48 protein-coding genes and 6 tRNA genes (1 of these 54 cut by a window edge) are annotated in these 55921 nt (G+C 69.5%); 10 read left to right on the forward strand and 44 right to left on the reverse strand.

Going from position 1 to position 55921, the window contains the following annotated elements; genetic code table 11:
* Positions 1 to 1918: hypothetical protein (locus G4D85_RS50965; protein ID WP_164006674.1), on the forward strand; the 1918-nt coding region annotated here is incomplete at its 5' end.
* Here G4D85_RS50965 and G4D85_RS50970 read toward each other — a convergent pair.
* Both G4D85_RS50970 and G4D85_RS00015 read right to left on the reverse strand, forming a co-directional pair.
* Positions 1915 to 2142, reverse strand: a complete 228-nt coding sequence (locus tag G4D85_RS50970) for a hypothetical protein (RefSeq protein WP_164006676.1) — start codon at positions 2140 to 2142, stop codon at positions 1915 to 1917. The genes G4D85_RS50965 and G4D85_RS50970 overlap by 4 nt on opposite strands.
* 983 nt (positions 2143 to 3125) lie before the next feature.
* Positions 3126 to 3629, reverse strand: coding sequence for a tRNA (cytidine(34)-2'-O)-methyltransferase (locus G4D85_RS00015; RefSeq protein WP_164006678.1), 504 nt, complete (start codon positions 3627 to 3629; stop codon positions 3126 to 3128).
* 17 nt (positions 3630 to 3646) lie between these two features.
* Here G4D85_RS00015 and G4D85_RS00020 point away from each other — a divergent pair, with 17 nt between their 5' ends.
* Positions 3647 to 4030, forward strand: a complete 384-nt coding sequence (locus tag G4D85_RS00020) for a DUF192 domain-containing protein (RefSeq protein ID WP_164006680.1) — start codon at positions 3647 to 3649, stop codon at positions 4028 to 4030.
* Positions 4031 to 4120: 90 nt separating this feature from the next.
* A complete protein-coding gene (locus tag G4D85_RS00025; protein ID WP_164006682.1) occupies positions 4121 to 4885 on the forward strand; it encodes a Stp1/IreP family PP2C-type Ser/Thr phosphatase in 765 nt (254 codons plus the stop codon).
* Positions 4886 to 4991: 106 nt separating this feature from the next.
* Here the strand turns inward: G4D85_RS00025 and G4D85_RS00030 are convergent, their stop codons facing one another.
* Positions 4992 to 6023, reverse strand: coding sequence for a nucleotidyltransferase family protein (locus G4D85_RS00030; protein ID WP_164006684.1), 1032 nt, complete (start codon positions 6021 to 6023; stop codon positions 4992 to 4994).
* A gap of 28 nt (positions 6024 to 6051) precedes the next feature.
* Positions 6052 to 7092 carry an aminoglycoside phosphotransferase family protein gene (locus G4D85_RS00035; protein WP_164006686.1) on the reverse strand — a complete coding sequence of 347 codons (1041 nt, stop codon included), beginning with the start codon at positions 7090 to 7092 and terminating at the stop codon, positions 6052 to 6054.
* Between the two features lie 382 nt (positions 7093 to 7474).
* Here G4D85_RS00035 and G4D85_RS00040 point away from each other — a divergent pair, with 382 nt between their 5' ends.
* Positions 7475 to 8842, forward strand: coding sequence for a pyridoxal-phosphate dependent enzyme (locus tag G4D85_RS00040; RefSeq protein ID WP_164006687.1), 1368 nt, complete (start codon positions 7475 to 7477; stop codon positions 8840 to 8842).
* 87 nt (positions 8843 to 8929) lie between these two features.
* Here G4D85_RS00040 and G4D85_RS00045 read toward each other — a convergent pair whose 3' ends face one another.
* From G4D85_RS00045 to G4D85_RS00095, 11 genes are all read right to left on the reverse strand, one after another.
* Complete coding sequence (locus G4D85_RS00045) at positions 8930 to 9379, reverse strand: MaoC family dehydratase (RefSeq protein WP_164006690.1); 450 nt, start codon at positions 9377 to 9379, stop codon at positions 8930 to 8932.
* Positions 9380 to 9422: 43 nt separating this feature from the next.
* A complete protein-coding gene (locus G4D85_RS00050) occupies positions 9423 to 11003 on the reverse strand; it encodes a hypothetical protein (protein ID WP_164006692.1) in 1581 nt (526 codons plus the stop codon).
* A 104-nt stretch (positions 11004 to 11107) separates the two neighbouring features.
* Positions 11108 to 12175, reverse strand: a complete 1068-nt coding sequence (locus G4D85_RS00055) for a GNAT family N-acetyltransferase (protein ID WP_164006694.1) — start codon at positions 12173 to 12175, stop codon at positions 11108 to 11110.
* Between the two features lie 49 nt (positions 12176 to 12224).
* The gene (locus G4D85_RS00060) at positions 12225 to 13109 is read right to left on the reverse strand and encodes a class I SAM-dependent methyltransferase (protein WP_205525364.1); all 885 of its coding nucleotides are present in this window, start codon (positions 13107 to 13109) and stop codon (positions 12225 to 12227) included.
* Positions 13106 to 14089: a glycosyltransferase gene (locus G4D85_RS00065; protein WP_164006696.1), complete on the reverse strand. Its 984-nt coding sequence runs from the start codon at positions 14087 to 14089 to the stop codon at positions 13106 to 13108. The genes G4D85_RS00060 and G4D85_RS00065 overlap by 4 nt, the downstream gene beginning before the upstream one ends.
* The gene (gene rffA, locus G4D85_RS00070; RefSeq protein WP_164006698.1) at positions 14079 to 15200 is read right to left on the reverse strand and encodes a dTDP-4-amino-4,6-dideoxygalactose transaminase; all 1122 of its coding nucleotides are present in this window, start codon (positions 15198 to 15200) and stop codon (positions 14079 to 14081) included. Before rffA ends, G4D85_RS00065 begins: the two co-directional genes overlap by 11 nt.
* Positions 15201 to 15394: 194 nt before the next feature.
* Positions 15395 to 18034, reverse strand: coding sequence for an FG-GAP repeat domain-containing protein (locus tag G4D85_RS00075; RefSeq protein WP_164006700.1), 2640 nt, complete (start codon positions 18032 to 18034; stop codon positions 15395 to 15397).
* Positions 18035 to 18195: 161 nt separating this feature from the next.
* Positions 18196 to 20085: a metallophosphoesterase gene (locus tag G4D85_RS00080; RefSeq protein ID WP_164006703.1), complete on the reverse strand. Its 1890-nt coding sequence runs from the start codon at positions 20083 to 20085 to the stop codon at positions 18196 to 18198.
* 173 nt (positions 20086 to 20258) lie between these two features.
* Positions 20259 to 21404, reverse strand: coding sequence for a cystathionine gamma-synthase (locus tag G4D85_RS00085; RefSeq protein WP_164006705.1), 1146 nt, complete (start codon positions 21402 to 21404; stop codon positions 20259 to 20261).
* Positions 21405 to 21467: 63 nt separating this feature from the next.
* A complete protein-coding gene (locus G4D85_RS00090; RefSeq protein ID WP_164006706.1) occupies positions 21468 to 22229 on the reverse strand; it encodes a crotonase/enoyl-CoA hydratase family protein in 762 nt (253 codons plus the stop codon).
* An 87-nt stretch (positions 22230 to 22316) separates the two neighbouring features.
* Positions 22317 to 22766 carry a DUF2147 domain-containing protein gene (locus tag G4D85_RS00095; RefSeq protein ID WP_164006708.1) on the reverse strand — a complete coding sequence of 150 codons (450 nt, stop codon included), beginning with the start codon at positions 22764 to 22766 and terminating at the stop codon, positions 22317 to 22319.
* A gap of 374 nt (positions 22767 to 23140) precedes the next feature.
* On the opposite strand from G4D85_RS00095, the gene G4D85_RS00100 reads away from it, so the two are divergent.
* Complete coding sequence (locus G4D85_RS00100) at positions 23141 to 24127, forward strand: class I SAM-dependent methyltransferase (protein WP_240358986.1); 987 nt, start codon at positions 23141 to 23143, stop codon at positions 24125 to 24127.
* 40 nt (positions 24128 to 24167) lie between these two features.
* Here the strand turns inward: G4D85_RS00100 and G4D85_RS00105 are convergent, their stop codons facing one another.
* Entirely contained in the window at positions 24168 to 25358 is a 1191-nt protein-coding gene (locus G4D85_RS00105; protein ID WP_164006712.1) for a DUF7107 domain-containing protein, read from the reverse strand.
* Positions 25359 to 25622: 264 nt separating this feature from the next.
* Here G4D85_RS00105 and G4D85_RS00110 point away from each other — a divergent pair, with 264 nt between their 5' ends.
* Entirely contained in the window at positions 25623 to 26264 is a 642-nt protein-coding gene (locus G4D85_RS00110) for an RNA polymerase sigma factor (RefSeq protein ID WP_240358987.1), read from the forward strand.
* Positions 26251 to 27954, forward strand: a complete 1704-nt coding sequence (locus tag G4D85_RS00115; protein ID WP_164006714.1) for a FecR domain-containing protein — start codon at positions 26251 to 26253, stop codon at positions 27952 to 27954. The genes G4D85_RS00110 and G4D85_RS00115 overlap by 14 nt, the downstream gene beginning before the upstream one ends.
* Before the next feature lie 7 nt (positions 27955 to 27961).
* Here G4D85_RS00115 and G4D85_RS00120 read toward each other — a convergent pair whose 3' ends face one another.
* On the reverse strand, positions 27962 to 29155 hold the full coding sequence (locus tag G4D85_RS00120; RefSeq protein ID WP_164008972.1) for a tRNA-uridine aminocarboxypropyltransferase: 1194 nt from the start codon (positions 29153 to 29155) through the stop codon (positions 27962 to 27964).
* A 155-nt stretch (positions 29156 to 29310) separates the two neighbouring features.
* On the opposite strand from G4D85_RS00120, the gene G4D85_RS00125 reads away from it, so the two are divergent.
* Together G4D85_RS00125 and G4D85_RS00130 are read left to right on the forward strand one after the other, a co-directional pair.
* Positions 29311 to 30075, forward strand: a complete 765-nt coding sequence (locus G4D85_RS00125; protein ID WP_164006716.1) for a 16S rRNA (uracil(1498)-N(3))-methyltransferase — start codon at positions 29311 to 29313, stop codon at positions 30073 to 30075.
* A 33-nt stretch (positions 30076 to 30108) separates the two neighbouring features.
* Entirely contained in the window at positions 30109 to 31638 is a 1530-nt protein-coding gene (locus tag G4D85_RS00130; RefSeq protein WP_164006718.1) for an aminopeptidase P family protein, read from the forward strand.
* A gap of 33 nt (positions 31639 to 31671) precedes the next feature.
* Here the strand turns inward: G4D85_RS00130 and G4D85_RS00135 are convergent, their stop codons facing one another.
* From G4D85_RS00135 to G4D85_RS00205, 15 genes are all read right to left on the reverse strand, one after another.
* On the reverse strand, positions 31672 to 33129 hold the full coding sequence (locus G4D85_RS00135) for a DUF2914 domain-containing protein (protein ID WP_164006720.1): 1458 nt from the start codon (positions 33127 to 33129) through the stop codon (positions 31672 to 31674).
* 87 nt (positions 33130 to 33216) lie between these two features.
* Positions 33217 to 33537: a Grx4 family monothiol glutaredoxin gene (gene grxD, locus G4D85_RS00140; protein WP_164006722.1), complete on the reverse strand. Its 321-nt coding sequence runs from the start codon at positions 33535 to 33537 to the stop codon at positions 33217 to 33219.
* Between the two features lie 14 nt (positions 33538 to 33551).
* Positions 33552 to 33809, reverse strand: a complete 258-nt coding sequence (locus G4D85_RS00145) for a BolA family protein (protein WP_164006724.1) — start codon at positions 33807 to 33809, stop codon at positions 33552 to 33554.
* On the reverse strand, positions 33809 to 34354 hold the full coding sequence (locus G4D85_RS00150; protein ID WP_164006726.1) for a YqgE/AlgH family protein: 546 nt from the start codon (positions 34352 to 34354) through the stop codon (positions 33809 to 33811). The genes G4D85_RS00145 and G4D85_RS00150 overlap by 1 nt, the downstream gene beginning before the upstream one ends.
* Positions 34355 to 34444: 90 nt before the next feature.
* Entirely contained in the window at positions 34445 to 34906 is a 462-nt protein-coding gene (locus G4D85_RS00155; protein WP_164006728.1) for a response regulator, read from the reverse strand.
* Between the two features lie 101 nt (positions 34907 to 35007).
* Positions 35008 to 35820, reverse strand: coding sequence for an ABC transporter permease subunit (locus tag G4D85_RS00160; protein WP_164006730.1), 813 nt, complete (start codon positions 35818 to 35820; stop codon positions 35008 to 35010).
* 91 nt (positions 35821 to 35911) lie between these two features.
* Positions 35912 to 36796: an ABC transporter permease subunit gene (locus G4D85_RS00165; protein ID WP_164006733.1), complete on the reverse strand. Its 885-nt coding sequence runs from the start codon at positions 36794 to 36796 to the stop codon at positions 35912 to 35914.
* Complete coding sequence (locus G4D85_RS00170; protein WP_240359112.1) at positions 36793 to 38379, reverse strand: peptide ABC transporter substrate-binding protein; 1587 nt, start codon at positions 38377 to 38379, stop codon at positions 36793 to 36795. The genes G4D85_RS00165 and G4D85_RS00170 overlap by 4 nt, the downstream gene beginning before the upstream one ends.
* A 253-nt stretch (positions 38380 to 38632) precedes the next feature.
* Complete coding sequence (gene lon, locus G4D85_RS00175; protein WP_164006737.1) at positions 38633 to 41092, reverse strand: endopeptidase La; 2460 nt, start codon at positions 41090 to 41092, stop codon at positions 38633 to 38635.
* A 198-nt stretch (positions 41093 to 41290) separates the two neighbouring features.
* On the reverse strand, positions 41291 to 43516 hold the full coding sequence (locus G4D85_RS00180; protein ID WP_205525365.1) for a prolyl oligopeptidase family serine peptidase: 2226 nt from the start codon (positions 43514 to 43516) through the stop codon (positions 41291 to 41293).
* Between the two features lie 167 nt (positions 43517 to 43683).
* Positions 43684 to 44964, reverse strand: coding sequence for an ATP-dependent Clp protease ATP-binding subunit ClpX (gene clpX / locus G4D85_RS00185; protein ID WP_164006739.1), 1281 nt, complete (start codon positions 44962 to 44964; stop codon positions 43684 to 43686).
* Positions 44965 to 45181: 217 nt separating this feature from the next.
* Positions 45182 to 45802: an ATP-dependent Clp endopeptidase proteolytic subunit ClpP gene (gene clpP, locus G4D85_RS00190; RefSeq protein ID WP_164006741.1), complete on the reverse strand. Its 621-nt coding sequence runs from the start codon at positions 45800 to 45802 to the stop codon at positions 45182 to 45184.
* A 49-nt stretch (positions 45803 to 45851) separates the two neighbouring features.
* Positions 45852 to 47129 carry a trigger factor gene (gene tig / locus G4D85_RS00195; RefSeq protein WP_164006742.1) on the reverse strand — a complete coding sequence of 426 codons (1278 nt, stop codon included), beginning with the start codon at positions 47127 to 47129 and terminating at the stop codon, positions 45852 to 45854.
* Positions 47130 to 47230: 101 nt separating this feature from the next.
* Positions 47231 to 47312: transfer RNA gene (locus G4D85_RS00200), tRNA-Leu, on the reverse strand.
* A gap of 102 nt (positions 47313 to 47414) precedes the next feature.
* Positions 47415 to 47487, reverse strand: a tRNA-Lys gene (locus G4D85_RS00205).
* Between the two features lie 402 nt (positions 47488 to 47889).
* Here G4D85_RS00205 and bet point away from each other — a divergent pair.
* Positions 47890 to 49098 (forward strand): phage recombination protein Bet, encoded by a 1209-nt coding sequence (gene bet, locus G4D85_RS00210; RefSeq protein ID WP_164006744.1) that lies wholly within the window; start codon positions 47890 to 47892, stop codon positions 49096 to 49098.
* A gap of 105 nt (positions 49099 to 49203) precedes the next feature.
* Here bet and G4D85_RS00215 read toward each other — a convergent pair.
* The 12 genes from G4D85_RS00215 to G4D85_RS00270 all read right to left on the reverse strand — a co-directional run.
* A tRNA-Arg gene (locus tag G4D85_RS00215) sits at positions 49204 to 49277 on the reverse strand.
* 24 nt (positions 49278 to 49301) lie between these two features.
* Positions 49302 to 49375: transfer RNA gene (locus G4D85_RS00220), tRNA-His, on the reverse strand.
* Positions 49376 to 49462: 87 nt separating this feature from the next.
* Positions 49463 to 49539 (reverse strand) — tRNA-Arg (locus tag G4D85_RS00225).
* Between the two features lie 36 nt (positions 49540 to 49575).
* A tRNA-Pro gene (locus tag G4D85_RS00230) sits at positions 49576 to 49649 on the reverse strand.
* A gap of 81 nt (positions 49650 to 49730) precedes the next feature.
* Positions 49731 to 50324: an RdgB/HAM1 family non-canonical purine NTP pyrophosphatase gene (gene rdgB, locus G4D85_RS00235; protein ID WP_164006746.1), complete on the reverse strand. Its 594-nt coding sequence runs from the start codon at positions 50322 to 50324 to the stop codon at positions 49731 to 49733.
* On the reverse strand, positions 50321 to 51034 hold the full coding sequence (gene rph, locus G4D85_RS00240) for a ribonuclease PH (RefSeq protein ID WP_164006748.1): 714 nt from the start codon (positions 51032 to 51034) through the stop codon (positions 50321 to 50323). The genes rdgB and rph overlap by 4 nt, the downstream gene beginning before the upstream one ends.
* Positions 51035 to 51126: 92 nt before the next feature.
* Complete coding sequence (locus G4D85_RS00245; RefSeq protein ID WP_164006750.1) at positions 51127 to 51936, reverse strand: N-acetylmuramoyl-L-alanine amidase family protein; 810 nt, start codon at positions 51934 to 51936, stop codon at positions 51127 to 51129.
* An 82-nt stretch (positions 51937 to 52018) separates the two neighbouring features.
* Entirely contained in the window at positions 52019 to 53077 is a 1059-nt protein-coding gene (selD, locus tag G4D85_RS00250) for a selenide, water dikinase SelD (protein WP_164006752.1), read from the reverse strand.
* Between the two features lie 52 nt (positions 53078 to 53129).
* Positions 53130 to 54065: an FHA domain-containing protein gene (locus G4D85_RS00255; protein ID WP_164006755.1), complete on the reverse strand. Its 936-nt coding sequence runs from the start codon at positions 54063 to 54065 to the stop codon at positions 53130 to 53132.
* A gap of 2 nt (positions 54066 to 54067) precedes the next feature.
* On the reverse strand, positions 54068 to 54793 hold the full coding sequence (locus G4D85_RS00260) for a tetratricopeptide repeat protein (RefSeq protein ID WP_164006757.1): 726 nt from the start codon (positions 54791 to 54793) through the stop codon (positions 54068 to 54070).
* Positions 54794 to 54832: 39 nt separating this feature from the next.
* Complete coding sequence (locus tag G4D85_RS00265; protein WP_164006758.1) at positions 54833 to 55537, reverse strand: hypothetical protein; 705 nt, start codon at positions 55535 to 55537, stop codon at positions 54833 to 54835.
* Positions 55534 to 55921 carry the 3' end of an outer membrane protein assembly factor BamD gene (locus tag G4D85_RS00270; protein ID WP_205525366.1) on the reverse strand. It continues 389 nt past the right edge of the window, so only the last 388 of its 777 coding nucleotides appear in the window; its start codon lies beyond the right edge, outside the window — the gene reads right to left on this strand; it ends in the stop codon at positions 55534 to 55536. Before G4D85_RS00270 ends, G4D85_RS00265 begins: the two co-directional genes overlap by 4 nt.

Raw genomic sequence — 55921 nt, forward strand, 5'->3', positions numbered from 1 at the left:
CGAGCCGGGCCTCTTCCGCGAGCCGAGCCTCTTCTGCCCAGCGGGCTTCCTCGGCGATACGAGCTTCTTCCGCGAGCCGAGCCTCTTCCGCGAGGCGGGCCTCCTCTGCCCGGCGGGCTTCCTCAGCGAGACGCGCCTCCTCGGCGATACGAGCATCTTCCGCGAGCCGAGCCTCTTCCGCCAGACGCGCCTCTTCCGCCAAGCGCGCCTCTTCGGCCAACCGGGCCGCCTCGGCGAGACGTCGCTCTTCCTCTACGCGAGCTTCTTCTGCGAGCCGAGCCTCCTCGGCCAATCGAGCCTCTTCGGCGAGGCGAGCCTCCTCGGCCAGTCGCTCCTGCTCAGCGATGCGGCGCTCTTCCGCGAGGCGAGCCTCTTCCGCCAGACGTGCTTCCTCCGCACGCTGCGCCTCTTCTTCCGCGAGGCGAGCCTCTTCCGCCAGACGTGCTTTTTCAGCGAGGCGACGATCCTCTTCGGCGCGCGATTCTTCAGCCAGTCGGGCTTCTTCCGCGAGCCGAGCCTCCTCTGCGAGCCGAGCCTCTTCAACCAGCCGGGCTTCCTCGGCACGCCGAGCCTCTTCCGCGAGCCGAGCCTCTTCCGCCAGGCGGGCTTCCTCGGCACGCCGAGCCTCTTCCGCGAGCCGAGCCTCTTCCGCGAGCCGAGCCTCTTCGGCAAGGCGAGCCGCCTCCGCCAGTCGAGCTTCTTCTTCAGCGCGGAGACGCTCCTCCTCTTCGATTCTGCGACGCTCTTCCTCGGCGCGGCGCGCTTCCTCCGCGAGCCTCAACTCCGCCTGGAGTCGAGCCTCCTCTTCAACCCGCTGCTGTTCGGCAAGGCGGGCCTCTTCGGCCAACCGTGCCTCTTCGGCAAGACGCCGACGCTCCTCTTCGAGCCGCGCCTCGTCAGCAAGGCGGCGCTCCTCCGCAAGACGAGCCTCCTCCGCGAGCTGGCGTTCCTCGGCAAGCCGGGCCTCCTCCGCGAGACGTGCTTCCTCACGCTGGCGCTCTTCTTCAAGGCGAGCCTCTTCCGCGAGCCGCGCTTCTTCCGCGAGCCGCGCCTCTTCCTGACGACGCGCCTCTTCGAGCCGAGCCTCTTCCGCGAGACGGGCTTCTTCTGCCAGGCGCGCCTCTTCCGCGAGACGAGTCTCTTCCGCGAGACGCGCGACTTCGGCGAGTCTCAGTTCCTCCGCTTGGCGGGCTTCCTCTTCGAGGCGTCGCTGCTCAGCAATACGCGCCTCTTCAGCCAGCCGGGCCTCCTGGGCGAGGCGAGCCTCTTCCTCGAGGCGAGCCTCCTCAGCGAGACGCGCTTCTTCTGCGAGGCGCCGCTCCTCCAGTCGAGCCTCTTCCGCGAGACGAGCTTCCTCCGCGAGGCGGGCCTCTTCAGCCCGACGAGCCTCCTCAGCGAGGCGGCGCTCTTCCGCGAGGCGAGCCTCCTCGGCGAGACGAGCCTCTTCAGCGAGACGAGCCTCCTCAGCGAGACGAGCCTCCTCAGCGAGACGAGCCTCTTCGGCGAGGCGAGCCTCCTCGGCGAGACGAGCCTCTTCGGCGAGACGAGCCTCTTCGGCGAGACGAGCCTCCTCAGCGAGACGAGCCTCTTCAGCGAGGCGAGCCTCCTCAGCGAGGCGAGCCTCCTCGGCGAGGCGAGCCTCCTCAGCGAGACGTCGCTCTTCTTCAAGGCGCGCCTCTTCCTCCCGGCGGGCCTCCTCCTCGGCCCTACGACGTTCCTCGGCGGCGCGCCGTTCTTCCTCGGCTCGGCGGGCCTCTTCCTCGGCCCGAATGCGGGCCTCTTCCGCGAGGCGCAGCTCTTCCGCAATGCGCGCCTCTTCCGCGAGGCGGGCTTCCTCCGCCAGGCGCGCTTCTTCCGCGAGACGCGCCTCTTCGGCCAATCGAGCCGCTTCCTCGGCCCGGCGCCGCTCTTCCTCTAGACGCGCCTCTTCTTCAGCGCGGAGGCGTTCCTCTTCGAGACGTGCCTCCTCGGCAAGCCGAGCCTCCTCCGCCGCACGGAGTCGCTCCGCTTCGAGCCTGGCCGCCTCCGCAAGGCGTGCTTCCTCCTCGGCCCTGCGACGCGCCTCCTCGATGCGCGCCTCTTCAGCCAGCCGCGCTTCCTCGGCGAGGCGGGCTTCCTCGGCCCGACGACGCTCTTCTTCAAGGCGTGCCTCTTCAGCCAGCCGCGCCTCTTCCGCCAGCCGCGCCTCTTCCGCCAGACGCGCCTCTTCGGCCAGACGCGCCTCTTCGGCCAGTCGCGCCTCTTCAGCCAGCCGCGCCTCTTCGGCCAGCCGCGCCTCTTCGGCCAGTCGCGCCGCGGCCTCCGCGCGAAGCCGTTCCTCTTCGGCACGCAGCCGTGCTTCTTCTTCGGCTCGGAGACGCGCTTCCTCCTCAGCCCGGCGACGCTCCTCCTCCGCCCGAATCCGTGCCTCCTCCTCGGCCCGGATGCGCGCCTCTTCCTCCTCCCGCCGGGCCTGCTCGCGCGCCTCCCAATCCTCCACCGACAGCGCCTGGATGCAGCCCTCGCGCTCCAGCACGAGCAGCAGCGCCTCTTGCGCGGCGGTCAACGACTCCGGCTGCCGGAAGGCCCCCAGCGTCTCCAGGAACTCCCGCTCGGACGCATCCGTGAGCCACGGCGCGCACGCAGCCACGTCCTCACAGCGAAACACCCGCGCCACGCGCCCGGCCCCGCCCGGGGCCTCCAGCGCCGCGCGCACCACCCTCGCACCCGCGATGGGCCGGAAGTCCTCCTCCACCGTCCCCGGCTCGAAGGCCGCGCGCTCGGCCAGCTCGCTCAGCCTGCGCACGTGGGCGAGCACCTGCTGCTCCACCACCGCCTCCGGCTCCAGCCCGTACTCCTCGAGCAGTTCCTCGTCCGGAGCCCCGGCCCCGCCCCGTGCCCACAGCGCATCCAGCGCCTCGGCACCCAGCATCCCGCTCTGCAGGAGCGCCTGCGCGGGGCTCTGGTATCCAAACCCGAGCTGCGTACCCACGAGGTTCCCCTCGCGCAGCAGCAGCCGGGACTCACGCCCTCCCGCGGAAAGCGTCAGCCTCCCGGTGGCTCGGGTCTTGTGGGCGGAGTACAGCGCTTCGGCGGCCTGCGACGGGGTCATGCTTCGTCGCAGTGTAGTCCCTCTGCCCCGCCCCTCAACTTGCCGGGGGTGCCTGCCTGCCCGCTCCACTGAAGGCCACCTGCCGCAGGGCCTCGTAGGCCCCAATCCCCACCGCCGTGGACAGATTCAGGCTGCGACGCTCCTGTAGCATCGGAATCGTGATGGCCGTCCCCGAGCCCGAGTCCATCACCTCCGGCAGCAGCCCCGTCACCTCCGAGCCGAACACCAGGTGGTCTCCCTCCTGGAACCGGGCCTCGTACAGCGACTGCTCCGCCCGGGCGGAGAACAGCCACCGGCGGGCGTCCGGGTAGTCCGCCACGTAGGCGGCATAGGTGGGATACAGGCGGAGGAACACCTTGTCCCAGTAGTCCAGCCCCGCCCGCTTCAGGTGCCGGTCGTCGATGGAGAAGCCCAGCGGCTCCACCAGGATGAGGCGGCAGCCCGTCACCGCGCACAGCCGGGCGACGTTGCCCGTGTTGGGCGGAATCTGGGGGGAAACCAGGACCAGGTGCAGAGGACGCGCCAGGGGTTCGAGCATGGGGTAGAAAGCGTTACATGCTTTGGAGGGTGAACAACGAGACGCGGCAGCGGCTGCTGGCGGACCGGGCCGAGCGGGCCACCGGGTTCCTCCACCGCTTCAAGGGGCTCATGGGGCGGCGCTCGCTTGCCGTGGGCGAGGGGATGCACATCGTCCCCTGCAACTCCATCCACACCTTCTTCATGCGCATCCCCATTGACGTGGTGTTCCTGGACCGTCAGGGCGTCATCGTCAAGCAACTCCCCGCCTTGCCCCCCTGGAGGGCGACGTCCGTCTACTTCCAGTCACGCTCCGTGCTGGAGCTGCCGGCGGGCGTGCTGGAAGCGAGCGGTACGCAGGAAGGGGACCGCCTGACTTTCGAGCCGGTCACCCCGTCCCCGGCCTTGAATCCCCCCGCTTGAAGGGCCGGCAGGTACGTCTTTTGACCGTTTTCCGAGGGCTTTGTTAACCTCGCCCGGCACTTTCCCGCCCCTCAAGAAGAGTTCCCGAGCATGCGCATCGAGGTAGCCGGCAGCACCCACGTCGGGATGAAGCGGAATCACAACGAGGACAACTTCCTGGTGCTCCAGGATGAGAACCTCTTCTGCGTGGCGGATGGCATGGGTGGCCACTCCTCCGGAGAAATCGCCAGCCGCATCGCGGTGGACGAGCTGGGCGAGTTCTATCGGATGACGTCCAAGGACCAGGACTGCACCTGGCCCTTCAAGATGGACAAGGCCCGAAACTACGACGAGAACCGGCTCTCCACCGGCATCAAGCTCGCCAACGCCCGCATCTACGAGAAGGCCACCATCGAGACGAAGTACAAGGGCATGGGGACGACCATCGTCTCCGTCCACTTCGCCAACGACGTGGCCTACGTGGGCCACGTGGGCGACAGCCGGGTGTACTTCTTCCGCTCCGGCGAGCTCAAGCAGGTGACGGAGGACCACTCGCTCCTCAACGACTACCTCAAGGCGAAGAAGCTCTCGCCGGAGGAAATCGAGAACTTCCCCCACAAGAACGTCATCGTCCGCGCGCTGGGGATGAAGGAGAACGTCCAGGTGGACGTGTCTCGCGTGGAGCCGCAGGAGGGCGACGTCTTCCTGCTCTGCTCGGACGGCCTGAGCGGCATGGTGACGGACGCGCAGATGCAGGACATCCTCCAGCGCACGCCCGAGCTGGACAAGGCCTGCGGCCAGCTCATCGACCTGGCCAACGCCGCGGGCGGCAACGACAACGTCACCTGCGTGCTGGCGCGCTACCACTCCGCCTGAGCAGGACGGGCCCGGACTGAGGAAGGGAAGGCTCCGGCATCCCCGGGGCCTCCCGCGTCACCGCTCCACCCGGGGCAGCAGCCCCGGGCCTCACGCCCCTGGAGCCTCAGCGCCCCGTGAGCGGCGCGGGAATCCGGTGCGGCCCCCACGCGAGCACCTCGGAGAGCGTCTCGCCCGGCGCCACCTCGGTGTCCTCGAAGATGGCGGCGCGCTGCACCTTCGCGCCCGCTCCCACCTTCGCGCCCGGCCCCACGGACACGCCGGGGCCCACGGACGCACCTTCCTCCATCAGGGCTCCACGGCCGAAGTACGCCGGCCCCTCCACGCCCGTCGAGGCCACCCGGGCCTCGGCCCGCGCCCATGCGCCCCCCGGAGCCCGCACGGTGCCCGCCAGCGGCGAGTCCGCGCCCAGCCACTCCAGCCGCACGCGCCCGGCGAGCACGTCCAGCACGGTGGCGAGGTAGCGCGACGGCGTGCCCAGGTCGGACCAGTACCCGTCCACCCGCACGCCGCGCACCGTCTGCCCCGCCGCCATGGCGCGCACGTAGACCTCGCGGTTGATGTCCTCGGGGCCCTCCGCGGTCATGAAGTCGAAGATGCGCGGGGACATCACATGCACGCCGGTGAAGTGCCACGGGGACAGGCCCTCGCCCCCCGGGCCATGGCCGGCGATGCGCCGCACGCGCCCCGCGCCGTCCAACTCCACCGCCGCGTACTTCTCCGCCTCCGGCATGGGCTGCAGCACCATGGTGGCAATTGCACCGGAGGCCCGGTGCATGGCCACCACCGGCTGCAGGTCCACCGGGTAGAGGATGTCGCCGTTGAAGACGAGGAAGTCGTCCCCGGAGAGGAACTCGCGCAGGCCGCGGATGCCGCCGCCGGTGCCCTGGATGACGGGCTCGTGCACCACGTGCAGGGGCAGCTTCGCGCGTTCGCACTCGGCGCGGGCCACCTCCGCCATGGTGTCCGGCAGGTGGTGGGTGTTGATGCCCACCGCCGTCGCGCCCGCCGCCTTCAGCACGGCCAGGTGGTAGCGCAGGAGCGGCTGCCCGAGGAACGGCATCGCCGGCTTGGGCCAGCGCTCGGTGAGCGGACGCAGGCGGGTACCCAGCCCCGCGCAGAGGACCATCGCCTTCATTGTCGTCTCCCCTCCCCGGGCGCCGGACTCAGGCCGCCAGCTCGGGGACGTACTTCGCCACCAGGTCCTGCAGCTTCCGCAGCTCCGGCTTCCGCGCGAAGGCGTCGCGCACGTAGCGCAGCGACGCGGGGATGGACACCAGGAAGCCCGGGTTGCCCTTCACACGGTTGATGAACTCGAAGCGGCCCGCGTCCTTCAGCTTGCGCTGCAGGGTGAGCAGGTCGAAGAAGGACTTGAACGACGCCGCGTCGATGCGCTCGCCGCTCACCTCCTGGAAGGTGGCGATGTAGCGGTCCAGCATCTTGTCCACGAAGGCGCGGTCCAGCTCCACGTAGCTGTCACGGAGCAGCGCCACCAGGTCGTACTGGCGCGGGCCCTGGAGGGCGTCCTGGAAGTCGATGACGACCAGCTCCCCCTCCTTCACCATGATGTTGCGGCTCTGGTAGTCGCGGTGCGTGAAGCCGCGCGGCGCGGCGGCCAGCTGCTTCGCAATCTCGCGGAAGGTGCCGTCCAGCTCGGCGCGCTCGGCGGCGGTGGGCTGCTTGCCGCTCCACGCCTCCAGGCCCCACTCGCGGAAGTGGTGCAGCTCCCAGTCGTACAGGTCCTCGTCGAACGCGCGCGTGAAGGCGAGGCAGTCCGGGTCCTGCTGCTTCTCCGCCGCCGCGCGCAGGCGCGCCAGCAGGTCCACCGCGCGGGTGTAGAGCGCGTCGCGGTGCTTGCCGCCCTCCAGCGCGGACTCGAAGGTGATGTCGCTCAGGTCCTCCAGGACCATCATCCCCGCCGGCTCGTCGTAGCGGAGGATGCGCGGCACGCGCACGCCCAGCTTCTCCAGGTAGCGGTGCACGTTGACGAAGGGCAGCTCCTTCGGCGGCTCACCCTTGGTGGCCTCCTCGCTCTTCTTCGTCGCGTCCGGCGGCATCACCATCACCACCCAGCTGTCCGGCGCCGCGCCAACGCGGTAGTACGAGCGATTGCTCGCGTCGCCCTTCAGCTTCTTGATGGCAGCGTGGGGAACGGGACGGCCGATGGCCTGTCCCACCTGGTCGCGCAGGGCGGCCTCGAGTTCCATATCGGCGGGCTTCTCCGGAGGGGGTTGAGACGAGAGGCTCCCGAGTATGGGAGGCGCCCCCATCCGGGTCAAAGCCAACGAAAGGTGAACGCCCGGAAGCCCCCCGGGCTGTCACGTACGCGACGCGGCGCCCTACCCCCTACACCACGTCGCGCCGCGTCGAAGCGCCTGGCGCCCGAGCGGAGGAGCCGGGGCCCGCCGGGGCCCGTCTGGCCCTCCAGGCAGGCCCCCGCTGCCGGCCCCCCGGGTCCGCCAGAGGCGTCCGGAAGGACGCCGGGCCGGGGCCTGTTCCTGTCCGAGGGGCCGAGAAGTCGCGTGCTGTCGACCGGGCCCGGGCGGCGACATATAAGACGCGCCGCGAACCCTTTTTCCGGAAGCAGTGATGGACATCCACGACACCATTCTCTCCGCCATCGGTCATACGCCGCTGGTCAAGCTCCAGAAGCTCGTCGGCCCGAACGACGCCACCGTGCTCGTGAAGTGCGAGTTCATGAACCCGGGCGCGTCCATCAAGGACCGCATGGCGCTCTACATCCTCGAGAAGGCCGAGCGGGAGGGGAAGCTCAAGCCCGGCGGCACCATCGTGGAGAACACGTCCGGCAACACCGGCATGGGCGTGGCGCTGGCCGCGGCCGTGAAGGGCTACAAGTGCATCTTCACCATGCCGGACAAGATGTCCCTGGAGAAGATCAACCGCCTCAAGGCCCTGGGCGCGCAGGTGGTGGTGACGCCGACGAACGTGCCGGCCGAGGACCCGCGCAGCTACTACGAGACGGCCAAGCGCCTGCACCGCGAGACGCCCGGCGCGTTCATGCTGAACCAGTACCACAACCCCGACAACATCGAGGCCCACTACAAGCTCACCGGTCCGGAGATCTACGAGCAGACCGAGGGCAAGTTCGACTACTTCGTGTCGGGCCTGGGCACCGGCGGCACCATGAGCGGCGCCGGCAAGTTCCTCAAGGAGAAGATTCCCGGCCTGAAGAACGTGGGCGTGGACCCGGAGGGCTCCGTCTACGAGGGCTACTTCAAGACGGGCAAGCTGACCGAGCCGCACGTCTACAAGGTGGAAGGTATCGGCGAGGACATGCTGTGCGGCGCCATGGACTTCAAGGTCGTGGACGACGTGCGGCAGGTGGATGACCGCCAGTCCTTCATCGCGGCGCGGCGGCTGGCTCGCGAGGAGGGCATCTTCGCGGGTGGCTCGTCCGGCGCGGCGGTGCACGTGGCCGTGCAGCTCGCGAAGGAAGTGGGCAAGGGCAAGACGATTGTCGTGGTGCTCCCCGACTCGGGCAGCAGCTACATCAGCAAGTTCCACTCGGACGAGTGGATGCGCGACAACGGCTTCCTGGAGGAGAAGGGCGCCGGCACCGTCCGCGACATCGTCGGGGACAAGCGCAAGGACGTGAAGACGGCGCGCAAGGGTGACCGCGTGGACCAGGTGGTGGAGACCATGCGCGGCCACGGCATCAGCCAGATGCCCGTCGTCACCGAGGAAGGCCGCGCGGTGGGCATGGTGCACGAGTACGATTTGCTCAACGCCCTGGTCGCCGGCAAGGTGAAGTTCGCCGACACCATCGACGCCATCGTCTCGCCGTTGCAGGGCGCGCTGTCGCTGGACACCAGCCTCGTCCGCCTGCGCGAGGTCTTCGCGCAGGACAACGTGGCCGTCGTGAAGGAGGGCGAGAAGGTCGTCGCCATCGTCACGAAGATCGACCTCATCGACTACCTGCACCGCACGGCGGCGTAGTCCCCGGCCCCACCCGGGCACCTGAAGCACGGAGGGCCTCCATGTTCCCCCACGGGAGCAGGAGGCCCTCGGTGTTTCCAGGGCGGCCTACCCCGCCGCGGGCCGCCGGGCGAAGAGGGCGTTGGCGATTTCGGTCATCACCACCTCGCCCTGCTGGTTGCGGACCTCGAAGCGGAACTTGATGGCGCCGCGGTCCGCCTTGCTGCGCGAGGGCGTGAGGGAGACGACCTCCGTGCGCACGGTCAGCGTGTCCCCGGGGCGTACGGGCTTGAGCCAGCGCAGCTCATCCAGGCCGGGCGAGCCCAGGCTTGCGGCCTTGCCCAGCAGCCCCTCCACGATGAGCCTGTGGCAGATGGAGGCGGTGTGCCAGCCGCTGGCGATGAGGCCGCCGAAGATGCCCTCTCGGCCGCCCTCGTCGCTCAGGTGGAAGGGCTGCGGGTCGAACTGCTTCGCGAAGGCGATGATCTCCTCGCGCGAAACCCCATACGGCCCATGCTCACTCACCTCTCCCGGCTGGAAGTCGTCGAAGTAGCGCATGGACCCGATATAGGACCGTGCGTCACTCCGCGCCAGCGCACTGCTAACCCGGGGTGATGAGCTTCCCCGCCTCGAGCCAGGCCAGGCACTGCTCGTCGGAGAAGCCCGTGGGGAGCTCCGGCGGGGGCGGCTCTTCTGCCAGCGAGGAGCGGAGCACCATCACCCGCCCGTTCCGCATCCGGCCGCAGAGATCGAGCTGCTGGGCGCGGTCGAGCTTCGTCCGGGGGCCATCGTAGAGGTTCGGCAGGTAGGTGACGCTTGCGCAGGCGCGCTTCGGCGGGCAGGAGAAGCCACGGGCGAACTCCTTGAGGGTCCAGGTCGCGCCCATGAAGCTCGGGTCGATGTAGTCGTGGCGCTCGCTATAGAGGTGCCAGCGGGGAATGAACACGAGGAGCTCCTTCGACTCTCCGCGATCGACCATCGCGGCGGCCTCGGCCTTCACGTACGCCTGCACGAAGAAGGTGTCCGCCAGCTCCTGCCGCCGCGCATCCGCGTAGCTCAGCAGTCGGGGCAGACGCTCCTGGACAGTCCAGCCACCGACGCCCGCCAGCGCCGCGGCCAGCAGCACCGCCCCCCAGCCCGAAACACCGTGGCGAACCAGGAGCCCGGCGCAGGCCAGCGCCGAGCCCACCAGGCACAGCCCGGCGAACGCGACGTGTCGCTCGCTCACCCAGAGAAAGTTCGCGTTGGCGAGGAACACCACGCCAATGCCCGAACACATCAGCGCCGCGCCCATGCTCGCCGCGCGGAGCACGGCGAGCAGCCGCCCCCCGGGACGGGCCCGCCAGACCGCCACGGCGACCGTGGCCAGCAGCAGGACCAGCGCGAGCACGAGCTCCGGCGCCCACTCCTTCCAGAGCACCTCCACGGTGCGCCGCAGGACGAGTGGCAGCGTGTGACTGCCGCTGTTCTCCAGGAGGTTCATCGGCCGCGGGAAGAACAGCTTGTTCGCGCCCCAGTAGACCAAGGGCCAGCCCAGGGTGGTCAGCAGCAGGGCCCAGCGCAGCCGGCGCTGGAGCGCGAGCGAGAAACCGACACAGGCGACCGCGAACAGCGAGACCTCCGCCGCGTGCATGCAGCCGATGCCAAACAGGCACCAGAGCCACTGCCGGCGCACCGGGGGCGGCGCCTCGGAATCCTGGAACCGCCACGCCAAGGCGACCAGGCCCGCGCACATCGCGAAGCAGAGCAGCAGGTAGCCCGCCGTCTTGAACTCGAGCGTGGTCCGAATGGGGATGGACACGGCCACGCCCGCGAAGGCCAGCCAGGCCGACCCCCAGAGCAGCGGACGGCGCGCAAGCGGTCGCGCCAGCCAGAGGCCGCCGGCGAGCATGAGCCCCGCCGTGAGCAGGTAGAGCACGTTGATGGCCGTGCGCGACGTCTCCCCCAGGCGGAACACCGGCAGCAGCACCAGCAGGTGGTGCAGGAACGCGAAGCGGACGTGCGGCGTGGTCCGGGTCGTGACGATGTCCGCGAGCAGGCTTCCCAGCTTTCGGCTGCTCAGCTCGTTGGACATGCCGAAGTCGTCAATCTTCATCCACTGCGCATCCAGCAGCAGCACGAAGAGTCCCACCAGGCTGAGGATGCCGACCGCGCGGACCACCGAAGCATGACGTGGGCCCACGGCGGCTCCCTCCTGAGCCGCCGCTCGAGGCGACGGGACGGCTGCGAGGGGTTGCGGCGACGGGCTCGAAGCCGGGGAAGCTTCGGTGGGAAGATGCTCGGACGTCATTGCCTGACCAGTTCCGTGTGGGAGACGAGGAGGGCGGCTCCCGTGCTGTCCCGGAGGGTGACCACCGCGACAGAGGTGCCGCGCGCCGGGTCATGAATGGGGAAGCGGTAATCCAGCGTGTAATCCCGCCCCGCGTGGACGGGCTGAAGGAACCTGGAGCGTTGACGGGTGATGAGGCTCCCAGGTCCTGGGAAGTCAGAGGTGAAGAATCGGGCGGCTTCCGCGAGCACGCTCACGCCAGGGACGAGGTCCCCGTCGGAGCCGGCCCTCTCGAAACGCACCGGCCGCACCGCGTGGTGGACGCCAACGGCGCTCAGCAGCGCATTGATGTGGACCGTCAGGTACGCATCCACGAGCGAAAAGCCGCTGCGGCTCCAGACCTTCTGCACCGCGAAGTTCGACACCTGGGTGGAGATGCGCAGGAGAGAGGCCCCTCGCTCGCGGGAGACGCCCTGCACGAAGCGGATGAGGTCGCCGTAGATGCCCCGGCCCGCATGAGCGGGGTGCACCCCGTTGAGCACAATCTCCGAGACACCCTCCTCGAAGCTCACCGTCGCGAACGCGACGTCCTCACCGCCCGAGCGCACGAGCCAGGCCCGCTTGCCCGCCTCCCCCGCCGAGGTGTAGCCCCGGGTCCACTCCTGGTACCCCTCCATCAGCCCGGACGTGACCAGCAGCGGATTCGCCGAGTAGTGGTTGCGGTAGTCCCTGAAGCTCAGTGCGACGAGCCGTTCCACCGCGCCCGCGTGCGAGGCGTTGCACTCGACGAACTCGAGGTCCGGGTTGTGCAGGGGGACCGGCTGGAGCCGTGTCAAATCACACGCGTAGTAGACCAGGGTGTCCGCGACGATGAAGGGAAGCCCGAGCCGCTCCAGCTTGTGCAGTTGCTCGTGGCCCGTCTTCAGCAGCCGGACAATCGCGATGTCCACTTCCTTCGCGAGGAGTTCGTCCAGGAGGGGCTGTTCCTCCAGCACCTCCACGCTGCCACGGAAGATGCGGAAGCCGAAGCGCCGGCTCTCCTGGGTTCCCTCTCGAAGCAGGGGGGGGCTTTTATTGTCGACCATGGGGAATCCCGACCGGGCCTGTCCACTCCTACCTGAGTGGCCTGGGGGCTCAAGCCTTCTGGAGCACCGCCAGCACGGACGTCCCCCAGGGAAAGGGGAGCAGATGTCCCAGGGGGGTCTCGAGGTTGAACACCCACCGCAGCAGGGTGTTGAGCGGCTTGCTGGGAACGCGGTGCGAGCGCTCGATGAGCGCCCAGACCTCGGCCTCCGAGAGCTTCGCCAGGTCAGGAGCCTTCAGCAGGCGGCTGGCCAGCAGCATCGGGCTGAGCAGGAACATGAAGTAGCGCGCGTCCAGCACCCGGAACCCGCACTCCCGCGCGAGGCCGCTCAGCTGCTCACGGGAGTAGCGTCGCTGGTGGCCCACGACCTCATCGTTCCACGTCCACAGCCGCTGCAGCGCGGGGGTGGTGACAAGCACGAACCCTCCGGGGGCCAGCGCCTCGTGCACCTGCGCCAGCGCCTGGCGGTCGTCCGGAATGTGCTCGAGCACGTCCAGCAGGAAGATGAGCTCCCAGCGCTGCTGCCAGCCGAGCCGAAGCAGGTCCACCTGATAGCGGGAGACCCGGGACGGAAGGCCCGCGGCGGCCGCCTGCAGCGCCAGGGCAGACGAGTCCGCGAGCGCAATCTCCGCGAGCGGGAACTCCGCCTGCTCCGCGAGAAAGGAGGCCCAGCCGCCCGCGCCGCCGCCCAGGTCGATGGCCCGCGGCCCCGCGGTCAGCGTCCCCAGGTGACGACGCAAGGCGTGCAGGAGGAAGCGGCGCCGGCCGAGATACCAGAAGTGCTGGTGCTGCATGTTCCGCAGCAGCTCGAATCCGGCGGCGTGGTACTCCTCCTCCCGATGCGCCACGGGGAAGTCGGGCACGAAGATGCCATCCGTGAGCACGTAGGGCCCGTCCCGCACCTGCTCGCCGGCCCGCACTCCCGGCTCCGTCACGAGGCAGCCTCCATGCGGCGGGGCGCCGTACGCTCACGCTCCCCTCCGGAAATCCCGCCGGAGGAGCGCACCCAGGCCTGCCCCCGCGAGTTCTGGGACACGTACATGCGCCCGACATACGTGCTCACGATGCCCATGAAGGCGAAGAGCAGGCTGAAGAGGAAGGTCAGCGCACAGAACAGGGACAGCCAGCCCTCCGGCGCCTGACGGGTGAGCAGCGCTCGCACCATCTGCACCGTTCCCAGGAGGAACCCGAACAGCGAGGCGCAAAACGAGCCCACGGTGGCGAGCTTGAGCGGCAGCACCGTGAGCGTGCTCACGTGTGAAATCCACAGGCGCATCAAGTCACGCACGCGGTACGAGGACTCCCCCGAGGCGCGCCTGCGGTGCGGAACCAGCGCATCTCCCACCCGCCGCGTGGAGCGGAAGACCAACGCGTCGATGTAGGGAAACGCCGAGTCCCAGTTCCCCAGCCGGCGGGCGAGGTCCCCACGCAGGGCCCGCACGTTGGTGGCACGGACGTGGGTCCGGTTGCCCATGGTGTAGCGGAACATCCACTGGTTGAGCCGGGACACCAGCTTGCGGGCGGCATTCTGCTCCACGCTCTCGAAGCGCCCGTAGACGACGTCCAGCCGGCTCGCCAGCAGCGCCTCGGTGACCGCGAGCACGGCCTCCGGCGGGTTCTGCCCGTCATCGTCCACCGTCACCGCCACGTCGCCGTCCGCCACCGCGAGCCCGCGGAGCGTCGCCGCGTGCTGGCCCTGGTTGCTCCCCATCTCGATGAAGCGTACCCGGGGGTCCCGCGCGTGCAACTGGTCGATGACCGACTGCACGTCGTCGGGCGAGCCGTCGTTGACCAGGATGATTTCGAAGCGCCCCTGCTTTTCGAGCGCGCGGGTGAGCTCGTCCACCGTCTGCTCGAGGTACGCCTGTGAGCGGTAGACGGGGATGACGACGGACAGCAGTCCCTCAAATGCCATCGAGGAACTCCCGCGTGCGCGCGATGACCGTGTCGCACTCCGCATCCGTCATGTTGAAGAAGAGCGGGAACCGGACGAGGTTCGTGGTGAGCCGCTCCGAGTGGGGCAGGCTGCGCCCGTCGTGGAAGCCCTTGCCCATGGGCGACTGGTGGAGCGCGATGTAGTGGAACGGAGTCACGATCTTGTGCTCGCGCATGTGCGCGATGAAGCGGCTGCGCTGCTCGGGCACATTGAAGACAATGGCGAAGAGGTGATGGTTGCCCACGCACCGGGCGGAACCCTGGATGATGTAGGCCCCCGCGCGCTCCACGGGCGCCGAGAGCTCAGCCAGGTATCGCTCGTAGAGCGCCTTGCGGCGCGCCTGGATGCGCGTGAACTCGTCGAGCTGCGTGCTCAGGTAGGCGGCGTTGAGGTCGGAGAGGACGTAGCTGGAGCCGACATCCACCCACGTGTACTTGTCCACGATGCCGTCCTGGAACTTGCGCCGGTTCGTGCCCTTGTCGCGCAGGTACTCCGCGCGGTCGATGAGGGACGCATCCCGCAGGGTCAGCGCGCCCCCCTCACCGCAGCCGATGTTCTTCGTCTCGTGGAAGCTGAAGGCGCCGCATGCGCCGAAGGTCCCCAGCGGACGCCCGTCGAACGTGGAGCCAAGCGCCTGGGCCGCGTCCTCCACCACGGGGACCTTGCCGCACACCTGCTGCAGGGCCTGCATGTCACACGAGTTGCCGGCGTAGTGCACGGGGACGATTGCCTTCGTGCGGGGTCCGAGCAGACGCGCCACGTCGTCCACGTCGAGGTTGCCGTGCGCGTCCACGTCCGCGAAGACCGGCTTCGCGCCACGCAGGCAGAAGGCGTTGGCCGTGGAGACGAAGGTGAAGGACGGGACGATGAACTCGTCGCCCGGCTGGAGGTCCAGCAACAGCGCGGCCATCTCCAGCGCGTGAGTGGCCGACGTCACGAGCAGGGTGCGCTGCCCCAACATCTTCTCGAGCTGTCCCTCGGAGCGCTTCCCAAAGGGCCCCCCGCCGGCGACGTGCCCGTTGCGCTCGATGGCCTCGGCCATCGCCTTGATCTCAGTCCCGAGATGGACTGGCTTGTTGAAGGGAATCATTGGTTTCCAGTTTGCCCCGGCAGGGGCTGGGAACGTGGTACCAAAGCCTTCCTGGCAGGTCAAAGAGGCACTGGCGACCGCACCCGAGCAACACGCACCTGTCAGCCCTGGCAGGAGCGTGGCAGGAATTGTCCGAGCCCGCTCGGACTGGAGGTCGGCGGATGTAAGGGCTTGCCCGCTCGCAAGCCCAGGGCTCAGGGAGCGGGCGTGGGGAACACCTTCAGCGTGCCCGACTCCAGCAGCACCACCAGCTCCGGCTTCGCGTCGCCCCGCAGGTCCACCGGCGCGGCCCACAGCGGCTTCGCCTCCAGCGGGTAGCGCCGCACGGGGAGGTAGTCGCCGCCGCCCTTGCCTGGCACCACCAGTACGGCGCCATCCGCGTCCCGTCCCAGCAGGTCCATGATGCCGTCGCCGTTGACGTCCACCGCCTCCAGCAGGGCCCCGCCCGTCGCCTTCATCGGGCAGGACAGCGGCGACTCCAGGGTGCCGCCCCCATCGCCGCGCAGCACCCGCAGCGTGCCGCCGCCCGACAGCAGCAGGTCCACGTTCCCGTCCCCGTCCACGTCGCCCGCGCTGCGCACGGTGTCCCGGGGATACCCGAGGTAGTAGCCCTCCCCCTGCATCACCGTCCCGGCCTTGGAGGTGTAGTTGAGGTTGACGCCCAGCGTGACGTGGACGAAGTCCAGCGTGCCGTCGCCGTTGAAGTCGCCGGGGGTGGGCAGCCCGCTGGCGCCACCGCACCGGTCATCCGGCTCGCTGTTCTGGTCGGGCAGCGGCGACTGCCACATGATTCCGCCGCCCTGGTTGGTCATCACCGCGGCCGCCATGGTGCAGGGGGTCCAGAAGGTGCCGGCCACGTCCATGCGCCCGTCGCGGTTGAAGTCGCCCGCGATGAGGTAGCCCCCGTTCTGCGCATAGACGTAGCTCAGCTCCCGGCCCTCCAGGAACTGGCCGGAGCCATCACTCCACCTCAGTTGCAATGTCGAGCCGCCCCCGGGGTAGGCGCCGGCGATGACGGCGAGGTCGGCCCGCCCATCCTCATTGAAGTCTCCCGCCGCCAGGTGCTCCACGCGCCAGTCCATGAGCGCGTCATGGGCCTGGAGCGCCCCGTCCTCCTGACCCATCAACAGCCGCACGCCGCGCTCGGTCATGGGAAGTGCGAGGTCCCGGCGGCCGTTCCCATCGAAGTCCCCCGTCGTCACGACCTCGGCGCCCACGCCCACCTCGAGTGACAGGAGCGGCTCGGGCGCGTCCCACTCCGCCATGGCGTCGAGCAGACCCATGGGGCAGCGGGGCGTGAAGGGCGCCTCGGTGAATGCGTGGCGCGGGATGGAGTAGACGGAGACAACGTTGTCCTCCGCTTCCGTCACGAGCAGCTCGGGCGTGCCGTCCCGGTCCAGGTCGGCCACCGCGGCATCACTCGGCTTGCGGCCCGTGGCGAGCCACCGCGGTGCCTCGAAGCGACCCTGGCCGTTGCCGCGCCAGATGGAAGCCTGGCCCTGCTCACCATGCAGGAGCACCACGTCCGGCACGCTGTCGGCGTCCACGTCCGCCACCACGAGCCGGCTGACCTCGATGGGCAGGAACGTCACCAGGCGCTCGGCGAAGTCCCCATTCCCGCGGCCCGGGGAGGTCCACAATTCCCTTCCGTCCACCGCCACGAGGTCGGCGTGGCCATCACCATTGACGTCCGCGCTCGCGATGAAGTCCGGACGGCGCTCCAGGTAGGGCCACGGCTCGAAGCGGTCCGTCCCCGTTCCCATGAAGCGCGTCAGGAACCAGTGGCCCGAGGCGAGGACGACGTCGATGTGGCCGTCCTCGTTGAAATCCGCGACGGCGGCCGCGGTGCTCACGTCCCCCACGTTGACGACGGGCAGCCCGTCCTCCACCCGGTAGACACCACGCTCCTGGAACTCGCCGCCGTCCCAGTTCAGCAGGAAGCGGAAGCCGCCCTCGGTGCGGGGACCCTGACGGCTGTCGTCACCGTCGCCCACGGCCCAGACCCGTGGGCTGAACCGGCCCGTGCCCGGGAGGAAGCCCAGTCCGGAGATGAGGCCCTGCGAGAAGTAGGTGGGCAGGGTGTCGAAGGTCCCATTCCCCTGTCCGGACAGCAGGGTCGCCCCGTAGCGCCCGCCCAGCACCACGCCCAGTGGCCCGGACGCCTCCGCGTGGCCCACGGCAATCCGCCCGGAGGAGGTGTTGAGCTTGAGCCGCGAGGAGGGCTTCCGGAGCACGCCCTTCCCGTCATTCAGCAGCACGGCGAAGCTGCCGGGCCGCGCCTTGTAGCGACTCTGGAGGCTGGCCCCCAGGTTGTTCACGGCGACGTCCGGCGCGCCGTCTCCGTTGAAGTCCCCCACGGCGAGGCCGCCCGGAGACACGCCCGCGTAGTACGACGCGCGCCACTGCTTGCCGCGCTGGACGGGCCCGCCCGTCACGGGAGGCCCACCGGCATCCGGCGTGGACGTTCCCCCGTCGTCGCCGTCCGGGGTGCCCGCGCCCGAGCCACCGTCCCCGCGCTCGGGAGGCTTGCCGTCCCCACCGTCCGTCCCTCCCGCGTCGGGCTGGCCGTCGCCGGGGCTGCCCGCGTCGGCGCCGGAGGACGTGCCCCCGTCCACGTCCGGGCCGGAGTCCGGAGGTGTCTCGACGATGACATTCCCTCCGTCCCGCGCGTTCGTCCCGGGGCCGGCATCGACAGGCCCCGATGGCGCGGGGTCCGGCGCGGCCAGCCGCTCCTCCGAGGACTCCCCGCTCTCGCCACAGCCCACGGACAGCAACAACCCCAGCGCGCACGCGTACACGCGCGCCACGCGCCTCCACACCCCACGCGACTTCATCGGCATTCCCCGCGACCAGCCCCGTGCAGCAGGTGTGCACGCGCCATGGACAGTGCAAGCCATGACGGTAGGTCCGCCCGGAAATACGAGGGGCCTCCACGTCCTCCAGGAAGAGGACGGGAGGCCCCGGGTGCTCCGGCAGGGCCGGAAGGAACGAGGAGCTACTGGCTCATGTGAGCGGCGGGCTCGCGCACGGGCTCGTCATGGTCCGCCACGTCCTCCAGGCGGTCCGCGGCGGGCAGCGGCTTGTCGAAGCGCAGGCCCTCGGGGGCGCGCGTCGGGTCGTCCACGGGGCCGGGCGCGGTCTCCAGCGCCTGGGCCTTCACGGCCGTCGTCCCCGTCGAGGTGGCCGCCACCGGCAGCGTCTTGGTGAGCGTGAGGGTGTCATGCACCGCGCCGGTGGAGGTGATGAGCTTCGCCGTCAGCGTGCCGCCGTCCACCACCACGTCCATGAAGCCGTACACCGTGTTGCTGCGCTTGGCCGTCCACGAGGGCTGGCTGGCCGGGAAGGTGCGCAGCGTCGCGCCGCCGCTGCCCACCACCACGTAGGGGACGCCGCGCGTGCCCGAGGGGGCCACGGCGTCGCCCTTCATCGGCTTGCTGCGCTCGTAGTTGTGGTCATGCCCGGTCAGCACCAGGTCCACGCCGTACTGCTCGAAGAGGGGGGCGTAGTTGCGGCGCATGGAGAGCTGCGAGCCGTGCTCGCCGCTGGACCAGGGCGGGTGGTGGAAGAAGACCACCTTCCAGGGCTGCGTGGTGGCCGCCAGGTCCTGCTGCGCCCAGGTCTTCTGCGCCGCGGCGGTGCAGCGGTCGGACGAGGCCAGGCCGATGGCGCAGTTGGAGTCGAGCGCCACGAAGTGCACGTTGCCCCAGTCGAACGAGTAGTAGCGCTCGGTGCCCGCGGGGTTGTTGGTGGGCAGGTAGAAGTTGTCCAGGTACGGCTGCCCCTGGTTCGTCACGTACTCGTGGTTGCCCAGCGAGGGGAACACCGGCACCTCGCGGAGCAGGTTCACCATGGGGGTGAACATGCGGTCCTGGAACTCCTGCTCGGTGCCGGAGGAGTAGGCGTTGTCGCCCAGCGCCACCAGGAACTCACCGCGCCACTCCGGCTTGTTCATCACCGCCATGACGGCCTTCTGCGAGGAGCCGCCGGTGCCGAAGTCACCCATGGTGGTGAAGCGCACGCGCTGCGTGCCCGGCGCGGACGCGGTGCGGAAGGCTCGCACGCCCGTGACGGAGCCGCAGGCCTCCACGCTGTAGCCGTAGGTGCGGCCCGGCAGCAGGCCGGTCAGCTTCACCGCGTGCCGCCAGCCCGCGACGGTGGCGGTGGCGGTGCGCGACAGGTCCGTGCCCTCGCCGTAGCGCACGAAGGGCGTGCAGGACACGCCGGAGCGGAAGGCGACGAGGGCGCTCGTCTGCCCCACGCTCTGGAGATACGGCAGGCGCGGCAGCACCGGGCCCGAGTCCGCCGTGGGCACGGGCGTCGGCGGCGGCGTGGTCTGCTGCGCACAGGCCCGCGCCTCGGTGATGGAGGCCCAGTCGTTCACCGAGTTGCCGTTGATGGTGATGCGCACGTAGCGCGCCTGCCGCGCGCTGAACGCGTACGTCTGCGCCGAGGTGTTCAGGGCGCTGGTCCCCGAGGTCGCCTGGGTGAAGGTGGTGCCATCCACCGAGGTGGAGATGACGAAGTAGTTCTGCCGCGTGTTCCCCTGGTGCCAGGCCACGGTGGTGCCGGCGATGGACTTGGAAGCGCCCAGGTCCAGGTTGAGCCAGGCGCCCTTGCCCGGCCCGCTCCAGCGGGTGGTGAGGTTGTCGTCCTGGCTGTTGGCGGCGACGCTGCCGGCGCCGTCATCACCGCTGGCGGTGACGGACGTGGTGGAGAGGATGCTGCAGCCGGGAGCGGTCAGCTCCGCCGTGGAGCCACGGGCGTCAGGCGCCGGCAGCTCGACGGGAAAGTCCTGGTCGAGGGGACTGGGAGGCGCATCGCAGCCGGAACCGGCGACGAGCAGCGCACCCAGCAGACATGAAGAGGGAATGAGACGGTTGCGCATGATGGGAGCCCAAACGGTGTTCACCGGAGGACATTCCATTTTGTGACGCGGCATCCCATGGCCCGGCCGGAGCGCGGGCGGGCGGACAGGCGCTCCAGAGCGCGGACACACGAAGGGCCTCCGCGCGTCCCGAGAAGAGGGAGCGGGGAGGCCCTGGGTCGCCCGGCGGGCTGCTACTTCACGACTTCGAGCGCCTGCGCGAGGTCGTCGATGAGGTCCTGCGAGTCCTCGATGCCCACGGACAGGCGGATGAAGCCATCGGCGATGCCGAGCTTCTCACGCGTCTCCTTGGGAACGGAGGCGTGGGTCATGATGGCGGGGTGCTCGATGAGCGACTCCACGCCACCGAGCGACTCGGCGCAGGCGAACACCTTCACCGTCTTGAGGAAGCGGCGCGCGGCCTCCAGGCCGCCGTGGATGTCGAAGGTCAGCATGCCGCCGAAGCCCGTCATCTGCTGGCGCGCGAGCTGGTGCTGTGGGTGCGACTCCAGGCCCGGGTAGGTGACCTTCTTCACCTTGGGGTGCGTGAGAAGGTACTGCGCCACCTTCATCGCGTTGTGCGCGTGGCGGTCCATGCGCACGTGCAGCGTCTTCACGCCGCGCAGCACGAGGAAGCTGTCGAAGGCGCCGGACACGCCGCCCACGGCGTTCTGGAGGAAGTACATCCGCTCGGCGACGTCCTCGCGGCTGGTGCAGGCGAAGCCGCCCACCACGTCGCTGTGGCCGTTGAGGTACTTGGTGGTGGAGTGCGTCACCACGTCGAAGCCGAGGTCCAGCGGGCGCTGGAAGTACGGCGTCATGAAGGTGTTGTCCGCGACGGAGAGGATGTTCCGCTTCTTCGCCACCTCGGCGATGCGCGCCAGGTCGATGAGCTTGAGCATCGGGTTGGTGGGGGACTCCACCCACACCATCTTCGTCTTCGGCGTAATCGCCGCCTCGAAGCTCTCCGGCTTGGAGAGGTCCACGAAGGAGAAGTTGAGCCCGGAGCGCTTGAAGACCTTGTCGAAGATGCGGAAGGTGCCGCCGTACACGTCGTCCGAGACGACGACGTGGTCCCCGGCGTCCAGCATGTGCATCAGCATGTCCGTGGCCGCCAGCCCGGACGCGAAGGCGGCGCCGTGCTTCGCGCCCTCGAGCGCGGCGAGGCAGTCCTGGAGCGCCTTGCGCGTGGGGTTCTGCGTCCGGCTGTACTCGTAGCCCTTGTGCTCCCCGGGCCCGTCCTGGACGTAGGTGGAGGTCAGGTACACGGGCGTCATGATGGCGCCCGTCGTGGGGTCCGGCTCCTGGCCGGCATGAATGGCAAGCGTGTCGAAGCGCATGGGCGGGGAACTAACACAGCCCCTCCGCCCACGCACCAGGAGCGCCACGGACCCGCCGGGCGGCTACTCGAACTTCCCGTGCCGGCCCGCTCCCCGGGCGAAGCGGGTGGCGCCAGCGATGGACTCCGTCTCCAGCACCTTGACGCCCCGCTCGAACTCCTGACGCAGTGCTTCCTCGACGCCCAGGCCCGCCTGCTCGTAGGCCGAGGCCCGGTCCGCGTTCATGCAGGCCTGGGGGAAGGCGGCGACCTCACGGGCCAGCGCCTCGGCGGCCTCCCGGGCCCGGCCCTTCGGCACCACGCGGTTGACCAGGCCCATGGCCAGCGCCTCCTGGGCCGACACGGGCCGCCCGGTGAGGATGAGGTCCATGGCCCGCGACAGGCCGATGAGCCGGGGGAGCCGTACAGTTCCGCCATCGATGAGCGGTACACCCCAGCGCCGGCAGAAGACGCCGAGCACGGCGTCCTCCTCCGCCACGCGCAAGTCGCACCACAGGGCCAGCTCCAGGCCGCCCGCCACCGCGTGGCCGGAGATGGCCGCGATGACGGGCTTGCCCAGCACCAGGCGCGAGGGGCCCATGGGGCCGTCGCCGTCCGGGGCGAGTCGGGGCAGCCGGCCCTCGGAGACGGCCTTCAGGTCCGCGCCCGCGCAGAAGGTGCCGCCGTCCCCGTACAGCACGCCCACGCGCGAGTCCGGGTCCGCGTCGAAGGCGCGAAAGGCGGCCGACAATTCCTGCGCCGTGGGGCCGTCCACCGCGTTGCGCACCTCGGGACGGTGGAGGACGACGGTGGTGACGGGGCCGTTCTTCGCGATGCGCACGCTCATGGCCGGAGTGTTCTCCGGTGCGCCTGCCCGGGTCCAGCGAGGCCCGGCCGGAAGAAACAGGCCGGGCCCTGGTGCGCGGGTTCCGGCCTACTCGGCGCGGACCCAGTGCTGGGTGCGTCCGAACAGGGACATGCCGACGAAGCCGCGGACCTTCAGCTTCTTGCCGCCCTTCTCGACGGAAATCTTGGCCTTGTAGGTCTTGCCGTTGCCCGGGTCGAGGATGGTGCCCCCCGTCCACTCCTCGTCGTCCTTCTTGAGGTCGCGCAGGATGACCATTCCGACGATGGGCTGGTCCTTCAGCGCCCCCTCGCACTTGTCACAGACCGGGTTCTCCGGCTTGCCGGGATCGGGGAAGATCTTCTCAATCTTCCCGAACAGCTTGCCGCCCTCCTCGTAGATGGCGATGACGGACTTCGGCTTCTTCGTCTCGTCATCGATGGTCGTCCACTTCCCCACCGCGCTCGCCTCCTCGGCCAGGGCGCTCGTGGCGAACAGCACGGTCAGCGTGGCCAGTCCCAACCAACGGCTTGCAGTCATTCTGAGGTCCTCCGGCGCCGGGTGACATGTCCAGAGGGGCTGCGCGCCGCGGTGACGCACCCTCTGCGTTGCATCTGTACTCCAGCGGCGGAGCCTACCCTGCCGGGTGCCGGAATCGGAGAAGACATGGCGCGGCAGTCGCCTCCGCCTTCGAGAGCGACACGACTCCTGCCATGACGCATCGCACGCGGGCGAATTCACATCGGCGCGTGTGCGCCCTCCCCTGCCTCCGCTCCGCCATGGATGCGCCGCGCCACGGTGCGCGGGTCGACAGGGGGCACGCCTGCCAGCCCGAAGCGGCCTTTCAGAGCTTGTCGTACGTCGGAGACTCGGGGATGAGGGGGGCGGCGGTCTGGACGGGAGGACGCCTGGGCATGGCTGATTCAGAAGGGAACCACGGCGCGCAAGGGGCACCTGACCCGGCGGGGATGTTCGCGAACCGCCTGCGCAAGGACGCGAAGCACTTCCGCAAGTGGGCCAGGGCCGAGGGGCTGACGGCCTTCCGCGTCTACGACAGGGACATTCCCGGGTACCCGTACGCCGTGGACCTCTACGGCGACTGCGCGCACGTGGTGGAGTACCCGCGCCGCCGCGCCCTCAAGTCCGGCACCGCCGAGACGCAGCGCGAGGAGGTGCTCGCCGCGGTGACGGAGGTGCTCGGCGTCCCGCCCGAGCGCATCTTCGTGAAGACGCACACGCCCCAGCCCTGGGGCCGCTCGCAGTACGGCCGGGTGGGCCAGGGCGGCAGTCGAATGGTGGTGGAGGAGCAGGGCCTGAAGTTCTGGGTCAACCTCGGCGACTACCTCGACACCGGCCTCTTCATGGACCACCGCAACACCCGCGCGCGGGTGCGCGAGGAGGCGAAGGGGAAGCGCTTCCTCAACCTCTTCGCCTACACCGGGGCCTTCACCGTGTACGCCGCCGCGGGAGGCGCCGCGAGCACGACGACGGTGGACCTGTCCAACACGTACCTCGACTGGGCCGAGGACAACCTGGACCTGAACGGGCTGGCGGACGCGCGGCACGAGCTCATCCGCGCCGACGCCAAGGCGTGGGTGGAGGCGCAGGCCGGAGAGCCGGCGCGCTACGACCTGGTGGTGTGCGACCCGCCGTCCTTCTCCACGTCGAAGAAGATGTCGGGCAGCTTCAACGTGCAGCGAGACCACCCGCGCCTGCTGGCCGCCATCAGCGAGCTGCTCTCGCCCGGCGGCGTCCTCTACTTCTCCACCAACTTCCTCGGCTTCGAGCTGAGCGATTCGGCGGCGCGGGGGATGGAGGTGGAGGAGCTCACCCCCGACTCCATCCCCGAGGACTTCCAGCGGAAGGAAATCCACCGCTGCTGGCGGATGGTGGCCCCCTGAGCGGAAGGGGCCACCGGCACCGCCTCGGGCTCCGGAAGCGCTACAGCCAGCAGACGTTGTCGACGCAGCGCTCGCCGGCGGGGCACTCGCAGTTGGCCACGCACGCGTTGCCGCTGCCCTGATTCACGGGCTTGCAGAGGCCGCTGGTGCAGACATTGCCCGCGGGGCACTCGCAGTTGGCGCGGCACACCGGCGAGGTGCCCGCGTCCTGCGCGGGAGGAGGCGTCGGCGTCCTGCAGGAGCCATTGGTGCAGACCTGGCCGGAGGGGCAGTCGCAGTTGGCGTTGCACGAGGGGCCCGAGCCCGCGTCGGGGGGCGGGGGCGGCGGCGTGGGCGACTTGCAGTAGCCGCTGGTGCAGACCTGGCCGGAGGGGCAGTCGCAGTTGGCGACGCAGGCCTGGCCCGGGTCGGGCTGCGGCGACTTGCACTGGCCGTTGGTGCAGACCTGGCCCGAGGGACAGTCGCAGTTGGCGCGGCACTCGCCCCCGCTGGGGATGGGCATGCAGTAGCCAATCTGGCAGGTGTACTCGGTCGGGCACTCGGTGGTGGACCCGCAGGCCGCGCGGCACTGGCCGTCCACGCAGTCCTTGCCGTCCTGGCACTGGTAGGCGGAGGTGCAGGCGTTCGGGTCCTGCGGGCGGGGGCGGCACACGCCGAAGACGCACGCATCCGTGGAGGCGCACTGCCGGTCCGCCGTGCAGCCCTGCAAGCACTGGTTGTTGATGCAGTAGTTCCCCGCGCCACAGTCCGTGTTCACCCGGCACGTCGAGCCCGCGTCCGGGATTGGCCCCGGCCCGCCGTCGGACGCGCCGCCATCCGGCCGGGTACCGCCGTCGGGCCGCGTGCCGCCGTCGCTGCCGCTGTCAGGCCGCGTCCCAGCATCCGGGCGCGTCCCGCCATCCTGCGTGCCCGGCGCGCAGTAGTGGTCGGAGCACTTGCCGCCCGAGCCGCATTGCGAGTCGCGCGAGCAGGGCTGGAGGCAGACGTTGTTGATGCAGATCTCCGCGCCGTCGCAGTCGATGGTGGTGACGCAGCGGCGCGCGTCCAGGGGGAGGTCCCGACACGAGCCGGAGCGACAGGTCTCATCGCTGCTACAGTCCGAGTCGTTGTAGCAGTAGGAGTATTCGTCGTCGTACCAGTCCTCGTTCTCGTGGATGATGCAGCCCGAGAGAGTGGAGACAAGCGACAGCAAAAGCGGCAGCAGCAGCCTGCCTGCGGGGGTCTTCCTCATGAGTGGGGACTCCGAGAAAACTGGGGGACCGGTCCGGCCACCGGGTAGGTTGTGCGGATTCAGCCGCGTTTGACGCCGGAGGCGCGACGGCTGATCAAAGAATATAATTTGATCGCATCCCGTCGCTGCGGCGACCAGCAGGCACACGGAGGTAGTGTGCTGGCCTGGACCATTCACATCGACGGCGTATGGCTCCTGAACGGAGCTGAACCGTTGAATGTCCCCGAGGGAGAGCCCCCGGTGTTCTTCCGAGGTGCCCGTTCATTGGCGGAAGTTCCCGCGCTGGGGGAGCGCCGCGGGCGGGGCGTGCCCGCGCCCGTGGCCTCGGACGAGGCCCAGCTCCAGCTGCTGGTGCGCCGTATCCAGGAGGGAGACCTCACCGCCTTCGAGCAGCTCTACCAGCTCACCCGGATGGACGCGGTGCGGACGCTGCGGCATCTGGTGGGCAACCGCGTGGAGGTGGAGGATCTGCTCCAGGAGACGTATCTGCGGCTGCTGACGGCGGTGAAGGGCTATCGGGGTGAGTCGCGCTTCCGGACGTTCTTCTACCGGGTGTGCTCGAACGTGGCGCTGTCGCACCTGCGCTGGAAGCGGCGGCGGCCGGAGGACTCCGTCGCGGAGCCTCCAGAAATGGTGGCGCAGGGTGACGACCCGGAGCACGCGGCGGCGCGGCGTCAGGCGGCCCGGTTGGTCGAGGTGGCGCTGGAGCGGCTGAAGCCGAAGAAGCGCATCGTCTTCGTGTACTACGAGCTGTGTGGGATGACTCCAGACGAAATCGCCGAGGCTGTGGGAAGCTCGCCCAACACCGTGCGCAGTCGCCTGCACCACGCGCGGCTGGAGTTCAACGAGGCCATGCAGCGACTGCTCGCCCATCGCCGACCGGGAGGTCCCCATGGCGCGCCATGAGGTCCAGGCCCTGTGGGCGCTGGCGGCGGGCGAGCTGGACGCAGCGGCCCGGGCACGCGTGGAGGCGCACGTGGCCGGGTGCCCGTCGTGCTCGGCCCAGCTGGAGCAGGTGAAGCAATCCCGCGGCGTGCTGCACGAGGCGCGTGCGGTGACACCGGACGTGCGCTGGGGCGTGGTGGACGCGGGGCTCCGTTCCGAGGCGGCGCGGCGGATGACGGCGGCGGCACCCAGGTCCCGGCTGCCGTGGGCACTGGCGCTCGCGGGGGCCTGCGCGGCGATGCTCGGCTTCTGGATGTTGCGGACTCCGGAGGTGGCGCCGGGCGGGCCGGGGGTTCCCGTGGCGACGCTACCGGCGTCCCAGACGGGTACAGCGGTGGCCACGGCGCAGGCGGTGCTCGAGGGCGGCAGCGCCCCGGACACGGCCCAGGCGGAGAGCACCTCGGGCGCGGTGGTGCGCGAGGTGGGTGGCACGGAGCGGGCGTTGCAGACGGGAGCGAAGCTGCGCTCGGGGGTGGCGGTCCGGACGCCCGCGCGCTCCACGGCGCTGCTGCGGCTGCCGGATGCGAGCCGGGTGCGGCTGTCGGAGGGCTCGGACGTGGAGCTGTCCCGTGCGGAGGCGCGCGACGTCCACCTCACGGTGCGGCAGGGCCGGCTCTCGGTGCAGGCGTCACATGCGGAGCGGCAGGGCTTCACGGTGGAGGCCGCGGGCCTGCGCGTGTCGGTGGTGGGCACGGTCTTCACGGTGGAGCGCACGGAGCACGGCGCGGCGGTGGCCGTGGCTGAAGGTCAGGTGCGCGTGGAGGTGGAAGGACAGCCCACGCGGCTGGTGGGCGCGGGTGAGCGGGTGGAGCTGGACGCGCGGGAGAGGACGCTGAAGCACGAGCCGGTGTCCGAGCCCGACCAGCGGGCCTTCGAGGCGCTGAGCGCGCCCGTCCCGCAACAGGGAGACACGGCGACCACGGCCGAGGCCATCGCCGCGGTGGCTCCGACGACGGATGCTCCGTCCGCGCTCACGGCTGACGCGGTCGCGCCCGCGGCGCTGGCGACGGAGGCCCCATCCGCGAAGAAGCCGGCGGTGGCCACGCAGCCGAAGTCGCGCGGAGAGCGGCAGCAGGTGGCGACCACGGTGCCTCGCGCGGGAGGAAAGCCGCGGGAGCGCGTGGCGTCCGCTACTCCCACGGTGGCCCCCCCTGCCCCCGAGAAGACGGTAGTCGCGGCGCCTCCAGCACCGGCCCCGGTGGTGGTGGCCGCCGCGCCGCCCGTGACGGGCCCCGACCAGGAGTTCGCCCCCTACCCCGCGCGGTCCGTGACGGAGTCGCTGCCGCCCAAGACGGCCCCGGCGCCAGTGCCGCCTCCCGTGGCGGTGGCGGAGGCGCCAGCGAAGGAAAAGAAGAAGAAGGAGCCGCTGATTCCGATGGCGCTGATGTCGAAGGACGCGGACGAGCGGTTCCTCGGGTACGCGCGGCTGCAGCTCAGCCCCCGCACGTGCGAGAGCTTCCTGGTGGGACTGGAAGAAATCGCGCAGCGAAGCCCGCGTGATTCGCACCGTGAGCAGGCCCGCTACCTGCGCGCCCGCTGCTTCGAGGAGAAGCTCCAGCCGAAGGCGGCCAAGGGCGAGTACCGCCAGTACCTCAACGAGTTCCCCCGGGGTCGCTACGCGCGCGAGGCCAACACCGCGCTGCTGCCCTGACCTGGTCTCAGCCGTCCGAGCCCGTCCGAGGCAGCTTCTCCGGCGGCGCCGTGGCATTCCCTCGCGCCACCAGCTCGCGCACCACGGACTCCAGCGCGCGGATGCGGCGGCCCGCGCGCCCCGGAGCCCACTCGGGCACGTCCGGGCCGCGCAGCAGCTCCATCGCCTGCTCCACGCCCCCCGCCTTGCCCTTCAGCGCGCGGGCCGTGGACAGGCGCACGTTGCACGCCGGCCGCCGGGTGACGCCTCCCTCCCACAGCAAATCCAGCGCGAAGGTCGTCCACACCGCCAGCTCGTCACCAGGGCGGAGGAACGCCTCGAAGCGCGCCAGCGCCTGTGCCCGGGGCTCTCCGGCGCGCAGCACCTCCTCGGACAGCTCCACGTGCAGCGGCGTGCTGCGCGCCAGGGGCTGCTCGGGGGCAATCACGGCCTCGAAGCGCTCGCCCGTGGCCGGACGGCAGGCCACCGCGTGCACCAGCTCGGAAGGAATGTTCGTTCCGGTCGGATGCGCGTTGGCCTCGCCATAGAAGAGGACGAGGTTCTCGAAGCGCTCGGCCAGCGTGCGCAGCTCGAACGGCGGACGCCACGGGCCGAAGTAGATGCGGCGGCGGTTCGGAGACGTCCGCTGCGACTGCCGCTCCAGCTGCGTGTCCACCATGTACTCGAAGGCCTTCAGCATGGTGTCGAACCGCGCCGGGTCACCCTCCAGGATGCCCAGCATCTCCACCACCGCTTCGATGGTGGACACACAGTGGTCCGCCGGCTCGGCGCGGATGCGGTAGTTGCTGGGACGGCGAGGCACGAAGGAGATGCGCGGCAGGCTGGCCAGCAACGGGTTGCGCGAGACGACCTTCTTCGCCTGGGGCCAGGTGCCGTCCACGACGATGATGGTCTCCGGCGGATTCTCTCGGGCTTCTTCCACGGTGATGGCGTCCTCGCCCGGGAAGAGCACGGCCACTGACTCCGGCCTCGCCGCGAGCTGCTCCAGCCGCGCGTGGCCGGTGAAGTCCACACCCTCGTGCAGCTCGGCGTTGCGCAGCGCCAGGCGAGCCATGCGCGCCGTGCCGATGGCCACGCGCCGCTCACGCGGATGCTGGAGGAAGACGACGCGGGTCCGCGTCTCCAGCGGGGGCGGCAGTTGCGCGCAGTAGCAGGTGGTGTCGGGACGGCGGCAGCGAAGGCACAGGTTACGCACAGCCAGCCTTTACGGTACGCCCCGGAGAGGGGCAAGCACTGCCGGCAGGAAGCGCGGCGGGCAACCAGGGGGGCAGGCACTACCTCCACCTCCCTCCAGTGGGTCCCTGTGTACGCCGAAGATGTCTCCCACACCGCCAGTCGACGGAGTACAGAAGCCCTGTGAATCTGCTCCTGCTCTTCGATGAGGACTTCCTCCCGGACGGCACCGCCCGCCTCACCGGGCGCCGGGCCCAGCACGCGCGCGAGGTGCTGCGCGCGGAGCCCGGCGAGTCCCTGCGCGTGGGCCGGCTGGGGGGCCTCACCGGCACCGGAGAGGTGCTGGAGAACAGCGTCGGTGTGCTGCACCTGCGCGTCTCCCTCACCGAGCCTCCGCCCCCACGCGCGGGCGTGGACCTGCTGCTCGCCATCCCTCGTCCCAAGGCGCTCAAGAAGGTGCTGCCCGCGGTGGCCTCGCTCGGCGTGGACCGGGTGGTGCTGGTCAACGCGGCCCGGGTGGAGAAGAGCTACTTCGACTCCAAGGTGCTGGACGCCGCCTTCGTCCGGGAGTTGCTCCTCCAGGGCCTGGAGCAGGCCCGGGACACGCACCTCCCCGAAGTCCACGTGCGCGAGCGCTTCCGCCCCTTCGTCGAGGACGAGCTGGACACCCTCTTCGGCCCCACGGCCGTCCGGCTGCTCCCCCACCCGCCCGCGAAGCAGCCCCTGCGCGCGGCCGGCGCGGACACCGCCGAGCGGGTGGTGCTGGCCATCGGCCCCGACGGCGGCTGGGTGCCCTTCGAGGCCCAGCTCCTCGAAGCCCAGGGCTTCCGCCCCTTCTCCCTGGGCCCCCGAATCCTCCGCGTGGAGACGGCGGTCCCCGTCCTCCTGGGGCAGGTCGCCCTTCTGAGAGAGGACACTGCATTCAAAGCAGAGCCATCTCGGGCTTGAAGGGCCGCCGTGCGCTGTTCAAGAGTCACAGCCATGGCCACGTCCAACCCTTCCTCCCCCGCCACCGACGGCACCTCGCAGCCCGCCGTGGGTGAGCAACAGCCCCTCGTCACCTCGGAGCCGCAGGCCGCGCCCGCGAAGCCCGCCAGCCACGACACGGTGCCGCCCCCGGCCCTGCTCGACTTCATGATGAAGCGGTGGAAGCCGGGTGCGAAGAAGCTGCCGCCCAGGCTCAAGCACTCCGACGCCTTCCGCGCCCGTCGCCGCGCCCTCTCCAAGCTGTTCCCCGGAGAGACGCTCATCGTCCCCACCGGCCACGAGAAGGTGCGCGCCAACGACACCCACTACCGCTTCCGGCCGGGCACCGACTTCTACTACCTCACCGGCAACACCGAGCCGGACTGCGTCCTCGTCCTTCAGCCCAAGGAGGGCGGAGGCCACACGGACATCCTCTTCGTGGAGCCCAACCCGGGCCGCACGGACTCCACCTTCTTCACCGACCGCGTGAAGGGCGAGCTGTGGGTAGGCCCGCGCCTGGGCGTGAAGGAGAGCCGGGCCCGCTTCGGCGTGGACGAGGCGCGCGGCCTCAATGAGCTGAAGGACTACGTCGCCGGCCTGAATGGCGCGGTGAGCCGCCCCACGCGCGTGCTGCGCGGCTTCGCCCCCAAGGTGGACACCGCGGTGCCGGAGGGCGGAGACAAGGACAAGGCCCTGGCCCAGGCGCTCTCCGAGATGCGCCTCCTCAAGGACGACCAGGAGCTGCGCGAGCTGCAGTCCTCCATCGACTCCACCCAGCGCGGCTTCGAGGACGTCATCCGCGGCCTGAAGACGGCGAAGACGGAGCGCTACGTGGAGGGCATCTTCAACCTCCGCGCCCGCGTGGAGGGCAACGACGTGGGCTACGGCACCATCGCCGCCAGCGGCTCGCACGCCTGCGTGCTGCACTGGACGCGCAATGACGGCCCGCTGGTGCCCGGTGACCTGCTCCTGCTGGATGCGGGCGTGGAGGGCCACACCCTCTACACCGCCGACATCACCCGCACCCTCCCGCTCTCCGGGAAGTTCTCCAAGGAGCAGCGCGAAATCTACGAGCTGGTGCTGGAGGCCCAGGAGCAGGCCATCAAGGCCGTGAAGCCGGGCAACGACTTCATGGAGCCCAACCGCGTGGCCATGCGCGTGCTGGCCGGGGGCCTGGAGTCCCTCGGCATCCTCGAGGACGCCGAGGAGGCGCTCAAGGACGAGCACCAGTTCTACAAGCGCTACTCACTGCACAACGTCAGCCACATGCTGGGCCTGGACGTGCACGACTGCGCCCAGGCGCGGCAGGAGGCGTACAAGTACGGCAAGCTCCAGCCCGGCATGGTGCTGACGGTGGAGCCCGGCCTGTACTTCCAGACGGACGACCTCACCGTGCCACGGCGCTACCGCGGCATCGGCGTGCGAATCGAAGACGACGTCGTCGTCACCGCGCGCGGCTGCAAGGTCCTCTCCGGCAAGATTCCGCGCACCGCGAAGGACGTGGAGGCGTGGATGAAGTCCGTGTGGAAGGCCGCGAAGAAGTAGGCGGCCCCACTCCAAACGCCCGGGAGGACGGTGCTACGGCGCCGTCCCCTCGGCCTGCGGCGCCGTCTCACCGGGCTCCGTGCCCACGGCACCGGGCGCTCCGGGCTTCGGAGCCTCGCCGGGCTTCGACGCGGCCGTCTTGCGCGTCTTCTCCCACTCCTCCAGGGACAGTGGGGCGACCTCCTTCAGCGTGGAGACCGCCACCGCGAACTGGCGCGGCTCGGTGCGCGCGTCGGGGCCGACGGAGAAGTTGATGCGGTGGATTTCGTGTCCGTCCTCCGTCTCCAGCAGCACCCGCCAGTCGCCGGGCTTCAGGTTGGACGTGGTCGCGAAGGAGCGGTAGCCGCCGTCCGTCCCGTTGCTGCTCACGTTGGCCATCCAGCCGTTGCCGAACGTCGTCCAGCCCTTGTCGGGGTGGTCGTAGTACCAGCGGACGCGCACCTTGTACGGGGCGAAGCCCTTGGGCGCGAAGATGCGGAAGAAGTAGTAGGGCTTGTCGCCCGGCTGCATCAGGTAGTCCGGGCCGAACCACGTCCACGGCTTGAACCAGACGGAGTCGTCCACCGTGGACAGGTGGTACACGCCCGGGCTGACCCGATCCACCTTGTGGTAGATGCCCGCGAACTGCACGGCCACCGGCAGCGGCGGAATCACGCCCACCAGGTACAGCAGCAGCAGCACGCCCTGCACGCCGAAGCCGGGAACGGCCACGTTGCGGACGAGGAACTCCACGTCCGGACGCCAGCGCTCAATCAGGCGCATCAGCCCGAAGACGCTCGCGCTGCCCAGGGCCACCGCCAGCAGGAACACCCAGAAGCCCATGCGGCCGATGAGCACCGGCAGCAGGCACGCGAAGTACATCGTCACGCACAGGCTGAGCAGCACCACGCGGATGACGGGGCCCACCTGCCGGAAGCGCGGCAATTCGTTGGCCACCAGCAGCGCGAACAGGCCCACCACGAACAGGTAGGGCGTGAAGCCCGACGTGCTCTTGAAGAGCAGCAGCATGAAGACGCTGAGCAGGCTTCCGAAGAAGAAGTGCACCGCGTCCTCGCGCCAGCGCCACACCTTCGCCAGCAGCTTCGGCGGCTCCGTGCCCTCCGGGAAGCGCTGCTCCAGCAACAGCAGCGAGGACAGGATGACGAGGTACGCGAAGCTCTGCACCAGCGTCAGCGTGTCGTCGATGCGGCTGAGCGAGACGACGTCGTAGATGAAGCCGCCGAAGAAGAAGGCGGCCATCTCCCACTTCTCATGGCGGGTGCGGAAGTCCTGCACCTTCTCCATGAGGGTGGGCGTCTTCGCCGTGGCCACCAGGTCGTCCGGGTCCACCGCCACTCCGGGCGCGGTGGCCGGCAGCGCGGTGTCCTTCAGCGCGACGGCGGCATTCGTATCAGCGGCGGGGAGGACGTTTCCGGATACGGCCGGGGTAGCCGGCGCATCGACGGTGTCGTCCTGCTTCTCGGGAGTGTTGGGCTGTGTTGCGGTGACCACGGCGGTTCCTCGGGGCAGCGGCCGCCCATCCTAGCCGCTCCAGGGGGAGGCGGTCTTCCCCCCTCCCCCCGAGGCCCGCGCCCCGAATCAGGCTGGGGACTTGCCGGAGACCAGGTCCGCCAGCTCACCGCGCTCGGCCAGGTCCGTCAGGATGTCGGAGCCGCCGACGAACTGCCCGTTGATGAAGACCTGCGGAATGGTGGGCCAGTTCGTGAAGTCCTTGATGCCCTGGCGAATCTCGGGGTCCGCCAGCACGTCCACGGTGTGGACCTCGCCGTAGGGCTGGAGCAATTGCAGGGCGCGCGCGGAGAAGCCGCACTGCGGGAACAGGGCGTTGCCCTTCATGAAGAGGACGATTTTGTGCGACTGGGTTTCCTTCTCCAGCCGTGTCTTGAGCTCAGGGGTCATCGAAGCAGCTCCTTCTAGCGCTGCCCGAGCTTCTGCCACTGCTCGGGCGAATAGGTCTTGAGTGCGAGGGCGTGCAGCTCGCCCGACTTCAGCCACTGCTGCAGGGGGGCGTACACCAGCTGGTGCTGCTGCACCATGGGCTTGCCCACGAAGGCCGGGCTCACCACCCGGGCCTCGAAGTGGTCTCCCGTCCCGGTGGTATCTCTAACCTCCACCTCGGAGTCCGGCAGGGCTTCCAGGATACGGGTACGGACAAAATCGGCGTCGAGCATCAGTTCATCCCCCTTCCCATCACCAGCATGGCCGGGTCCACGCCCATGCCACGCAACGTGGTCTCCCACAGCTTTCCAGGCTCCAGGCCCAGCACCGCCTCGGCGGTTGCCTCCGCGAAGAGCCAGGAGCCAGCGGCAATCTCGCTCTCCAGCTGCTTGGGACCCCAGCCCGCGTAGCCCAGGCAGAAGCGCAGGCGCGGCGAGGGGTTCTCCAGCAGCGGGCCCAGCGCGTCCAGCGTCACGCTCAGGAAGAGGCCGGGCATCACCGGGTGCTTCTCCAGGAGCTCCGTGGCGTCATGGAGGACGAAGCCGCGCTGCGGCTCCACCGGGCCTCCCACGAAGACGGGCTGCCCTTCGCGCTCCTTGGAGATGCCCAGATTCTGCCCGCGCGCCAGCTCACCGAGCGTCAGGGGCGCCCCCCGGTTCACGACGAGCCCCATGGAGCCCGTCTCCCCGTGCTCGATCATCAGGATGACCGACCGGTAGAAGTTCGGGTCCCCAAGCTGGGGCATGGCCAGCAGGAGTCCGGGAGCAAGGTTCTTCACAGGGGGAGCATCAACCGTTCGCGGGGACGGCGCAACCGGAACCCGAGCCTCGGTTCCCGGTCCGTCCATCCCCGCGACATGCTGGCACTGTCAGTGCCAGCTCGTGTGCTTGGACTGGAGCGCCTCGGCCAGCTTCTCCGGGTTGAGGGGCTTGCCGATGAAGAGGTCCGCGCCCAGGCCCTTGCACTTGCGCGCCATGGCCGCGTCGCTCATCGCGCTCACGCCGATGAGCACCGCCTGCGGGAAGCGCTCGCGGAGCTTGGACATCAGCGTGGCCCCGCTGCGGCCGGGCAGGAAGACGTCGACGACGGCGGCGTCCATGCGCTTGTTGCGCACGGCGAACTCCGCCTCCTCCGCGCTCCCCACCGGCAGCGGCTCGTAGCCCCAGCCCGCAATCATCTCCACGAGGATCTCCCGGTGCGTCGGGTCATCCTCCACGACGAGAACGGCGCCACGGACCGGCTCCAGCTTCAGCTCGTCACTGCGCTCCGTGCGCTCGCTGGAGTCGTGTCCGGTGGAGATGGGCAACTCTTCGACGTTGGGCAGGGACATGAGTGCACCGGTGGGCAAAAGGTTTCCGTGTGATGGAAACCCACCTCCCAACGTTGGGAATTCCTCGGACAGAGGTGCTTCTCCCACCCCTGAAGTGCACCTCAGGCGGCCCGGCGCGGCGTCGCTGAGAGCGCCTGGGAAGCGAGCGAGGCACCGAGCACCAGCAGCACCAGCAGCGCCCACGCGGGAAGCACCACGCGCCCGCCGCCCTCGTAGATGAGGGCCGCGTAGCTGGTGCCCAGGTAGCGGCCCAGGGACATGGGCTCCATGCGGGCGATGCCGAAGAAGCTCACGGTGGACTCGGTGAGGATGGCGGCGGGCAGGCGACTGAGGAACACCGCCAGCGCGAACGGGCGCAGGGCGGGCCACAGGTGGACGCGCAGGAGGTGGGCCCCTCCCCCGCCGAGCGCCCGGGCGGCGGCGACGTACTCCTGTGACTCCAGGGTGAACAGCCGGTTGCGGAACATGCGCGCCGGTCCTGCCCAGCCCACGAGCGCGAGGGAGGCGACCATCAGTCCGAAGGGGCCGAACCCTCCGCCCTGCCCCGCGTCCGCCAGCGACTGGCCCGCGAGCTGGAGGACCATGACCACCAGCACATCGGGGAGCGCGAAGACAGCGTCCACTCCGCGCAGCAGCGCCTGCTCCACCGCGCCGCCAGACAGGCGCGCCACGGCGGCCACGGCCAGGCCGATGAACGTGGACAGCGCTCCCGCGGCGAGGCCCACGGCGAGGGACACCCAGAGCCCGCCGAAGGCCAGCTCGCACACGGTGCGGTCCGGGCGCGTGGGGTCCATGCCCAGCGGGCAGGTGCTGGCGAGCGCCTCCGGGAAGAGGCGGCCCGCCACGAGGCTGAGCACGCCCAGCCCCACCAGCAGCGTCAGGCCGAAGATGGCGCGCGGGGGAACGCGGCTCATGTCGTGGCCTCACGGGAGCGAGAGGCTGGCAGGCAGAGCCGACCTACCCCAGAGCCGAGCACGCCTGCCGGTTGCGACACGAGGAAGAAGCTCATGCCGTGGCCTCCCGGGAGCGAGGATCCAGCGCGTAGCGCAGCGCTTCCACCGCCAGGCTCACCAGCACGAGCAGCGACGCGAAGGTGGTGGTGGCCACCACGACCACGGCCACCTGCTTGTTGAGCACCGCGAGCACGTAGAGCTGGCCGAAGTACGGCAGGCCGAAGACACGCTCCGCGGCGAACGAGCCGGCCAGCAGCGACGTGGCCACCGGCCCCACGGCGTCCAGGAGCGCGGGCCACACATTCGGCAGCACGTGGCGGCGCAGCACCGTGCCGCGGGACAGGCCCTTGCCCAGCGCTGTGCGCACGTAGTCGCGAGACAGCTCCGTCTCCAGCGAGTCTCCCACCAGCGTGCCCAGGAAGATGCCGGGCCACACCGAGGTGACGAGCGCCGCGCACAGCTCCGGCAGCATGTGCCCGCGCTCCACCACCGCCGGTGCCAGCAACAGCGCGGGAATGAAGACAGGTGTGCCAAAGGCCACCGCCGGCACCGCGTCGCCCAGCGCCGCCCAGCGGCCCCGGCGCCACGTCGTACGCAGCAGCGCGAAGCCCAGCGCCCACGCCAGCGCGAGCGGTAGCGCCATCAGCCCCACACCCACGCTGCCGGAGAGCTTCAGCAGCAGCTCATCGCCGGTGATGCCCTGCGCGCTGGTGCCCAGCCGCTCGCCGCGAAAGAGCTTCTCCCACGGCCGCAGGAAGCCCAGCGGCTCGCCGATGCCCAGGTCCCGCTGGTACGACGCGGCCAGCTCCTTGGAGACCTGGCGCTTGGCGTCCGTCTCCGTGGTGAGTGGCAGCGCGGCCATGAGGAAGTACGAGGCCACCGCCACCACGGGTACCAGAATCAACTGCCGCGCCAGCCGCTGCGTCACCACCCTCATGGCGCCACTCCGACCTGGGCCGCTTCGGCGGGCGCGAGTCGCAGTGCGCGCAGTGCGAGGAAGTTGAACGGATCCACGTCCAGCCCGCGCAGCCGGGCCCGGGCGCGGAAGTAGCGGTCCGGGTGGTAGATGGGCGCAATCACCGCCTGCTCGCCCACCAGCACCTCCTGGGCCTGGGCGTACAGCGCGCGAGCCTTCGCCTCGTCCGGCTCGCCGTCGCCCGCCTCCAGCAGCCGCTCGAAGCGGGCCATGGGCTCTCCGCCCGCCTGCGTCTCCCAGCCCGTCTGGTGGTTGCCCTCCTTCTCGAAGAGGGTGAAGAACGTATTCGGGTGCGCGTAGTCCCCGCCCAGGCGGCGCAGGTACAGGTCATACACGCGAGGCCCCTGCGCCGAACGCCGGGAAATCTCCGCGGTGAAGTCCGAGCGCGCCTCCAGCACCACCTGCACCCCCACGCGCGCCAGTTGCGTCACCACGCGCTCGGCGATGGCCACCTCCGGAAGAAACCCATCGCCCTGCCGGTAGACCAACCGCAGCGGCCGGTCCAACCCGGGCACTCCAGCCAGCTCCGCCTTCGCGGCCACCGGGGTGTAGCTCGGCAGGCGCGCGGCCTCCTCGGGCGTGGCCGCGCCCGGCAGGTCTGGCGGCAGCAGCACGTTGGACGGACGGGCCGCCGGCAGCAGGCCCGCGACCAGCGCCTCCCGGTCCAGCGCGCGGGACAGCGCGCGCCGCACCTCGGGCCGGTTCAGCGGAGGCCGCTCGGTGTTGAAGGCGAGGAAGTACGTGGACAGCAGCGGCTCGCGCTGCAGGTCGTCCGGCCGGCGCACGCGCAGCGCCGCGGCGCTGTCCATGAAGACGAAGTCCACCCGGCCGCGCTCGTACAGCGCGGGGCCAATCTCCGACTTCATCAGGGTGATGACGGGCGCTGGCGTCTCGCCGGCTTGCAGCGGCGGAGGGAAGGCGCTGGCCGGGTTGTAGACCAGCCGCACGCGCTCGCCAGCTCGGTCCCACCGCTCCACCCGGTACGGCCCCAGCGCCAGCGGGCGCCCGTCGCGCGGCCTGTCGAAGTAGTCGCGCACGGCCTCGTCCGACTTCCCCTCCAGGTCCGCCGCGGGCGCCGGGTAGAAGATGTAGACGTTGGCCACGCGGGCCAGGAAGTAGCTGCGCGGCCGGGCCAGCGTCACCCGCAGGGTGTGCGCGTCCACGGCCTCCACGCCCACGCGCTCCAGCGCGGCGCGCACCTCGTCCTCGGGGGCACCGCGCTCCTGTGCCGCCAGCGCCTCGGACGCGCCCGCCAGGTCGGCCATCTCTCCGCGCTCGCGTCCGCGAAGCGCGCGCCGCCAGCCGATGACGAAGTCGCGCGCGGTGAGCGGCGAGCCGTCCGACCAGCGCACGTCCCGCCGCAGGTGGAAGGTGTAGACCTCACGGCCCTGCTCGTCCGTGACGCGCTCCCACCGCTCGGCCAGCCCGGGCTGCACGGAGTAGTCCGCCCCCAGCACGGTGAGCCCGCGCTGGGTGGCCAGCATGATGGGGTAGTTCGCCCAGCTCTCCGGGTCCGAATGGCTCCAGTCCAGCGTGGTGGGCATGGACGGCACCACCACCTTCACGCCCGCGTCTGGCTGGAAGCCACACGGCCCGCAGGCCGTGGCCACCAGGACCAGCAGGAGGAACGACCATCGGAGTCGAGTACGCGAAGCCACCGGGCCGGGTTGTACCCCGAAGCGCGCCGCGCCCGAAAAAGAGAAGCCAGGAGTCCGGCGACCTCGGTCGTCCGGCATCCTGGCTTCTCTTCAACTCAGTGCCCCCGGTGAGGGGGCCTTCAGCTCATGACGCCAGGCGCTACGCCGGGGCCACGGCCGGCGTGGAGGCCGCCAGCTCCGACGAAGGCGTCGACTTCGCGCCATCGGTGCTGAGCGGCTTGCGGCCGAACTCCTCCGGCTTGTCCAGCACCAGCGCCTCGCGGAGCACCTCGTCCACGAACTCCACCGGGACGATGCGCAGCTGCTTGCGAATCTTCAGCGGGATGTCCTTCAGGTCCTTCTTGTTCGCCTTCGGAATCAGGACCGTCTTGATGCCCGCCCGGTGCGCGGCCAGCGTCTTCTCCTTCAGGCCGCCGATGGGCAGCACCCGCCCGCGCAGGGTGATTTCACCCGTCATCGCCACGTCGCGGCGGATGAGGACACGCGTGAGCGCGCTCACCAGGGCCGTGCAGATGGTGACGCCCGCGGAGGGACCGTCCTTCGGAATCGCGCCCTCCGGCAGGTGGACGTGGATGTCGTAGTTCTCGAACACCTTCTTGTCGATGCCGAACCGCTCGGCGCGGCTCCGCACGTACGACATGGCCGCCTGCGCGGACTCCTGCATCACCTCGCCCAGCTTGCCGGTGATGATGAGCTTGCCCTTGCCGGGCATGATGGTGGCCTCGGTGGTGAGGATTTCACCGCCGAGCTCCGTCCACGCCAGGCCCGTGACGATGCCCACCTGGTCCTCGGTCTCCGCCATGCCGTAGCGGTAGCGCGGGGTGCCGAGGAACTTCATCGCCATCTTCCGGTCGACCGCGATGTCCCGCTTGCCGTTCTTCAGCACGTCGCGGGCAATCTTCCGGTACACGCCGCCAATCTCACGCTCCAGCGAGCGCACGCCGGACTCGCGGGTGTAGCGGTTGATGATGGTCCGCAGCGCCTGGTCGGTGATGTCCACCTTCAGCTCCGCCAGCCCGTTGGCCTCCTGCTCCTTCGGGATGAGGTAGCGACGGGCGATGGAGAGCTTCTCCGGCTCCGTGTACCCCGCGATGCGAATCACCTCCATACGGTCCTGCAGCGGACCGGGGATGTTGTGCATCGTGTTCGCGGTGCAGATGAACATCACCTTGGACAGGTCGTAGTCGAGGTCCAGGTAGTGGTCGTTGAAGTTGTGGTTCTGCTCGGGGTCCAGCACCTCCAGCAGCGCCGCGCTCGGGTCGCCACGGAAGTCGGTGGACATCTTGTCGATTTCGTCGAGCAGGAAGACGGGGTTGTTGCTGCCCGCCTTCTTCAGCGACTGGATGAGCTTGCCCGGCATCGCGCCGATGTACGTGCGCCGGTGGCCGCGAATCTCCGCCTCGTCACGCACGCCGCCCAGCGACAGGCGCACGAACTTGCGGCCGGTGGCCCGAGCAATCGAGCGCGCCAGCGACGTCTTGCCCACGCCCGGAGGACCGACGAAGCACAGCACGGGGCCCTTGAGCTTCTTCACCAGCTGCTGCACGGCCAGATACTCGAGGATGCGCTCCTTCGGCTTCTTCAGGCCGTAGTGGTCCTCGTTGAGCACCCGCTCCGCCTCGGTGACGTCCAGGCGGTCCTGGGTCTCGTCGTACCAGGGCAGGCTGATGATCCAGTCGATGTAGTTGCGGACGACGGTGGCCTCGGCGCTCATCGGGCTCATCATCCGGAGCTTCTTCAGCTCCTTCTTGACCTTGAGCGTGGCCTCCTTGCTCATCCGCTTGTTCTTCAGCTTCTCTTCAATCTCCTGGATTTCGTTCTTGAACTCGTCGCGCTCACCCAGCTCCTTCTGAATGGCCTGCATCTGCTCATTCAGGTAGTACTCCTTCTGGGTCTTCTCCATCTGCTTCTTGACGCGCGTGCGGATCTTCTTCTCCACCTGGAGAATCTCGATCTCACCCTGCATCAGCTCGTAGAGCTTCTCCAGGCGCTTGGCCGGGGACTCCGTCTCGAGCAGGGCCTGCTTGTCGTTCAGCTTCAGGGAGAGGTGCGCGACGATGGTGTCCGCGAGCCGGGCCGGGTCGTCGATGCTCGCCACCTGCATGAGCATCTCAGGCGGAATGCGCTTGTTGAGCTTGACGAAGGCCTCGAACACGGAGTGGACGCTGCGAACGAGCGCCTCCAGCTCCACGCTCTTCTCGGTCTGCTCCTCGACTTCTTCAACCTCCACCATGAAGAAGGCGTCGTTGGGGTGGAACTTCTTCACCCGGGCGCGGCGCACGCCTTCGACCAGCACCTTCACCGTGCCGTCAGGCAGGGGGAGGAGCTGGATGACGTGGCCCAGCGTACCGAAGTGGAAGATGTCGTCCGGAGTGGGGTCGTTGGTCTTGGCCTTCTTCTGCGCAGCCAGCAGGATGACGGCCTTGTCGTCCGGCCCCTTGTGCGCCATCGCGTCCTTCAAAGCCGCGATGGACTTCTCCCGGCCGACGAACAGCGGCACCACCATGTGCGGGAACACGATGATGTCCCGAAGGGGCAAGAGCGGGACGGTGAGTCCCCGCTTCTGGGCTTCCTTCTTGTCGTCACGTCCGAAGAACATGTATCCGCCACCTGCTGGCCTGCCGGGGAGGCAGGCCATTGAAGAGTTGCCCGTCCGCCCGCTCTGCGAGCGCGCATACGGGGTGAAGCACGTCTATAACACGCCGATTTCTGGCGCCGTTCCCCGCCTCAAGATTGGGGAACAACGTCGTGCCATCAAGGGAACACCCGTGACCTCCTCGGGCGTTCGCCCGGTATGTCAGCGGCCCTGCGCCGCCACCCCACCCTGGCGCATCTCCACCTCCAGCACGTGGAAGAGAAATGCGTAGAGGTCCGCACTGGACTCAATCTGCTTGGCCACTTGATCCGCGCCTCCGTGGCCCGCATTCGCCTCGATACGCAGGAGGGAGGGCGTGCGGTTGCCTGCCACGTTCTGCAGGGCCGCCACGAACTTGCGGGCGTGCATGGGGTCCACCCGGTCGTCGTGGTCCGACGCCATCATCAGCATGGCGGGGTAGCGCACGTCCGGCCGCACGTGGTGGTAGGGCGAGTAGGCGTACAGCGTCTTGAAGTCCTCGGCCTTCTCCGCCGTCCCGTACTCCGGAATCCACGTCCGCCCGCTACCAAAGAGGTGGTAGCGCACCATGTCCAGGAGCGGCACGGCGCACACCACCGCGCCGTAGAGCTCCGGGCGCTGCGTCATGGCCGCGCCCACCAGCAGGCCACCGTTGCTGCCGCCGTAGATGGCCAGGCGCCGGGGCTGCGTGTACTTCTCGCGGGCGAGGTACTCGGCCGCCGCGTGGAAGTCGTCGAAGACGTTCTGCTTGCGGTCCAGGCGACCGGCCTCGTGCCACGCCTTCCCGTACTCGCCGCCACCTCGCAGGTTGGCCACCGCGTAGATGCCGCCCGCGTCCAGCCAGGGGAGGATGCTCCCCCGGAAGACGGGCTCCATGTTCACGTTGAAGCCGCCGTACCCGTAGAGCAGCGTGGGCGCGTTGCCGTCGCGCTTCAGGCCCTTGCGGTACACCAGGAACATGGGCACCCGGGTGCCATCCTTCGACGGGTAGAAGACCTGCTGCACCGTGTAGGCGTCCGGGTCCATGGGCAGCTCGACGCGGGCCCACTCCTCGGACTTCCCGGTGCTGACGGACGTCTTGTAGACGAGCCGCGGCGTCGTGAAGGACGTGTAGATGAAGTACGCCTCGTCCAGTTCCTCCTGCCCCACCAGGTTGGACGCGGCGCCCACGCCCGGCAGTTGCACCGTGCGCACCGGCTTGCCCTGCAGGGTGGCCACGCGCACCTCGGTGGTGGCGTCCTTGAGGTACTCCAGCGCCAGGTGCCCGCCGACGACCTTGGCCCCCAGCAGGGAGGCGACCGGGTCCTCGGGGATGACTTCCTTCCACGCGGCGCGCTCGGGCCTGGCCGGGTCCACCTCGAAGACGCGCTGGCGCGGGGCGCCCTCGTCCGTGGTGACGTAGAAGCGGTCCTTCCAGGCGTGCACCTCGTACTTCGCGCCCTCGCCCTTCACCAGCAGGCGGAAGTCCTTCTCCTCCGGCCGCTTCCAGTAGACGTCGTTCTCGCTCCAGCCGCGGATGATGTAGGCAAAGAGGTACTTGCCGTCCCGGCTCAAGTCACTCTGGAGGAAGGTGGTCGGGTCCCCCGTGTGCGGGTGCACCAGCGCGTCGTGCCTGGGGTCCGTGCCCACCTTGTGGAAGCGGATGCTGGTGTAGCCGGGCCGCGCGTCCACGGGGATGCTCGGGTCCGTGGGCAGCCACTCGTAGTAGAAGCCCTTGCTGTCCGGCGTCCACCGGGGCGTGGCGTACTTGCCGCCCTCAATCACGTCGACCTTGGACCACTGGCCCGAGTCCACGTCCACCACGTGGAGCGCCGCCTCATCCGCGGCGTTGGGCTTCTGGGCGAAGACGACCTTCTTCCCGTCCCACGAGGGCGACCAGGTGCCCATGGAGAGGGAGCCGTCCTGGCTCCAGGTGTTCGGGTCCAGCAGCACCTTCTCCTGCCCCTTCTCCCCGTCGCGCCAGTAGAGGACGGACTTCTCCTTGTCCTTGTGGGTGCGGATGTAGAAGAAGCGGCCGTTGCGCCGGGCCGGCGGGGAGATGGAGTCCGTGTAGAACAGCTCCGTGAAGCGGCGGGTGAGCACGTCGCGGCCCGGCATCTTCGCCAGCTGCTCGCGTGCCAGCGCGTCCTGCGCCTTCATCCACGCCTGCACCTCCGGGGCCTTCTCGTCCTCCAGCCACCGGTAGGGGTCCGCCACCTTCACGCCGTGCAGCGTGTCCGCCACCTGCTCGGCCCGGGTTGCCGGGTAGACCATTCGCGAGGACTCCTCCTGGGCCGACACCTGCGAGGCCGACCGGGTCATGTCGCCTGGCGCCGCGGACGCGGCTGCCGGCAGTTCCTCCCGCGCCGCCTCCTTCTGGATGGCGCACGCGGCAAGAGACAGCAACGCAGGGACGAGCAGCTTTCTCATGGGGACCAGCACATACAGAAAGGCCCCCGCACGTCCCACAAAAAGTGTGGTGGGGCCGGAACCGCACGGCCCCTCTCCTAACGCGCGGGGCGCGCCGGAGCCGCCTCCTGGCTCCTTGACGCGCCCCGTCATGCCCTATGGGCCGCCTCCGTGGAGGCGGCGCTGACTCAGGCGGATTCCTTCTTCGGCTCCGGGGACTCCTTCTCCTGGGAGTGGAGCACCACCGGCTCGCTCTTCTTGAGGATGACCTCCTCGGAGATGAGCACCTCGCGGGCCGTCTTGCGGGACGGGATTTCGTACATCACGTCCAGCATGGCCGACTCGAGGATGGAGCGCAGGCCACGGGCGCCCGCCTTGCGGCGGATGGCCTCGGAGGCGATGGCCTTGAGGGCGCCGTCGGTGAACTTCAGCGCGACGCCGTCCAGCTCGAAGAGCTTGCGGTACTGCTTGGTGAGCGCGTTCTTCGGCTGGTTGAGGATGTTGATGAGCGCGGGCTCATCCAGCTCCTCCAGCGCGGTGATGATGGGCAGGCGGCCGATGAACTCCGGAATCATGCCGAACTTGAGCAGGTCCTCCGGCTCCACGTGCTTGAGCAGCTCGGTGAGGTTGCGCTGCTTCTTGGACTGGATGTCCGCGCCGAAGCCCAGGTTGCGCCCACCCAGCCGCCGCTCAATCACCTGGTCCAGGCCGCCGAAGGCGCCGCCGCAGATGAAGAGGATGTTGGTGGTGTCCACCTGCAGGAACTCCTGCTGCGGGTGCTTGCGGCCGCCCTTGGGCGGGACGTTGGCCACCGTACCCTCGATGATCTTCAGCAGGGCCTGCTGCACGCCCTCGCCGCTGACGTCGCGGGTGATGGAGGGGTTCTCCGACTTGCGGGCAATCTTGTCGATTTCGTCGATGTAGACGATGCCGCGCTGCGCCCGCTCGATGTCGTGGTCGGCCGCCTGCAGCAGGTTGACGATGATGTTCTCCACGTCCTCGCCCACGTAGCCGGCCTCGGTGAGGCAGGTGGCGTCGGCGATGGTGAAGGGGACGTTGAGGATGCGCGCCAGCGTCTGCGCCAGCAGCGTCTTGCCGCTACCGGTGGGGCCCAGCAGGAGGATGTTGCTCTTCTGGAGCTCCACGTCCTCCATCGCGACCTTGGACTCGATGCGCTTGTAGTGGTTGTGCACCGCCACGGAGAGCGTCTTCTTCGCGCGCTCCTGGCCGATGACGTACTCGTCCAGCACGGCCTTGATTTCCGAAGGCCGGGGGATGCGCAGCTTGGTGTCCTTGGTCTCCTCGCGGTCGATTTCCTCCGCGATGATGTCGTTGCAGAGCCCGATGCACTCGTCGCAGATGTAGACCGTCGGCCCCGCGATGAGCTTCTTCACCTCCTTCTGCGACTTTCCGCAGAAGGAGCAGCAGAGGGTCTGGTTGTCTCGCTTCTCCACGTTCTTGCCCGCCATGTCATCCCTCGCTGCGCCTGAAAGGCCCCCACTCCTGAAGACCGCCCCTACCCCTGCCTCCGGACCAATCTAGTCAGCCCCTGTCCGGATCGTCCACGCACCTTCCAGGTACTTAACAGGGCGGTGGCCACGACGCAGAAAGCAGAAAGCCGGAGACGCGGGGACGCATTCCCGCGACTCCGGCCACTTACCGAGGCCCAAGGCCCCGGTTACACGACTACTTCTTCTCTTCCTTGCCCAGTCCCACGACCTTCCGGGGGCTCTGGATTTCATCGATGATGCCGTAGGCCTTGGCCTCCGTCGCACCCATGAAGTAGTCGCGATCCGTGTCCTTCTCCACACGCTCGATCGACTGGCCGGTGTGCTTGACGATGAGCTCGTTGAGCTTGGCCTTCATCCGGAGGATTTCCCGGGCCTGGATTTCGATGTCCGTGGCCTGGCCGCGCACGCCGCCCAGCGGCTGGTGGATCATGATGCGGCTGGAGGGCAGCGAGTAGCGCTTGCCCTTGGCACCGGCGAGCAGGAGGACGGCCCCCATGGAGGCCGCCTGCCCGACGCAGATGGTCGACACCGGACACTTCAGGTACTGCATGGTGTCGTAGATGGCGAGGCCGGCCGTCACCGAGCCACCAGGCGAGTTGACGTAGAGGTTGATGTCCTTGTCCGGGTCCTCGGACTCGAGGAACAGGAGCTGGGCGACGATGACGTTGGCCACGTCATCGTCGATTTCAGTGCCCAGCATGACGATGCGGTCCTTCAGGAGCCGGCTGTAGATGTCGTACGAGCGCTCACCGCGATGGGTCTGCTCGATGACGTAGGGAACGGGCATGAAGGGCATGTCGACCTCTAGTGAGACTCGGAAGCTCGCAAGCTCGGAAGATTGAACCTCACTGATACTTCGCCCGAGCCCTCAGGAATTCAATCGTCTTTTCCTCCCTCAGTCGGAGAGACAACCCGAGCCGCTCGTCCGGACCCTTGAAGTACTTCTTCACGGCGGCGACCGGCTGGCCGGCCTCGGTGGCCAGCTGCTCGATCCGGGCGTCCACGTCCGCGTCGGAGGCCTGGATGCTCTCCTTCTGGGCGATGGCCTCGAACAGCAGCGTGCCCTTCACCTCCTGGATGGCCTTCTCGCGCATCTCCTCGCGCAGGCGGGAGAAGTCCAGGTTGAGGCGGCTGGGGTCCACGCCCTGGCGCTGGAGCTGCTGCAGCGCGCCGCGCAGCATGGAGTCCATGGCGCGCTCCACCATGGCGCGGGGCACCTCGAAGGGGTTGCGCTCGATGAGGACCTTCATCAGGGCCTCGCGCTCCTCGCCCTCCACCTGGGCCTTGCGGGCCCGCTGCATGTCCTCGCGCATCTTGGTGCGCAGCTCGTCCAGCGACTGGGCGATGCCGGTGTTCTTGGCGAAGTCGTCGTTGAGCTCGGGGGTGATTTCCTTCTGGAGGGACTTCACGGTGATGTGGAAGCGCGCCGTCTTCCCGCGCACCTCCTCCACCCGGTAGTCGGCCGGGAAGGCGTAGTCGATGTCCTTGGACTCGCCCACCTTCACGCCCTCCAGGGCGGCAATCTTCGACTCCACCAGCTCGCCGGGCGCCACCTGGACGGTGATGCCGTCGGCCTTGCTGCCGGGGAACGGCTGGCCGTCGACGGTGGCCTCGAAGTCCACGGTGACCTGGTCACTGGCGGCCGCGGTGTCGCGGTCCGTGATGGGCTCCTGGCGGGCCATGGACTGGCGCATGCGCTCCAGCTGCTCGTTGATCTGCTCGTCGGTGACGGCCGTCTCCGACTTCGCCAGGGGCAGCTCCTGGTACTCCTTCGCCTCCACCTTCGGCTTCACCTCGACGCGCGCCTCGAAGGTGAAGGGGGCGTCCGCCTTGAGGCCGGAGTTGGTGACCTGGGGGTTGGCGACGACCTCCACGTTGTGCTCGCGGATGGCCTCCACGTACGCGGCCTGCACGACGCGCTGGATGACCTCGTCCTCGACCTGGTCCTTGAAGCGCTGCTCCAGGATGCGGCGGGGGACCTTGCCCTGCCGGAAGCCAGGCAGCCGCACCTGCTGGCCGAGCTTGGAGTACGCGCGGTTGAGCTCCTCCGCGACGCGGGCGTTCTCGACCTCGATGGAGAGCTTCTTCTCGATGGGAGAGAGCTCCTCGACCTGGACCTTCATGGGGGCCTCGCTCGCCGCCGCCTCGGACATCCGTCCCGGGCGACGCCGGAAAAGTGGGACGTGCGCCTTTAGGGGATAGGCACGAGCGGGTCAACGCGAAATGGGCGAGGAGGGACTCGAACCCTCACACCTTGCGGTACCAGATCCTAAGTCTGGCGCGTCTACCAGTTTCGCCACCCGCCCGGGTGCGACCGCGCGCTGCGCCTTCCTACCGCGAAACGTCCGGTGGACGGCAGAGGCCGGAAAAAGAAACGGGGCCCCTCCATTTCTGGAGGAGCCCCGGAGTGAGAGCGGAGGGAATCGAACCCACAACCTATGGATTAAGAGTCCATTGCTCTGCCAATTGAGCTACGCTCCCGGCACTGCCCTGGTCCGTCGCCCGCCTGCGCGGCGTCCAGGTGGCGGCGGTAACTACAGAAGCCCGACCGTGCTGTCAAAAAGTATTTTCGGGCCCCCCTTCATTCCCGCTGCTGAGGATCTGACGCTCGGAGCATCCAGCGCCTGACGCCGGTCCGCCCGCCCGGCGGCCAGCCCCCGGGACGGCTCCGGCCGCGGATGAAGCAAGCGCCCCCCGCCGCTGTTCAACATGGCCGCAGCGCGCTTTTCGTCCCGGTGCACGTGCAGTCGTGCGCCAGCCGCACTCCGGGACACGAGGCGCGTGACGGCGTCGTGGGCACTCATGTGCAGCAAGAGGGTTCGCCGCTGCGGCAACCAGGCGGGCGGACGGAGGTCGTCCGCCCTTTTCGCGAAGACGCAGGAGATGACAGTGACGGAAGCCAACACCCACCCCAAGGCGGACAGCGCGACGACGGGCCAGGGCCCCCAGCAGGGAGCCTGGAGCCGGGAGCGCGCGGAGCTCGTGCGGCGCACCATCTGCCCCAAGGGCATCAGCGAGGACGAGTTCGCCCTCTTCATCGAGCAGTGCAAGCGCAGCGGGTTGGACCCGCTGCTGAAGGAAGCCTTCTGCGTGGCGCGCCGCCAGAATGTCGGCAACCGCGAGCGGCCCAACTGGGTGACGAAGTACGAGTTCCAGCCCTCCGAGGCGGGGATGCTCGCCCGGGCGGAGCGCTTCCCGGACTTCAGGGGCATCCAGGCGAGCGCGGTGTTCGCCGAGGATGAAATCATCGTCGACCAGGGCAAGGGCGAGGTGGTGCACCGCTTCAACCCGGCCAAGCGGAAGGGCGCACTGGTGGGTGCCTGGTCGCGCGTGGTCCGCGACGGCAAGCTGCCCGTCGTCGTCTGGCTCGACTTCAGCGGCTACGTCCAGCAGACGCCGCTGTGGGCCAAGATTCCCACGACGATGATTGAGAAGTGCGCCCGCGTGGCGGCCCTGCGCAAGGCGTACCCGGAGGCCTTCGGCGGCCTGTACGTGCGCGAGGAGATGCCCGCCGAGGACTACGAGCCCCAGCAGCACCACCACGAGGAGCCGGCCCACGGCGGCGGCCCCTACGAGGTGCTGGGCGCGAAGCCCGGCCCGGTGAAGGCGTCCTTCCCCTCGCTGGCCCCCGCGCCGGCGAAGGAGGACAAGCCCCAGGCCGTGGCGCAGCCGCTCGACGTCGACGTGCCGGTGCCCCCCGCGCCCGTCCGGGCGGCGGCGGTGGAGACCGAGCCCGGCACCGGAGCCAGCACCGCGCACGGCAGGAAGAACGGCCACGCCAAGGCGGCCGCGCCCGCCCCGGGCAAGGGCCCCACCACGAGTCACGAAGAAGAGCCCCTGGCCCCCCGTCCGAAGGCCAGCGCCGTCGTCGTGGCGTTCGGCCCATACAAGGGGAAGACGGCCTCCGAGCTCTCCGACGAGGAGCTGAGTGAGACCATCGACATGGCCAACGAGAAGCTGATGGAGCAGCCGAAGGCGCGCTGGGCCAAGGCGATGCGTGAGAACCTGGCCGCGCTGGAGGCGGAGACGGAGCTGCGCTGCCGCGTCCCCGCGTCGGGGAAGAACGGCAGCGGCGCGGCGCACGAGGCCTGAAGCCACGTCAGCAGGTGAAGTGAGGAGCGCCTCCGTCGCGAAAGTGGCGGGGGCGTTTTCCGTTCCCCTCCCGGCGGCAGTGGCTCGACTCGGGAAGAGGAGGAGCGCGCTCGGAGGGACTTGAACCCCCAACCCCCGGGTTCGAAGCCCGGTGCTCTATCCAGTTGAGCTACGAGCGCAGCGAAACGGGGCGGGTGAAGGAGGGCGGCCAACCGGGATCGAACCGGTAACCTCAGGAGTCACAGTCCTGCGCTCTAACCAGTTGAGCTATGGCCGCCGTTACAGCGCTACGACGTTTTGAAGCGCGGCTTCCCTATCGTGGAAACCGGGGCCGTTCAAGACCCAAATGTGACGGCAGGCAGGTTGGCGCCCCAGGCAGGACTCGAACCTGCGACCCCCGGCTTAGAAGGCCGGTGCTCTATCCAGCTGAGCTACTGGAGCTGGCCGGGCCGCCTGCTTCCACTGCTTTACTTCAAGTCGGGGCGAGAGGATTCGAACCTCCGACCCCCTGCGCCCAAGGCAGGTGCGCTACCAGGCTGCGCTACGCCCCGAGAAGTAGAGTCCGGCATTGTTGAACCATTGCGAACGGACGTGCAAGGCCAACGTGCCTGACAGCCCTGCATTCAGTCCGGCTACAGGCCCAGCAGGTGGGGCTTCATCTTCCGGAAGGCCGCCCCGCGGTGGGACACCTGGGACTTCTCCTCCGGCGTCAGCTCCGCCATCGTCCGGCCCTGCTTGTCCGGAAGGATGAAGACCGGGTCGTAGCCGAAGCCGTGGCTGCCGCTCGGGGCCTGGCCGATGCGGCCCTCGCACCGGCCCACCTCCACCCGCGCCTCGCCCCCGGGCTTCACCAGCGCCAGCGCGCACTGGAAGGACGCGGTGCGCTTCTCGTCGGGTACGCCGGCCAGCTCGGACAGGAGCTTCTCGTAGCGGGCCCTGTCGTCCCCCGGCGCATAGCGCGCGGAGTGCACCCCGGGTCTGCCTCCCAGTGCGTCCACGCACAGCCCGGAGTCGTCCGCCAGCGCGGGCAGCCCGGTGGCGTCGGCATAGGCGCGGGCCTTCTTCACCGCGTTGCCCTCGAAGGTCTCAGCGTCCTCCACCGGCTCCGGCACCGGGGGCAGGTCCGCGAGGGACACCACCTCCACCGCGTCACCCACCAGCTCGCGCAGCTCGCGCAGCTTGCCCTTGTTGGTGGTGGCGAAGAGCAGCCGGGGCCGGGGCGTCATCCCAGCACCTTCGCCTGCGCGGCGACGAGCTGCTGGATGGCGGCCAGCCCTCCGTCCACCATGGCGTCCAGCGTCTTCTTGTCGAAGAGCTGGTGCTCGGCGGTGCCCTGCAGCTCCACCATGCGGCCGTCCGCGGTGGCCACGAGGTTCAGGTCCACGTCCGCGGTGGAGTCCTCGTCGTAGTCCAGGTCCACCCGCACCTCGCCCTTCACCACGCCCACGGACACGGCCGCCAGCGGCGTCAGCTTGGGCGTCTTCGTCAGGGTGCCCGCCTTCTGGAGCGAGCGCAGCGCGAGCACCAGCGCCACATAGGCCCCGGTGATGGAGGCGGTGCGCGTGCCGCCGTCCGCCTGGAGCACGTCGCAGTCCAGGGTGAGCGTGCGAGTGCCCAGCGTGGACAGGTCCACCGCCGCGCGCAGCGAGCGGCCGATGAGGCGCTGGATTTCCATGGTGCGGCCGGTCTGCTTGCCCTTGGCGGACTCGCGCTGGTTCCGCGAGTGCGTCGCACGCGGCAGCATGCCGTACTCGGCCGTCACCCAGCCGGTGCCCTTGCCCATCAGATGGGGCGGCACCCGCTCCTCGGTCGAACAGGTGACGAGCACCTTGGTGTGACCGAACTCCACCTGCACGGAGCCCTCCGCGTAGCGGGAGACACCGGGGGTCAGGATGATGGGGCGAAGGTCCAGCGCACCACGTTGGAAGGAACGCACGGCAGGCTCCTGGGGCAGATGGAGAGGGGTGGGCACCTCCTGTCTACCAGAGCCGCGCCACGTGGGTGGCATCTACCGCCGCCCGTCTGCCCTCACGGCAACGCGGGGGCGGCCACCTGGGGCTCCCGGGAGGCGTCGCGCCGGCGGGTCTCCTTGAGGAAGGCCAGCACCCCGTCGGCAATCGCCTCGGCCAGCTTCTCCTGGTACTCCGAGCGGCCCAGCTTCGCGCCCTCCTGCGGATGGGAGATGTAGCCCACCTCCACGAGGACGGCCGGGCACTCCACGCCGGAGAGGACGAAGAAGGGCGCCTGCTGGACGCCCCGGTCCGCGGCGCGAGTCCCCCGGATGAGGCGCGGGTGGATGGCGTAGGCCAGCCGGGAGGAATCCGCATGCGCCTCCGTGCGCACCAGGTCCTGGAGGATGAAGGCCAGCGTGGAGTCGCCCCGCGCCGCGCGGCTCACCGGCGCCTCCGCGTTCTCCCGGTCCGCCACCGCGCGCGCGGCGTCGCCCGAGGCGTTGGCGGACAGGAAGTACGTCTCGATGCCCTCGGTGCGCGCGCGCATCCGCTTCGTGGGCATGGAGTTGGCGTGGATGGAGAGGAAGAGGTCCGCGCCATGGTCGTTGGTCATCGACACGCGCTCGGTCAGCGACACCTGCGAGTCGCGCTCGCGGGTGAGGTACACCTCGCCGCCCGCCGCTTCCAGGCGCGCCCGCAGGCGCTGGGCAATCTGGAGCGCCACTTCCTTCTCGCGCAGCTCGCCGGGGCCCTTCGCGCCCTCCTGCACACCGCCGTGGCCCGGGTCGATGACGATGCGCGCGGGCCGCTCCCCTGCCCCCGCGACGACGGGGACGAGCCAGAGCAGCGACAGGACGGCGAGGAGGGTGCGGTGCGACGGCGGCATGCCGGGGAGAGATGCTACCGGAGGGTGCCCCCGGGAGCGAAATCCGGGCCGGCAGGGAGCCCCGCGCGGGTGGACGGGGCGTTCAGCCGATGACGTCGATGCCGGGCCGGCCTGCGCGGACCTCACCGATGAGGGCCGCGTCCACGCCGGCCGCCTCCAGCGCCTTGAGTGCCTTGAGCGCGTGGCGGGCGGGCACGCTGGCCAGCAGGCCGCCGTTGGTCTGCGCATCCGCGAGCACCCACTGGATGTGCTCGGGCAGCCCGTCCGGGAAGCGCACCTTCTTCTTCACGTGGGCGAGGTTGGCCTTGGTGCCTCCGGGCACCACGCCCTGCTCGGCCAGCGCGGCCACATCCATGATGAGCGGGATGCGCTCCAGGTCCAGCGCCGCGCGCGTCTTCGCTCCGGTCATCATCTCCAGCAGGTGCCCCAGCAGTCCGTAGCCCGTCACGTCCGTGAGGGCATTCACCTTGAACTTGCCAGAGGCGAAGACCTCGCCAGCGGCGCGGTTGAGGGCGGACATCACCCCCACGACGCGCTTGGAGAGCTGCTTCGAGGCGACCCCGCGCTTGATGGCGGTGGTGGCGATGCCCGAGCCCAGCGGCTTGGTGAGGAACAGCACGTCCCCCGGCTTCGCGCCCGCGTTGGTGAGCACCTTCTTCGGGTTCACCACGCCGGTGACGGCCATGCCGTACTTCGGCTCCGGGTCCCTCACGCTGTGGCCACCGAGGATGGGGATGCCCGCCTCGTCCGCCTTGGACTGGCCCCCCGCGAGAATCTTCGACAGCACGGACAGCGGCTGGCCGTCCGGGAAGCCCACTAGGTTGAGGGCGAAGATGGGCCGCGCGCCCATGGCGTAGATGTCCGACAGGGCATTCGCCGCGGCGATGGCCCCGAACTGGAACGGGTCGTCCACCACGGGCGGGAAGAAGTCCACCGTCTCCACCACGGCCAGGCCGGGCGTGAGGCGATAGACGGCCGCATCGTCGTTGGTGGAGAAACCCACCAGCGCCTGGGGACCACCGGCAGTCTTCAGTCGGCGCAGGACCTGCGCCAAGTCCGCGGGCCGCAGTTTCGCCGCTCAGCCCGCGCAGTGACTCAGTTCGGTGAGACGCTTCGGCTTCACCGGCTGCTCGTCCGCCATGGTGCTCCCCTTCCCCGCGCGGCCCGTGAGCGGGGCCGCGGCTGTCCGTCCGTCAGGCCTTGCGTACGTAGTCGCGCTTCAGCAGCTGCGCCACCGCTTCCGCCGTCACCACGTCGTCCGCGTCCGCCCGGTCCAGTACCGCGCCGAGCGTGCCGTAGTTGTGCACCAGTTGGAGCACGTCCAGCATCTCCGGCGCCAGCTCCTTGAGGGGCGGCGTCAGGGGCATGGCCAGCGCCAGCGGCGCGTCCAGGGCCGGCAGGCTGGGCTGCAGCCGCTTCATCTCGTCCAGTTGGCGGAGCGAGTCCATCAGGAGCGCCTCGGTGGACGAGTCCAGCTCCACCATGAACTCCTGGTTGTCCGCCGGGCGCAGCTCGAAGTCGCCCTGCTCCCAGGTGATGATGCGGTTGAAGCTCTTCTGCGGGCCCAGGTTGTGGTTGTCGCCGATGACGGCGTAGTACACGCGGCCCTGGCGCAGGTAGATGCGGCCCTCCTGGTCGCTCGTCACCACCAGCACGCCGTTCTTCTTGGACGTGTGGAAGAGCTGGAGCAGGTCCGGCAGGGGGATTTCCTCAATCTTCCCCGTCATGGAGCTGGCCTTGTTGGTGGTGCGCGCGGCCTGGACGGCGGCGACCTCCTCCAGCTTCTGCTTGGCCATGCTCTCGTCGACGTTGGCGCCATCCGCGCCCTGGTGGACGAGCTTGAGGATGGAGGTGCCGATGAGGATGCGGTCCCCCTCCTTCAGCCGGGCCTGCTTCACCTTCTCACCGTTGACGAAGGTGCCGTTGGTGGAGCCCAGGTCCTCGATGGTGATCTTCCCGTCGGAGAAGCTGATCTTCGCGTGCTTGCGAGAGACCATGTCCTCGACGAGCACCATGTCCAGCTCGCTCGAGCGACCGATGACGATCTGCTTGTCCACCTTCAGTGGGAACTCGCCACCCTGGTACTTCCCGGAGATGAACTTGAGGGCGTAGGTCTTCTGGGTGTCCATGGTCATGAACCTGCCTGATCCGCCTTGCCCGGGTCCTTCACCAGGTTGAGGTACATCTGCGCGCTCTTGTTATCCGGGCTGCGAGCCAGCACGTCCTCCCAGACCCGTACCGCCTCCGCCCGCCGCCCGGCCGAGTACAGCGCCACTCCATACTGGATGCTGCCCGGGATGAACGCCGGGTTCTGCGCGATGACCTGCTCGTACTCGACGATGGCCGCTTCGTTGTCCCCGGCGTCACGCAAGGCATTGCCCAGCTTGAGGCGGATGTCCACGAACTGCGGGCAAAGTCCGAGCGCGCGCCGGTACTCTTCAATCGCCTTCGCCCACGCGCCGCTGGAGGCGAAGACGTCGCCAATCTCGCCGTACATGTTGGCGATCTTCTTCTCGACGTAGGGGTCCAACTCGCCGGGGCCGCTCTTCTGCTGGGAGAGGGCGGCCTGGTAGACCTCCTTCGCCTCGGCGTACTTCCCCATGTCGTTGTAGATGACGGCCAGATTCAGGGCCGCCTCCGTGTACGCGGGGTTGAGCTGCAGCGCGGACTCGAAGGCGCGCTGCGCCCGGGCGAACTGGCCCTGGTCGTGGTAGATGATGCCGAGCATGTTGAACACGTCCGCGAAGGTCGGGTTCTGCTCGACAATCTTCGCGAGGTATTGCTCGGCCTGGGCGTACTGCTTCTTCTCGAAGTAGCCGCGCCCGAGGGTCAGTAGCTGCTTGAGGGGCTCTTCCATGAATCGGCCCGCCAGGGCCCTGCCTCCGAGGCGGCTAGCCTACATGAGCCCGGGCGAAAACAAGAATTCATCACCGTGAAGCGTCAGGGATAGTTGCCGCTCGCCCCGGGTGTCCACCGGCCGCTCCGGCAGCGCCCCCAGCAGGCGCCAGTGTTCGGTAACGACAGCGTCCTCCCGCTCCAGCCGGACGTACCAGGCCTCGGCCCGGTAGCCGCGCGCGCTCATCCTCCGCAGGGACTCCCACTCCGGCCCGCCCACGCCCGGGGTGCCCGGCCCCGCCAGCTTCGCCAGTGCGCTCGCGTCCGCCGCCTGGAGCGCCCGGCGCCGGGACTCCAGGGCCGTCACCACGGCCAGCAGCCGGGGCGCCGCGGTGCCCTCTGGCACCCAGTCCCCGTCCCTCACGACGAAGGGCACCCGCTCCACCCCGGCGGTGCCCACCTCGGTGGTGCCCAGGGTGCCATCGAAGTCGAGCGTGGCGTGGGCCTCCGCCCGCTTCGCGCCGGGCTCCACCACCACGGTGATGCGCGCGAAGCGGTGCTTGCGGGACTTCAGGGGGAGGTCGGAGCCGGGCACGGGCAGCGTCAGCCCGTCGGCCTCGGTCTCCTTGAGGGCGGTGATGATTTCCGCCTCGGGACCGGCCGCCGCGCCCAGGAAACGGGGGGCGAAGACGGCCAGGGTGGCGCCCAGCGCCAGGAAGACGATGAGGGCGCCGCCCAGGCGGCTCCACTCCTCGGTGGTCCTCACGGGCCCAGCATTCGCTGGGCACGCTCCGCGGCGGGCGTCCCAGGCAGGCGGCGCTGCACCTGGCGCAGCGTCTCCTCCGCCTTCTTCGGGTCATTCAGCTTCACGTAGGCCGAGTGGAGGTCGAAGAGGGCCTCCTCCTCATAGGGAGTGCCGGGGTAGCGACGGAGGAGGGACTCCAGGCGCTGGGCCACGGCCTTCCACCGCTCGCGCTTCTGGTAGAAGCGGGCCACGTACAGCTCGTGCTCGGCCAGCCGCTTGCGGGCCTCGTCCGCGTGGGCCTTGGCCTCGTCGGCGAACTCGGACTTCGGGTACTGGCGCCGGAAGTCCTCCATGGCGAGCAGCGCGGCCTGGATTTCCCCCTGGTCCTTCTCCTCCGAGGGGGGC

This window comes from Pyxidicoccus trucidator (assembly GCF_010894435.1).
In the GTDB taxonomy this organism is placed as follows: Bacteria; Myxococcota; Myxococcia; order Myxococcales; family Myxococcaceae; genus Myxococcus; species Myxococcus trucidator.

What these genes read in the sequence shown, in the direction of transcription:
- G4D85_RS00015 (WP_164006678.1), bottom strand. Translation starts at nt 3,629, where the DNA reads ATGCTCGAACCCCTGGCGCGTCCTCTGCACCTGGTCCTGGTTTCCCCC.
- G4D85_RS00020 (WP_164006680.1), top strand. Translation starts at nt 3,647, where the DNA reads ATGCTTTGGAGGGTGAACAACGAGACGCGGCAGCGGCTGCTGGCGGAC.
- G4D85_RS00025 (WP_164006682.1), top strand. Translation starts at nt 4,121, where the DNA reads ATGCGCATCGAGGTAGCCGGCAGCACCCACGTCGGGATGAAGCGGAAT.
- G4D85_RS00030 (WP_164006684.1), bottom strand. Translation starts at nt 6,023, where the DNA reads ATGAAGGCGATGGTCCTCTGCGCGGGGCTGGGTACCCGCCTGCGTCCG.
- G4D85_RS00035 (WP_164006686.1), bottom strand. Translation starts at nt 7,092, where the DNA reads ATGGAACTCGAGGCCGCCCTGCGCGACCAGGTGGGACAGGCCATCGGC.
- G4D85_RS00040 (WP_164006687.1), top strand. Translation starts at nt 7,475, where the DNA reads ATGGACATCCACGACACCATTCTCTCCGCCATCGGTCATACGCCGCTG.
- G4D85_RS00045 (WP_164006690.1), bottom strand. Translation starts at nt 9,379, where the DNA reads ATGCGCTACTTCGACGACTTCCAGCCGGGAGAGGTGAGTGAGCATGGG.
- G4D85_RS00055 (WP_164006694.1), bottom strand. Translation starts at nt 12,175, where the DNA reads ATGGTCGACAATAAAAGCCCCCCCCTGCTTCGAGAGGGAACCCAGGAG.
- G4D85_RS00065 (WP_164006696.1), bottom strand. Translation starts at nt 14,089, where the DNA reads ATGGCATTTGAGGGACTGCTGTCCGTCGTCATCCCCGTCTACCGCTCA.
- rffA (WP_164006698.1), bottom strand. Translation starts at nt 15,200, where the DNA reads ATGATTCCCTTCAACAAGCCAGTCCATCTCGGGACTGAGATCAAGGCG.
- G4D85_RS00075 (WP_164006700.1), bottom strand. Translation starts at nt 18,034, where the DNA reads ATGAAGTCGCGTGGGGTGTGGAGGCGCGTGGCGCGCGTGTACGCGTGC.
- G4D85_RS00080 (WP_164006703.1), bottom strand. Translation starts at nt 20,085, where the DNA reads ATGCGCAACCGTCTCATTCCCTCTTCATGTCTGCTGGGTGCGCTGCTC.
- G4D85_RS00085 (WP_164006705.1), bottom strand. Translation starts at nt 21,404, where the DNA reads ATGCGCTTCGACACGCTTGCCATTCATGCCGGCCAGGAGCCGGACCCC.
- G4D85_RS00090 (WP_164006706.1), bottom strand. Translation starts at nt 22,229, where the DNA reads ATGAGCGTGCGCATCGCGAAGAACGGCCCCGTCACCACCGTCGTCCTC.
- G4D85_RS00095 (WP_164006708.1), bottom strand. Translation starts at nt 22,766, where the DNA reads ATGACTGCAAGCCGTTGGTTGGGACTGGCCACGCTGACCGTGCTGTTC.
- G4D85_RS00100 (WP_240358986.1), top strand. Translation starts at nt 23,141, where the DNA reads ATGGCTGATTCAGAAGGGAACCACGGCGCGCAAGGGGCACCTGACCCG.
- G4D85_RS00105 (WP_164006712.1), bottom strand. Translation starts at nt 25,358, where the DNA reads ATGAGGAAGACCCCCGCAGGCAGGCTGCTGCTGCCGCTTTTGCTGTCG.
- G4D85_RS00115 (WP_164006714.1), top strand. Translation starts at nt 26,251, where the DNA reads ATGGCGCGCCATGAGGTCCAGGCCCTGTGGGCGCTGGCGGCGGGCGAG.
- G4D85_RS00130 (WP_164006718.1), top strand. Translation starts at nt 30,109, where the DNA reads ATGGCCACGTCCAACCCTTCCTCCCCCGCCACCGACGGCACCTCGCAG.
- grxD (WP_164006722.1), bottom strand. Translation starts at nt 33,537, where the DNA reads ATGACCCCTGAGCTCAAGACACGGCTGGAGAAGGAAACCCAGTCGCAC.
- G4D85_RS00145 (WP_164006724.1), bottom strand. Translation starts at nt 33,809, where the DNA reads ATGCTCGACGCCGATTTTGTCCGTACCCGTATCCTGGAAGCCCTGCCG.
- G4D85_RS00155 (WP_164006728.1), bottom strand. Translation starts at nt 34,906, where the DNA reads ATGTCCCTGCCCAACGTCGAAGAGTTGCCCATCTCCACCGGACACGAC.
- G4D85_RS00160 (WP_164006730.1), bottom strand. Translation starts at nt 35,820, where the DNA reads ATGAGCCGCGTTCCCCCGCGCGCCATCTTCGGCCTGACGCTGCTGGTG.
- G4D85_RS00165 (WP_164006733.1), bottom strand. Translation starts at nt 36,796, where the DNA reads ATGAGGGTGGTGACGCAGCGGCTGGCGCGGCAGTTGATTCTGGTACCC.
- G4D85_RS00170 (WP_240359112.1), bottom strand. Translation starts at nt 38,379, where the DNA reads ATGCCCACCACGCTGGACTGGAGCCATTCGGACCCGGAGAGCTGGGCG.
- lon (WP_164006737.1), bottom strand. Translation starts at nt 41,092, where the DNA reads ATGTTCTTCGGACGTGACGACAAGAAGGAAGCCCAGAAGCGGGGACTC.
- G4D85_RS00180 (WP_205525365.1), bottom strand. Translation starts at nt 43,516, where the DNA reads ATGAGAAAGCTGCTCGTCCCTGCGTTGCTGTCTCTTGCCGCGTGCGCC.
- clpX (WP_164006739.1), bottom strand. Translation starts at nt 44,964, where the DNA reads ATGGCGGGCAAGAACGTGGAGAAGCGAGACAACCAGACCCTCTGCTGC.
- clpP (WP_164006741.1), bottom strand. Translation starts at nt 45,802, where the DNA reads ATGCCCTTCATGCCCGTTCCCTACGTCATCGAGCAGACCCATCGCGGT.
- tig (WP_164006742.1), bottom strand. Translation starts at nt 47,129, where the DNA reads ATGAAGGTCCAGGTCGAGGAGCTCTCTCCCATCGAGAAGAAGCTCTCC.
- bet (WP_164006744.1), top strand. Translation starts at nt 47,890, where the DNA reads ATGACAGTGACGGAAGCCAACACCCACCCCAAGGCGGACAGCGCGACG.
- rdgB (WP_164006746.1), bottom strand. Translation starts at nt 50,324, where the DNA reads ATGACGCCCCGGCCCCGGCTGCTCTTCGCCACCACCAACAAGGGCAAG.
- G4D85_RS00245 (WP_164006750.1), bottom strand. Translation starts at nt 51,936, where the DNA reads ATGCCGCCGTCGCACCGCACCCTCCTCGCCGTCCTGTCGCTGCTCTGG.
- G4D85_RS00255 (WP_164006755.1), bottom strand. Translation starts at nt 54,065, where the DNA reads ATGGACACCCAGAAGACCTACGCCCTCAAGTTCATCTCCGGGAAGTAC.
- G4D85_RS00260 (WP_164006757.1), bottom strand. Translation starts at nt 54,793, where the DNA reads ATGGAAGAGCCCCTCAAGCAGCTACTGACCCTCGGGCGCGGCTACTTC.